This is a genomic window from Rhizobium sp. No.120, from assembly GCF_054558365.1.
Genome location: NZ_BAAJNQ010000002.1, coordinates 168703 through 224260, shown reverse-complemented (window position 1 = coordinate 224260; position 55558 = coordinate 168703). Strand labels below are relative to the sequence as shown.

Genomic DNA, 55558 nt, shown 5'->3' with positions numbered 1-55558 from the left:
GATCGTCGACACCGGCCCGATCATCGAACAGAACCGCTTCGAGCACATCCTCTTCTATCCCGACCGTAAGGGCGTAGGCCTCAAGCAGGTACAGGCGTTGATCGCCAAGGCGGACGAGCAGGACACGACCGTCGAGGCAGTCGCCGGCAAGAGCGTGGCGCTGATGAGCATGACGGCGCTGGAATATGTGCTCTTCGGCAACGGCTCCGATGTCCTCGGCAAGGACAAGCAGAGCTTCCGTTGCCGCTATGGCGCGGCGGTCGCCGGTAATATCGAAAACACCGCCAAGGAAATCGCCGATGAATGGGATGCGCCCGACGGCGTGCAGAAATCCTGGAAGTTTCCCGGCAAGACCAGCGACGATTTCATGGACAACAAGGAAGCCGTCACCGCATTGCTCGGCATCCTCGTTCATGGCGCCGCCAATGTTCGCGACCAGCGGCTGGAAACCTTCTACAAGGGCGAACCGGCGGCGGCGCGGCCGAAGATGGCGATCTACTGGCGCTCGGCCAATACATGGACCTCGTTCACGGGCAATATCGAGGGCCTGAAGACGCTCTGGGAAAAGGCGGACATGGCAAGCCTGCTGCCGGCAGACAAGCGCGCCGTCGCCACCAAGATCGACGGCCTCCTGAACGAGCTTGCAACGACAGCGTCATCGATCAATCCGGATATTGAGGCCGCCATCGGCAACGATGCTGAACGCGCCAAGATCGACAAGCTGCTCTCCGTCAGCCGCGACCTCGCCACCAGCTTCAGCGACGAATACGGCGGCGCCATCGGCCTTTCGGCCGGCTTCTCCTTCGCAGACGGGGACTGAGGGCGATGCGCAGCGGCCCCATCGATCGGAGAGCCTTCGTCAAGGCGGCGGGATTGACCTTCCTCGCAGCGTTGAAGCCCGGTGCCTTGATGGCGCTGGAGCGGGCCGATGCTGTCTATGCGTCCGGCATCCGCGCCGCCGACGGCTCTTTTGCAGTGGCGACTGTGACCGAACAAGGGCGCATCATCGATCAGGTCGCCCTGCCCGCACGCGCCCACGGCATGGCCTTTTCGAAGGCGACCGGCAAGACCGTCGCCTTCGCGCGCCGGCCCGGCACCTATGCGATGATCTTCGATCCCTGGAACAAGGCCGAGCCCATCGTCATTTCAGCCAGAGAAGGTCGGCATTTCTACGGGCACGGCACGTTTTCGCCCGATGGCAGGCTGCTCTATGCCAGTGAGAATGATTTCGACAACAATCGCGGCATCATTGGGCTCTATGACAGCAGCAACCGCTTCGCCCGCATCGGCGAATACGAGACCTATGGTGTCGGCCCGCACGACATGACGGTTTCCGATGACGGCCAGTTCCTGATCGTCGCCAATGGCGGTATCGAGACGCATCCGGATTTCGGCCGCACCAAGCTCAACCTCGATCACATGGAACCGTCGCTGACGCTGATCGACGCCGCGAGCGGCCAGCTGATCGAAAAGCATACGCTGCCGGCGCAATATGCGCAGGTCTCGACCCGTCATGTCGACATCGATGCCAGTGGCCGGGTCTGGTTCGCCTGTCAATATGAAGGGCATCGCAACGACCTGCCGCCGCTTGTCGGCCATTTCGCGAGAGGCGAGGACCTGACCTTTGTCACCCTGCCCGACGAGACGACGCGAGCACTTGGCAATTACGTCGGCGCGATTGCCGTCAATCGCGCTGAGAACCTCGTCGGCGTCACCTCGCCGATCGGGGGAACCTCGGTGACGCTGGATGCGAAGACCGGCAAGGTGCTGAAGGTGGAAAGCATCGCCGATGCAGCCGGGATCGCACCGGCTCCTCGCGGGTTCGCCATTTCTTCCTACGACGGCGATTTCCTGAGAGAGCACAGTGATGTGGCCTGGGATCAGCATATCGTGCGGATCAGGCGGCCTACCGTCTGATGGGACGGGGATTTTTCTTGTCGCTCTGTTGCGATTGAGCTTGTGCCGCCTCCGATACCTCCTCCACAAACTCGGAGCCTAGACTTCGTCCCAGCATCGCATCAACGCCGAGCAAACTCCGCCTGCTCCGCCGTGACGGCTGCAGCCGCCGCCTTGGCAGTTGTCCGCAACCAATCGCTACCTCGCGCCTCGAGATCGGCCAGAATGCCGGGAACGAGCGAAGCATCGTTGGCATGACAGTTGGCAATCTCGAAGCCCATCAGATCCAGCCTATCCGGCGATAGCAGCACCTCAGCATCGCCGTCGACCTCGATCTTGCGGCTATTCGGCGATAAACGCCGCACCAGCAAGCATCCGTCCACCTGATATCGCGGATCGGGTGAACGCGCCCGTCCGCCGGCGATGATACCGGTCCGGATCGCCTTGTTCGAAGGGTCGTGCTTCAGCGACCAGGCGGATTGCAGCAAGGCTTTGACTTCCCGCAGCACAGGCCCGCCGCGCCATTCGGCATAGGCGACGAAGCGCGGCCGGCCGAGGCTGCCGGTCCCGGCGAGGCGCGGCTTCGGCTCAAAAGTTGCCGCCGGATCCGGCAAGGCTTTACGCAGCGCGTCGAGGTAACGACCGGGAACGGCAGCGTCTGCCGGTGGCAGGTTGCGATATTTTTCCCAAAACGCCTTGCGCTCGGCATTCTCGAGCAGCACGGCATTGCGCAGCCACTTGTAATCGCGTTCGAGAACCACGGGAGACGGATCGCGCAAGCCGCGGCGATAGCCTGCGAGGATGTTGTCGGCAACGACCCGCGGCGTTGGCCCATTGTTGCCGCGCGCCAAGATCGCACTCACCGCAAGGCGCACGAGATCGAGCGCATAGGGCATGACAGCCGCCTCGTCAAAGTCATTCGCGCCCCAGACGAGCCGCCCCTCCTCGTCACGCCAGGTGCCGAAATTCTCCAAATGCATATCGCCGATCGCCAATATCTGCGGCGCGCCCTTGAGGTCGGGGCAGAGGTCGAGAATCGTCTCGGCCCAGCGCCAATAGGTTCCGCGCAGGAAGGGGAAGCTGCCGCCCCTCATCAGCTTGTGCTTCTTTTCCAGACCCGCCTCGACCAGATCGCCGCCGAGCTGTGCCCGCATCCAGCTTTCGTAAGCTGTTACCGATTGCAGGATGGTCGTCATCCCGATGCTCCTTGCCGCGAATTCTCTTACCTGGGATAGCATGCTGCCGTAATTGAGGAAATTCGACAGCGGCGGCAAAACCCAAAAGCTTTCCTTTCGCGATAGATGTCCCTTGTCCAAACGGCCTCTCCGTGCCAATTTCGCACCCGCGAAAAGGGGACGATATGACAGAGGCAGACAACGGCGATTTTCGGACCCGCATCCGGACAAGCTTCGCGCGGCAGGCTGCAATGGCGACGATCGGTGCGGAACTGACGCGCGTCGAACACGGTACGGTCGAGATCGAGCTGCCGTTCGATGTGAAGCTGACGCAGCAGCATGGCATATTGCACGCCGGGATCATCGCCGCCGCGCTGGATTCGGCTTGCGGCTTTGCTGCCTACAGTGTCATCGATCCCTCCGCGTCGATCCTTACGATCGAATTCAAGGTCAATCTGATGTCGCCTGGGCGCGGCGAGCGCTTCCTGTTTCGCGGCGATGTCACCAAGCCCGGCACCACGATCATCGTCGCCGACGGCCGCGGCTATGCCATCGGCGACGGGCCGGCCAAGCTGATTGCCTCGATGACTGGAACGATGATGGTCATCCGGGGCAGAGAGGGAATTAGCGGATGAAATTCGAACTGAAGCGGGTATCGGGCAAATCGATCCTGTTCGTCATGGCGGCTGAGGCAGAATATGGGCCGTTCCTGCGCTCACGCATCGACCCGCTGATGACCGGTGTCGGGCCGGTGGAAGCGGCGATCGCGCTCACCCGCGCCTTCGCGCAGCTCGAAGCGCAGGATGACCTTCCCGATCTCGTGGTGTCGCTCGGCTCGGCCGGCTCCGCCAAACTGGAGCAGACGGAAGTCTACCAAGTCACCTCGGTTTCCTACCGCGACATGGATGCCTCGCCGCTCGGCTTCGAAAGGGGCCGCACGCCTTTCCTTGACCTACCGGCAACGATCGAGCTGCCGTTGCGCATCCCCACCATTGCCGAGGGCAGCCTTTCGACCGGCGCCAATATCGTCTCCGGCGCGGAGGCCTATGAGCGCATCGGCACCGACATGGTCGACATGGAAACCTTCGCGGTGCTGCGCGCCTGCCAGACCTACGGACTGCCGTTGATCGGGTTGCGGGGCATTTCCGACGGGAAGGTCGATCTGCAGCACATTTCCGACTGGACGGAATATCTGCATGTGATCGACCGCAAACTCTCCTACGCTGTCGATGGGCTGTTTACGGCGCTGGAAGACGGCGTATTCTGGTTCTGATCGGCCCAAAGTCACGGAAATTAGGGACAATCGGGACAATAAAATCGGCCCTTGCGTGATTTGCCCGATTGCCAGGGAATGCGCTTTTCATTAAAGGCTCGCCATGACCCAGACAGCACATCCCGATACCGTTCTCATCGTCGATTTTGGCAGCCAGGTGACGCAGCTCATCGCGCGGCGCGTGCGCGAAGCGGGCGTCTACTGCGAGATCGTTCCCTTCCAATCCGCCGAAGCCGGCTTCAAGCGACTGCAGCCGAAAGCCGTGATCCTCTCCGGCAGCCCAGCCTCGACCGTGGACGAAGGCTCGCCGCGGGCGCCGCAGATCATCTTCGACAGCGGTATCCCGGTCTTCGGCATCTGCTACGGCCAGCAGACCATGTGCATGCAGCTCGGCGGCAAGGTCGAGAGCGGCCACCATCGCGAATTCGGCCGCGCCTTCCTGGAAGTGGACAAGGACTGCGCTCTCTTCGAAGGGCTATGGTCGAACGGTTCGCGCCATCAGGTATGGATGAGCCACGGCGACCGCGTTACCGCGCTGCCGGAAGGTTTCGAAGTGGTCGCGACGTCCTCGAACGCGCCTTATGCCTTCATCGCCGACGAGAAGCGCAAATATTACGGCGTGCAGTTCCATCCGGAAGTCGTGCATACGCCCGATGGCGCCAAGCTGATCGGCAACTTCATCCACAATATCGCCGGCATCAAGGGCGACTGGTCGATGTCGGCCTATCGCGCCAAGGCGGTACAGGCGATCCGCGACCAGGTGGGCGACAAGCGCGTCATCTGCGCTCTTTCCGGCGGCGTCGACTCTTCCGTTGCCGCACTGCTGATCCACGAAGCGGTTGGCGATCAGCTGACCTGCATCCTCGTCGACCACGGCCTGATGCGCAAGGACGAGGCGGCAAACGTCGTCGCCATGTTCCGCGAGCACTACAATCTTCATCTGCTGCATGTCGATGCCTCCGACCGCTTCATCGGCGAGCTTGAGGGCATTTCCGACCCTGAGACCAAGCGCAAGATCATCGGCCGCCTCTTCATCGAGACCTTTGAGGAAGAAGCCAAGAAGCTCGGCGGCGCTGATTTCCTCGGTCAGGGCACGCTCTATCCCGACGTCATCGAGAGCGTTTCCTTCACCGGCGGTCCCTCGGTCACCATCAAGTCGCACCACAATGTGGGCGGCCTGCCGGAGCGCATGAAGATGCAGCTCGTCGAGCCGCTGCGCGAACTCTTCAAGGACGAAGTGCGCGTGCTCGGCAAAGAGCTCGGCCTGCCCGACAGCTTCATCGGCCGCCATCCCTTCCCTGGCCCCGGCCTCGCAATCCGCTGCCCCGGCGGCATCACCCGCGAGAAGCTGGAAATCCTGCGCGAAGCGGATGCCATCTATCTCGACGAAATCCGCAAGGCCGGCCTCTACGACGCGATTTGGCAGGCCTTCGCCGTGCTGCTGCCGGTCCAGACCGTGGGCGTCATGGGCGACGGCCGCACCTACGAATTCGTCTGCGCGCTGCGCGCGGTCACGTCCGTCGACGGCATGACGGCGGATTTCTATCACTACGACATGGAATTCCTCGGCCGCGCCGCGACTCGTATCATCAACGAAGTCCGCGGCATCAACCGCGTCGTTTATGACGTGACGTCGAAGCCGCCCGGCACGATCGAGTGGGAGTGAGGGATACAAAGACGGCAATAGCGTAGTTTCGGCGGTGTTTTCGTCGTCGCTTAATTGCCGTTCTCGTCCGTCTTTGGCTGCCATTGTGCAAGCCTATTCTGTCGTTGTTTGTGGGATCGATCTGCGCGCACTCCCTGGAGGATGTAAAGACACTTCGGCGGGCGGGAGTATTCTGGCGTGGAATAGCGTGCACAACGGCGGGTCTGCTTTGCGCCGCAAATCGGACATCAAGCTGCATTGTCCAACTTCTAAAAGCTGACATTGCTTATGACGCATCTGAATGCCTGCCGATTATTTCGGTATACGCGTTCGAATCCCGCCCGGTCCGCCATTAGCCGCTGATTGCTCTCTATGGCGCGATTTCGCCGCCAATCACCGCATCGCTACACGCGGTGCTGACAATCGCCGATTCCACGTTACAGTCCTATATCTCTTGAAGATTGGCAATGACTGCAACCGACCCATTGCGGACGTTGGCGACGGTGCGAGTAACACCGAAGAGCCGACTTTGACCGTGTTCATCGCGGCTCTTCCGGTATTTCTTAGAGATTAGGCGTACTGACGACAAGTGTTTGACCGGATCAGAGCGACAGCCGGACCTGCAAATCGTTAAGGAGCCACCGGCCGGCCGGGCCAGGTTCATGGTCCGCCATGCGGGCGGCGTAAATGGTTAGGGCGTCTGCCGGGTCACGGGCATCTTCGGCCAGCTCGAGCCGAACCAGATCGCCGGCTGCGAGATGATCGGCGATCAGATGCTCCGGCATCCGGCACCAGCCGAAGCCAGCCAGCAGGAAATCCAGTCTGCGGCCGAGGTCGACAAAGCGCCACCGCGTGGCGATGGCCAGGCCGTAATTGTTCGCTTCCCGATCGACGGGATCGGACAGGACCAGCTGGATATGGCGCTCCAGGTCCGCGCGGGTTGCCGGACGACCAAGCGCTGCCAATGGGTGTTCGGCGCTGACCACGGGCGTCAGCGCCACACGCAGCAGTGGCGAAGCCACGACATCCCCGGGCGCCACCGGCAGCAGCAAGCAAAAGGCCAGTGCGACGTCGCCGCTGCGCAAACGACGCAGCGCCCCACCCAGGCCCTCGGTCGAGAAGCTGACGGCAAGATGCGGATAGGCCTGGTGCAGCGCGCGCAGGCTTTCGATGAGCGGGCCGGTGGGCACCAGCGGATCTATGGCCAGGGCGAGCTCGGGCTCGACCCCGCCTCGCGCCCCGGTCGCGACGGCTTCGAAACGGGCCGCGCTCGAAAGCACCAGCCGAGCCAGATCGACCAGAACCCGGCCCGTCTCAGTCAGGCGGGGGCGATGGGTGCTGCGGTCAAAGAGCTGGACGCCCTGGGCGGCTTCCAATGTTGCCACCGACTGGCTGATTGCCGATTGCGCGCGGCGCAATTGCCGCCCGGCCGCCGAAAAGCTGCCGGCATCAGCAATGGTCACCAAGATGCGCAACTGGTCGAGGCTGAGACTTCCGATCATGATCCATCACAGTAGCCGATAGAGATAATCAATTTATTATCGCTCCCGCCGCTGGATGGAAAGCCTTATATCGTCTGCATCTGTCACGGCTGTTTAGCCCAAAACCTCGAGGACGCCATGCCCAACCTTCTCGTTGTCGAAACCAGCGCGCGCGGCGAGGCTTCGATTTCCCGTCAGCTGACGAAACGCTTTGTCGCCAATTGGCTCGAGATGCATCCGGATGGCGCAGTCGTGCGGCGCGACCTGGCCGTGGATGCGCTGCCGCATGTGACCATGCCGTGGTTGTCGGCCTATTTCACGCCACCGTATGCCCATACCGCGGACATGGTCGAGCAACTGCGTCTCTCGGATGCGCTGGTTGCCGAACTGCTGGCAGCGGACGAGCTTGTCATCGCCACGCCGGTCTACAACTACAATATCCCGGCCAGCCTCAAAGCCTGGATCGATCACATCGTGCGCAAGGGCGTAACGCTTGGCTTCGACGGCAAGGGGCTGCTGATCGGCAAGAAAGCCACTGTGGTGCTGGCGTCCGGCGGCATCTATGGCGAGGCCTCGCCCATCGACCACCTCAATTTTGCGCCGCGATACCTCAAGGCCATTCTCAACGTCCTCGGCATCACCGACGTGAGGGTTATCCATGGCGAAGGTGCCAAGGCCGTGGATATGGGTGAAGCAACGATGGACACGTTCATAGACGCCGTCATTCCGAAGCTCAATAGCGCTGCGGCAGCCTCAGTGATCCTCACTTCGCTCCAGGCCGTGGAAGGCTAGCTTTAGCAGGCGCTCGCTGCGTGCTGTGCCTTCCGCTGTAGGCGGTAGTTGGGTGAGCAAGGCGAGCAACTGCAGAAAGTCCTCGGCATCGACCGGCTTCGAAACTTCGCCCGCATCGACGCAAGCGTCCATCAGAAGCCTGACGGCGTCGACCATGGGCCAATAGGTTTCCCGGAAGTCTTGGTCGGTCATGGCGGCCCGCAGCATATCCGCGACACCGTGCTTCTTGCGGCCGTAATCGACGAACCGCTCCGCCCATCTTCGGAAGGCTTCGAGTGGCTTGAACGCCTTGAGGAGCGACGGTGCGAGGCTCACCAGCTCGTCTATACTATCACGATAGATGCCGAGGACGAGCGATTCCCGGGTCGGGAAGTGGCGGTACAGCGTGCCCTGTCCCACGCCCGCCGCCTTGGCGATGGAATGCAGCGAGGCCGCTGGATCGATTGCAAGGGCGTCTCGTGCGACAGCCAGGATACGGTCGCGATTGGTGCGGGCGTCGGCGCGACGCTTAAGGGTTTGGGTCATGAGCCTTGACTAAGCGGACAATTGTCCATATCCATATCGAGAAATCGGACATATGTCCGTTTCTATACGGTGGAGGCATTTATGCAATATGTAAAGCTCGGCAATTCGGGACTCGACGTGTCGCCCGTCTGCATCGGTTGCATGGGGTTCGGCGATCCGGCCAGGGGCCATCCGGCCTGGTCAGTGGAAGAAAGCTCGAGCCGGGAGTTGATCCATCATACCCTCAGGGCCGGGATAAATTTTTTCGACACAGCCAACATGTACTCCACCGGCACAAGCGAGGAATTCCTCGGGCGCGCGATCAAGGGTTTCGTGAACCGGGATGCCGTCGTCATCGCCACGAAGGTTGCGGGCGCGACACGCAACGGCCCCAATGCGATCGGGCTATCGCGCAAGGCCATCATGGCCGAAATCGATCACAGCCTGCGGCGGCTCGGTACGGACTATATCGATCTCTACCAGATACACCGCCGAGACCAGCTGACCCCGTGGGAGGAAACGCTCGAAGCGCTTCACGACGTCGTGAAAGCGGGCAAAGTACGCTATCTCGGCGCGTCGTCGATGAAGGCGTGGGAGTTTGCCAAAGCGCTGCACATCCAGAAGTCCAACGGGTGGGCGCGCTTCATCTCCATGCAGCACAATTACAATCTGGTCGCACGCGAAGAAGAACGCGAGATGATCCCGCTCTGTGTCGATGAGGGTGTGTCGACCCTGATCTACAGTCCGCTCGCGCGCGGGAAATTGGCCCGTCCATGGGGGGCGACGACGAAGCGGACGCAGACCGAACCGTCCGGCGCCCAGCAAAATCCGGATACGGCGGCCAGCGATCGGGCAATCGTCGAAGCGGTAAATGCCATCGCTGCGGAACGTGATGTCGGCGCCGCCGAGATTTCCCTGGCGTGGTTACGTCGAAATCGCGTGGTCGCCGCGCCGATCGTGGGCGCACTGAAGACCAAGCACATCGACGATGCGGTGGCTTCGCTATCCGTCGTATTGAGCGACGAGGAAGCGGAGCGGCTCGAGAAGGCTTACACGCCCCGCCTGGATCAGCAGGGAATATCCACTCCGGCCTTGTTGCATCGCTCCATCGAAGCATCGACTGGCTTCAAAAGGGATGCTCCTCTCGTTTAGGTCCGTCCGCTTCCGGTCCCTTGTATTAGGCGCGTGTGCGCCTGGAACGGTAGCTAGCCTTCCAATGCATAGTCGCCAAAATCGCGTGACGGCACTTTCTCTATGGCCAGTCAGTGCGAGCAATTACAGCTTTGACGAGTTCTTGAGGCGGTAGACATCAATCGCTGGTGGATTGCCAAAAAATCTCTTCGAAAATACGTGAGCAAAAACAACATCGTATGAATTTCACGGTACGTTTGCCGGTTCCTCACAACGAATGCGACGAAGAAATGTAGCTAGATCGAATGCTTAATTTGGGTTTGAACAAGAACTAGCATCGCATAGCGGAATGCACTCGGGCGAATGGCACGCCTTCGGCAGCAGCCGATAGATTCTTGGCGATCCGCGGATCCGCCGCTCTCAGGCCACTCCAATTTTCGCGACTTTGTCGCTTTCAGATATTCGGTCGCGCACTGCTCCAAGAAGGTAGCGCGCACGACCAGTTCTCGGCATCGATCATACGGTCATAGATCGATTACTGCTCCTTCTTGAACAAATCCTGGAAGATGAGCTGCCCCCAGATACGATCACGCGCGTGCACCAGCGCGCCTCCCTCGTTGAGCTTTCCAAGCTTGACGGGTGCGAACCCGAGTTGTTTGGCCAAGGCAGCCACGGGAGCAGTCGCATCCTCGTCGTCGCTCGACAGAAAGACAACCCGGTACCCGCCTTCGACGATCGGATCGGCAGCCAGCTTGGCCGCAACCAGATGATTGAACCCTTTCACGAGCTTGGCGTCGGTGAACGCCTTGGCGACGAAGGCGGAGGACGGAAGGCCGTCCAGCTCCTCCAAGGGAACCAACGCGTTCGTCGCGTCGATGACTGTCTTGCCTTTCCAGCTCGGCAGGACCTTCGCAACCTCCCGGTGCTCCCCGAATGGGACCGCCAAGATGATCGTGTCAGCGTCGACTGCATCCCGCAGCGACTTGGCGACGATCGTGGGTCCAATCGCCCGAGCCTGAGGCGCCAATGCCTCCGGCGGCCGGCGGCTCGCGACGGCGACTTCGATTTCCCTACGGGCGAACGCTCGGGCGAGTGCTTGGCCTACCGCTCCGAAGCCGATAATTGCATAGCTCATGATACTTCTCCGATCCGTGTTGGTATCGACTCCCGGCCTTTCAGATGGCCGAGAAGCCTCCGTCGACAGACAGCTCCAGCCCGTTCACGAAGCTCGAATCGTCTGAAGCGAGAAACAGAGCGGCCGTCGCAATTTCCTCTGGACGCCCCATCTTTCCCCGCGGGATCAGGGATTCGAACATTTGCTTCGCCTCCTCGGTGAGAACCTGATCCTGCATCGGTGTGGCGATCGGCCCCGGGTGCAGCACGTTCACCCGGATATTCCTGCCCTTCAGCTCGTTGAGCCATCCGCGTGCGAATGCGTGCAAGGCCGCCTTGCTCGCCGCATACACGCTGTAACCAGGAAAGCCTTTGAGCGAAGCAACCGATCCGGTCATGAGGATCGATCCGTCATCGTTGAACAGCGGCAAGGCCTTTTGCACCGTGAACAGCGTGCCGCGCGTATTCAGGCCGAAGGTCACATCGAAATGCTGCTCGGTAATCTCGCCCAGCGGGACGGCTTCGCCCGTGCCGGCGCTCGCATACAGAACGTCGATCTTGCCTTTTTCCCGCTTGACCGTATCGAACAAGCGGTCGAGGTCGTCGAGATTGGACGCGTCGCCGCGCACGCCGGTTACATTCCGGCCGATCAGCTTAACAGCCTCGTCGAGCGCCTCCTGCCTCCGGCCCATGATGAAAACGTAGGCGCCCTCTTCAACGAACCGCTTGGCGCTCGCCAGCGCCATGCCGCTTGAACCACCCGTGATGACTGCAACCTTACTCTCAAGCTTTCCCATGACTTCTCCTTTCGTAATCTCGAGACAGTATCTGCCTCAGAGAACCTCGAAATGGGTCCGCCGGCGTCAGTTGTTGAGTGTGGAAGCGCGCATATGGGTGGTGCAGAATCCATCCAGGCTAGGATGACTGACGCCAGCTGCGACGATCGGTATTCGTTGCTCCGTATGGGCCGCATGCGCCAACATAAGCTATGAAGACTGCCCGTACAGCGATACGATGCGTTGGACGCCGGCTTTGGGAAGCGCACCATGTGGTGCCGGATTGCACCATGATCGACTGGGATAACATTCGCTATTTTCTTGCCGTGGCGCGCGGAGGCTCAGTGCGGGCTGCCGCCGAGCGCCTCGGAGTGAACCACTCGACCGTGCTGCGACGCATCGCACAGCTCGAGGAACATCTCGGGGCGCAGATGTTCGAAAAGCTACCTTCCGGCTACCGCTTGACCGCTGCGGGCGAGGAGGTCCTTGAGCTCGCGAATCAGATGGAAACGTCGTCCCATCAGCTGGAAACGCGCGTCTTTGGGCGCGATCAGAGCGTGCGCGGGCTTCTGCGAGTGACGCTGGCGCCGCCCCTCGCGACACACCTGTTTATGCCGGACTTCGCCGATTTCGCGCGTCTGCATCCGGACATCGAGATGGACATCTTGTCGTCCGGCGAGCTGGCGAATCTGACCAACCGAGAGGCCGACGTGGCGATCCGCGTCGTCTACGACCGCAAAACCCTGCCGCTCAATCTTCACGGCCTGAAGGGACCGGAGGTGTTCGGCGGTGTCTACATGTCCTGCGATCGACTGGCCGCGTGGCGTGCGGGCGCGCCTGATCCCATCCGCTGGATCGTCATAAGCACTCATGGAATTCCGGACTGGGCCAGCGAAGGTGAGGTTCGCGCCACAGGGGTCCAATTCAGGACCACGGACGGCGAAGCGCAGATTGCTGCTGTACGGCAAGGGCTCGGGATCACGACACTGCCGTGCTTCGTCGGAGACCCCGACCCCCTACTGGCGAGAGTGCCGGGCACCGCCCTGCACATGTACGGAACGGTCTTCCTTCTCACGCACGGGGAGACACGCAAGACAAAGCGCGTGCGGCTCTTCACTGAGTTCATATCCCGCAGGCTTGCTGCCTACGCTCCGCTTCTCACGGGGCTGTCTATATCGCGCGACTGACACGTGTGTGCATGTGAAGGTTGGGTGAGATGCGAACAATCGAGTGGGGATAAGAAGGACGCACACCCTTTTTGGACAGCTTTTCGAGAACGAAGGCCTGATCGCCAGTTCAGCAAATCAGGCCCTCAGATAATTTCGCGCCCTTACTTCACAGTAATGCTCAAGCCGCTGATATCGGCATTGACCTGGAGGCCGACCTGCCTGCCAGTGAGCTCGAGTTTGGCGCCCTTGTCATTGGTCATGACGATCATCTGGGCGCCTTTGCCCACCGCGCCGCCGCCACCTGCGGCGCCATAGACGCCAGCCACATCGCGGGCGCGGCGGATATTGCGCACAGTACCCTGGAAATAGGTTTTGGAGGCGCCGAAGGCGAGGCCGCCGGAGATGCCGCCGATCGAGATTGGATAGCGTTTGCCATGGAAGGTCAACGTGCCCTCGCCTCCGGAACCGCCGACAAAGAAAGCCGCCTTGTAGACGGAGAAGCGGATCGTGCCGCTATCGGCATGTGCCGCGCTGGCAAAGCCAATTCCCGCAGCGGCGATGGCGGCAACCGCGACCGATCGAAATCCGGATGAAATATTCATGATGAGCTGCTCCTCAAATGCGCCGCTTACCCAGCCGGCCGGGCACGACGTCAGCGTCGTATAAAGTCAAAGACAAACGATCTCGCAGGACCTTTGGTTCCAAAGCACGTAATAACAACGCGTTAGGGCGCGGATCAAATATCTTGTTTGATGGGGAGGCAGACGTTTCGCGAAGGATTTCGCGGGTCGCTATTCAACCATGAGAACGGATATTCGCTCTCTCTAGTTTCCATATGTGGCGCACAAGGGACTTGCGTCAAGACCCGGCTCCTCCCGTACAAATGCCGGCGCAAACCGAAAAAGCGGGAGCATGGATATGAATATGCCTGTTACGAAACATGCGGTGGTTATTGCCGGCGGAGGTCCGACAGGGCTCATGCTCGCGGGTGAACTGGCCTTGGCCGGCATAGACGTTGCGATCATCGAGCGGCGTGCGAATCAGGAGCTTGTCGGCTGGCGCGCCGGCGGACTGCATGCACGCACCGTCGAAATTCTCGACCAGCGCGGCATTGCCGATCGGTTTCTCTCACAGGGACAGATAGCCCAGGTCGCAAGCTTCGCCTCGGTGCGCCTCGATATCAGCGACTTCCCCACCAGGCACAATTACGGCCTGGGCCTGCGCCAGAAACACATAGAGCGCATCCTTGCCGACTGGATCGGCAAATTCGACGTGCCTATCCACTACGGCATGGAGGTCACCGGCTTCGCGCAGGACGCCAGTGGCGTCGATGTCAGTTTGTCCAATGGGACGACGCTGCGAGCGGACTATCTGGTCGGATGCGACGGCGGGCGCAGCCTGATCCGCAAGTCCGCCGGCATCGATTTTCCCGGCTGGGATGCGACCGTCAGCAATCTGATCGCCGAGGTGGACATGACCGAGGAGCCGGAGCTGGGCATTCGTCACGATGCGCTCGGCATGCATTCGCTCGGTAGGTTCGAATATGAAATCCGCGATGGCAAGATCATTTACCCAGACGCGGGACCGATCGGCGCGATGCTGACCGAGCGGCAGCTGAAAACCTCAAGCGAGCCAACCTTCAGCGATCTCCGCGACGCTCTTATTGCCGTCTATGGAACCGATTATGGCGCACATAACCCTCGCTGGATTTCCAGATTCACGGATGCGGCGCGACAGGCGGCATCCTATCGCAAGGGCCGCGTGCTGCTCGCTGGCGATGCCGCGCATATCCATCCGCCGGATGGCGGACAGGGTCTCAATATCGGTTTGCAGGATGCCGTGAACCTCGGATGGAAACTGGCCCAGGTGATCAAGGGCATATCGCCGGAAAGCCTGCTCGATACCTATCACGCCGAGCGCCATCCGATCGCCGCCCGCGTGCTGCGCAACACCTTGGTCTCGGTCGCGCTACGCCGTCCTGACGAACGCACGCAGATCCTGCGTGAGACGATGGCCGAGTGCCTCGCCATGGATGAGCCGCGCAGGCGCTATGCCGCGATGATGTCGGGCCTGGATATTCACTACGATCTCGGCGAGGGACATCCGCTGCTCGGCCGCCGCATGCCCGATCTCGATCTCATCACCGCGCATGGCTCGCTGCGGCTGTTCGAGCTGCTGCACAGAGGCCAGCCGGTGCGGCTCAATCTCGGCGAGGCAGGCAGCTTCGATATCGCGCCTTGGGAGGATCGCGTGCAATCGATCGACGCCCATTATGCCGGACCATGGGAGCTTCCGGCGATCGGCACGGTCGATGCACCCACTGCAGTATTGATACGGCCCGACGGATATGTGGCGTGGGTTGGAGCGGAGACCCAGCTGGGGCTTACAGAAGCTCTGACAATGTGGTTCGGCCCGCCCAAAGTTGCGTAATGCGGGGAGGCCGCATTATTCAGACGGGCAGAGATCAAGCATATTGGCTCTTGGCCGATGCGACGCTTATCGGCTAGCATGACGAAGGCGGCGCGCTTGCCGCCGCTTTCGCAGGAAATCCGGGATGCAGGACGATGCCCCAACGAAGATCCTGAATGAGCCGATAGACATACCGGAGCAAGCAAGCGGGCTTGCCGAAATCCTGGCACCGCACCTCCCCGTGGTCTTTTGCGGATTGAACCCCGCGCTTACGGCCCATCGCGACGGGCATAATTTCTCGAACCGCAGCAACCGCTTCTGGCGGGTTCTGCACCTTGCCGGCTTCACCCCTCGCCTGCTGCGCGCGGAAGAAGAGCGCGAAATGCTGCAATATGGCCTCGGCCTGACATCGGCCGTCTCCCGCCCGACGAAAAGCGCCAGCGAGCTGAAAAGAAGCGATTACATTGCCGCCGCACAAGTGCTCGAAGGAAAGATCAGGAAGCTCGCGCCGGCTAATCTGGCGTTTCTCGGAAAAGCGGCCTATGCCGCCATCAGCCTTCAGGCCAATGTTGAATGGGGGCGGCAAGCAGAAAAATTTGCCGACGCCTCGATTTGGGTGCTACCGAACCCGAGCGGCCTCAATCGGGCGTTCGATCTGGCGAAACTGACAGAGCACTATCGCGAGGTAAAATTGGCGATTGAACACGAGGGAGATCGGACTAAATGACCGCTCCAGCCAATGAAAAGCTCCCGGCCACACGGAAGGAGAGCGGAATCCCTTTTCGAAATCAGCCAGAGTCGAACCCATGTACACGATCCGAGACTTCTCCGGCCGAAAAGTCGTCATTGGCCATGACAACGGCCCGCTTCTTGCCGGAGAGAAGGACGTGAATGACTGGATCAGCGCTGCCTGGGATGCCGAAGCCCAGCTGGTGGCCGTTCCGATATCGCGGCTGAGCGGGGAGTTCTTTCAGCTCTCGACGCGCATCGCGGGCGCGATCATCCAGAAGTTCGTCAACTATCGCGCCCAACTCGTCATCATCGGCGACGTCTCCCGATGGGTCGAGGCCAGCAATGCCCTGCGGGATTTCGTCTACGAATCCAACAAGGGACGTGAGGTCTGGTTCCTGCCTGATCTCGATGCGCTTGCACAGCGCCTTCAGCAAAACGCGCATAGCTAGATCAAAGGTCTGTCTTCATGGAGCTGACGCTCTCCCCGCCGAGACTGGAAACCGAACGACTCATCCTCACCGGACATACACTTGACGATTTCGAGCCACTTGCCGGCATGTGGAGCGATCCTCTGGTCGTGCGGCATATTTTCGGCAATGTAGTCTCCGCTTCCAGGGAATCATGGATGCGGATGCTGTCCTATCACGGCCTTTGGCCGCTGCTCGGACATGGCTATTGGGCAATCCGCGAGAAATCTTCCGGCCGATATGTCGGCGATCTCGGCTTTGCCGATTTTCATCGGGTCATGGAGCCGTCGATCCGAGGTGTTCCGGAGGCCGGCTGGGCGCTGGCGGCATGGGCACACGGCCAAGGTTTTGCCACGGAAGCGCTGGCCGCCGCCGTCGTCTGGCTCGACAAGCAATCGCGATTTGATCGCAGCGTCTGCCTGATCTCACCCGATAATAACGCCTCGATCCGTGTTGCCGAAAAGGCCGGCTATCACGATCCGAAGCCGGTACGTTTGAACGACAAGGATACGCTGCTGTTTTCCCGCCCTCGCCAGAGGCCGAAGGAATAGAGCGAACGACCTTTGCAGCACATGGGGATTTTCGGCTCAAAACGCTAGCGACTGCTGCACCGGTTTTGGCGGCGCGAGCTGAACGCCTTCCAACTCCAGCATGCGAGCCTTGGAGTTGGAGCCGCCCGGCGCGGAAAAGCCGCCGATCTTGCCGCCAGCCGCCAGAACGCGATGGCAGGGAATGATCAGCGCGACCGGGTTCTTCGCCATGGCCTGCCCGACATCGCGTGCAGCTTCCGGCCCTGCACCAAGCTGCTTGGCCAAAGTGCCGTAGGTCGTCGTATGGCCCCAGCCGACCTGGCGCGCGGCATCGTAGATCTGCCTGAAGAAGGCGTCCTGCTCGCCGAGATCGAGCGTAACGTCGGAAAAGTCGATTTCCTCGCCGGCGAAGTAGCGCTTCACCTTGGCAACCACTGCAGCGATTTCAACGCTTGGGCTGCCAGGCTGCGCATTCGGCAAACGGCGCAGAAGCAGGCGCTCGGTCGCGCCCGCATCCTTGGTCGGCAATTGAAAGCGCAGCACGCCGACCTCGTTCCAGGCGATGCCGCAGAAGCCGCCCGCGGTTTCGAAGATCAGGTAATTTTGCCTTGTCTCGTTCATGACGAAAGCTCCCGTGTTTCCACTTGTCATGAAAATCGTCCTCGGGAGCACCGAATTCAACCCGATTCTTGCGAGGAAGGAGAATTGCCACCGTTTTGATGTCGGCGGCGCGGCTCTGAGACGATCGCAAGCGCGATATCAATATCCGCCGCCGGTGGGAGGCGCGTTCAGCGTCATGCCGCCACCGGAATTGTGATCTCCCGAGGTGGAGCAGGAAGCGATACCAAAGCCGATGAGAGCGAAAACAACGGCCGCAAAGACTGATCTGGTAAGCATGATCGTGATTCCTTTGGGTGTGAGATAGGGCGCGCAAGCCCGAACCTGGAATGAACAGATCAGGCCGTCCTTTTATTCGATCGCTTTTTCAGTGACGCTTGCAACAGAGAGCTTTCAAGATTTGTTCTCTATTTGTTCTTGAATTAGCAACTGCTTTCTTCTATTGTTTCGCGGTCAAAAAGCAGGAGGACAAAGCGGATACAGCTTTGAAGTCACCATGAAGAACAACAATGGACAGCTTTCGGTCTATCTTGCGGGCGGAGCGCACACGAGAACCCCGCCGCCAATCGATCAGGGGCCGATCAATGAGTTCTATTTTGCTCTCCTGCCCGATGCGGCAATTGCCGCACGCAGTCATGAGCTTGCAGGACATCTTCGCCGACAGCACCGCTTTTCCACGAAGCCGCGTCGGCCCGATCTCTTTCATGTGACACTCTACCCGATCGGCTCGTTTCGCTGCTTGCCCGAGGAGATAGCATTTGCGGCCATGGAAGCGGCCTCGCGGGTGAGGAAATCACGCTTTACCGTCCTCTTCGATCGAGCGGTCAGCTTCGGCAACGGCGGCAACCGCCCACTTGTGCTTTGGAACAAGGACGGGAATGCCGAACTGAAGGCGCTCCATCAGGAACTGGCCGATGCCATGCGGCTCACGGGCGTTGCGCCAACTAAGGAAAAGCCCGTCGAGCCGCATATGACGCTGCTCTATCAGGGCCATCTCGTTCCCGACATCATGCTTGAAGAACCCGTGAGTTGGACCGCCAGGGATTTCGTCCTCATCAACAGCCTGCAAGGAGACGCCAAGCACGATCACCTCTGCTATTGGACTTTGCATGATTGAGCGGCCACTTCACGCCAACGGCGGCTGATCCGCCATCACTGCGGCCACGGCATCATCGACGCTGAAGCTGCAGCGCTTGTCGACGTCGGCGATGCCGGCGACCGTCATGAGATCGCGAACGCGGTCATGCACGCGGGCAAACTGGACGCGGAGGCCGGCTCGCTTCATCGCGCTGTCGAACTCCATCAAGGCGTCCATCGCCGTACTGTCGATATCGGAGCTCTCCTCCAGGCTGAGGATGGCTGCCCGCAATCCGGGTTCACTGCGGCTGCCGGACAATATTTTGCTGAAGATCGTATCGGCATTGCCGAAAAACAGGGTTTCGCCGGGGCGCCAGATGGCAATGCCCGGTATCTCGGACGCATCGTCATGCCTGATGACATCGACGAAGTCATGGCTGTTGTTGAGCCGTCCCAAACGGGCGATATACGGGGATGCCAGGCGATGCATCATGGCGGCAAGCGAGAGGGCGATCGCCAGCAGCATGCCATTGAGAACGCCGAAAGCGAGCACGCCGACGGCGGCACCCACTGCCACGTAGAAATCGCGATGCAGACGGCGCAGGCGCAGAATGGGGCTGGGGTCGAGCGCATGGGTCAGAGCCGCGATCACGACGGCGGCGAGCACCGGTTCCGGTAGAAGCGCCACCAGCGGTCCGGCGCAGGCAATCAGGATTGCCAGGCCGATTGCAGCGAAAACGGTCGTCGCCCGCGTCTTTGCCCCCGCCGCCTCACTGGCGAAGCCTGCGGAAAAGCCCGCGCCGACCGGCATACCCTGAACGACGGCACTGGCGAGATTGGCAGCACCCAGCGCTTCAAGCTCGCGATTGACCTCCAGCGTCTCGCCGTAACGCAGCGCCAAGGCACGCATCGTCCCCCAAGACTCGGCAAAGAGGATAAGGACCAGCGGCACGGTGAATTGCGCCAGACGCGAATAGGCGGCCCAGCCGGCGTCCGGCAGCGACGGCCATTGCGGCAGGATCTCGATCGGGCCGACCAGCTTGACGCCATGACCTTCCAGGCCGAATAGATAGGAGGCGAATATGCCGGCGACCAGCACAAGGAAAGCGCCGGGAATGCCGGGCAATCGCTTCAGCAGCAGCAATGCCGCCAGTGCGACTACGCCGATGGTGACACTGATCGGATTCCACTGGAGGATCGCGCCGAAGAGTGCGGCCGCGTAGGTCACAATGTTCGAACCCTGCACAGATACACCGACGAGGATCGGCAGCTGATGCAGGATGATGGTGATCGCCAGCCCAAGGGCAAAGCCGCGCAGAACCGGCCGCGAGATAAATCCCGTGATCCCGCCAAGGCGCAGCGCACCAGCGACCACGAAAAGAAGTCCGGCGAGCGCGACGGCAACCGTTGCAAGACCCGCCTTGATCGTCGCATCGCCCGGCACCACCGCCAATGTTGCGGCCAGAATGGCGGCAGATGATGATGTGGGGGAGACGATGGCAAAGCGGCTGCGGCCGAATATGGCATAGACGAGACATCCGGCGATGCCGGCGAGGATAGCACGATGCGGTGGCAGACCGGCAATCCCGGCGTAAGCGACCGCTTCCGGCAGCATCAGTCCGGCAACCGATATGCCCGCGACCATATCCGCTCTGTCCGCCGCGAACCAACTGCTCAGCTTCGTCATCGATCACCGACCGTAAGTGTGGCCCATCCATCTATGGATAGAGGTTCTCCATGAGGCCGCAACAGAAAAATGTGGATAGGAATTTGGACTTATGCGGCGGTATCCACGACGTCTCGCAACGGGCAGCTTTGAGTGACCGCATCGGCGACGAAGCCCATGACTGCCCGAATGGCGAACGAAGGACGGAGATGAGGATAGGTGACGAGCTAAAGTCATGCGTCGGCAAGGGAATCGCTGTCGGCGGGCGCACCAACCCGCCTCGCGATCCCCGGAGAAAAGTCGGAAGTCAAGATGGAGGAATTGTCAGCGCATCGCATCACCGGCTCCCCCATAGGCGACGGCCCACACACAATCAATTCATCCCGTCAATGGCTTTTGATGCAAAGCAGCAATTCGTTGACCTCGCCTGCGTTCCCCGATAGCCATACTTCATGGCGACGCACGGCTTCCAAACCTTCGCCGTCACTGCTATCCGATACGAATCCCGATCCTTCGTGGCAAACAGCATGGACATCCCCTCCGGTGTCCGCAGGCACTATCCCGTGAACACTGCATCTCAGACCATCCGGCCGACTTCGACTCTATCCCTCGTCTCGATCGTCGCGCTGACATTCTTCGGCTACATCGCCATCGGCCTTCCGCTTGCGGTTTTGCCGACCTATGTCGATAGCGGCCTCGGCTTCGGTGTCGTATGGGCCGGCATCGCCGTCAGCACGCAATATGTCGCAACCATCGTCAGCCGCGCCCATGTCGGGCGGCTCTGCGATCAATATGGGCCCCGCCGCTCGGTCTTTCTGGGCTTCCTTGCCTATGGTCTGTCGGGTGCACTCACCATCGCTTCCACCTTTACGATCCAAGTCCCGGCAGCAAGCCTTGCCCTTCTGCTTGCGGGACGGCTGGCGCTCGGTATCGGCGAAAGCTGGGTGAGCACGGCGGCAATCACCTGGGCGATTGGCCTGATGGGATCGCGCGAGACCGTGCGTATCATCTCCTGGAATGGCATCGCCACCTACGGTGGCATTGCGCTCGCAGCCCCTTTTGGCGCCTGGCTGCAGGGACAATACGGCTTCTTCGCCATCGGCGCCGTCACCATCATTCTCGCGGTTTCCGGCTTCATGCTGGCGCAAACGCGGCCGCCCGTGCCTGGCGTGAAGGAAAAGGGCATCGGTACCGGCCAGGTGCTGAGCCGCGTCGCGCCCTTCGGTGTCGCGCTTGCACTTGCCTCGAGCGGCTTCGGCGTCGTCATGGCCTTCGTCGCACTGTTCTTCCATAGCCGCGGCTGGGACGGCGCCTCCTTTGCACTCAGCGCCTTCGGCCTTGCTTTCATGGGCGTGCGCCTGGGTCTTGCGCAAGCTGTCGCCCGCTTCGGCGGCCTGCCGCTGGTGCGCATCTCCCTTGTCATCGAGATCATCGGCCTGGCGGCACTTGCCTTTGCGCCGTCTCCGACCGTTGCCATCATCGGCGCGGCTCTCGCCGGCGCCGGCTTTGCGCCCGTCTTCCCGGCGCTCGGCAATGAGGCCATGGAACGTATCCCGCCGCAGAACCGCGGCGTCGCGCTCGGGCTCTATTCGATCTTCCTCGACGTGTCGCTTGGGAGCACCGGCCCGATCGCCGGCTTGTTCGCGGACCATCTCGGCTATGCTGCACCCTTCTCCTTGGGTGTCGGCGCGGTATCGCTCAGCCTGATCCTGAGCTTCTGCCTGCGCAGGAATGGAAGCCGCTGAAAGCTGCTTTCGCGCTGTTTGTCCCGGTCCCGATTTCGGCATGTGTCGACAAACGGTTGCAGGCTGCCGTTAAGGCTTGATATGGGTTTCTGATTATCATCAGCAGGAGGCCCGCCCATGAACGTCAGCGAAATCGTCATCGAAGGCGATACTCCGGGGATCGCCTGGCGGCTACCGGTCCTGCATTTTGCTGGCAGCAGTGCCGACGCGCCGAAGATCTACATTCAGGCCGCATTGCATGCCGGCGAGCTGCCGGGTACGGCCCTGGTGCATTTCCTCTGCGAGCGGCTTCGGAAAGCGGAAGCCGAAGGCGCCATTCTAAGCGATATCATCGTCGTGCCGCATGCCAATCCGATCGGTGCGGCGCAATCGCATTTCGGGGAGATGCAAGGGCGCTTCGACCTGGGTTCGCGCACCAACTTCAACCGCGACTTTCCGCTGATCTCGCTGCGCGACCGCGATCTCCTGATCGAAAATCTGGAACGCTACTCCGCCGTCGATCGGCTGAAGCGCCAGCTGATCCACATGGCGCTCGGTGCCGATCTGGTGATCGACCTCCATTGCGACGACGAATCCCTGCAGTACGCTTATATCGACGAGGCATTCTGGCCTGAAGCCGCCGATCTTGCCGCGGCGCTGAAGATGGATGCCGTGCTGCTGTCGGATGGCGAAAGCTCGGCCTTCGAGGAGGCCGTCAGCTTCGCGTGGAAATACGAAGTGCCGGGGGAAAAGAAGGCAAGGCTGCCGGGCAAGCTTTCAGTCACGGTAGAATTGCGCGGCACTCGCGATGTCTATCCCGAAATGGCAAAGAACGATGCCGAAGGGCTCTGGCTCTTCCTGGCCGCGCGCGGCGCAGTGCGGGACGAAAGCATGACGCTCGCTGCGTTCGATGGCCCGGCCGTGCCGCTCGACAATGTCGAGATGATTCGTGCACCACAAGCCGGCACCGTGCTTTTCCATCGCAATATCGGCGAGCGGGTCGAAGAGGGTGACCTGCTGGCGACCATCATCACCGCGCCGGGCATGGCGAATGGGACCATCGAGGTGCGCGCGCCGCAACCAGGCCTTATCGTGACCCGCGTATCCGACCGGCTTGTGCGCCGGCGCGGTGATCTGATGAAAATCGGCTCGGATAACCCAAGCTCGGTCGCCCGCAAGCCGGGAACACTCGAGGATTGATTTCCTTTAGCGGCGATCGATCACCTTGCAGCGCCCGGTGAAGGCGATCGCTGCTGAGTCGCGCAGAAGCGCACCGAAATGGCGAATGTGACACCGCGCGCCAGCAAGGAACGCGCGCACGATATTAGTTAGCCGGGTAATAATTGAACGATTTTCTATCACGATCATGCCTTCGGTCGAGTTGATGCAGGCAATGTTCAAATCATCGAAGACAGCAACTATTGTCCTTCTATATATGTATGTAGTCTGCATATATTCAATGAAAATGTCAAGACCCCTGCCCCAGGCCTATGTCATGAAGGCAATCGGGCAGCGATCCTGGTCGCAAACGCCCTGATCGCAAACGCGGCAGACCACGTCCTGGTCATCGCCGAGATCGACCAAAGCCGGCAGCAGCTTTTCGACCAAGCGGCCGAATTCGGCCACCTCGTCCGGATTGAGAACGCCAAAAGCCCGATGGATGACGGCTCGGCGGGCGGAAAGGCTTCTATCAAAGAGACGGCGGCCGTTCTCCGTTAATTGCAGCGAGCGAGCTCGCTTGTCTCCCTCGACGCCGCCGCCCCGCAGCACGAGACCGGACGCCACCAGCTGATCGACCAGGCGCACCGTGGCGGAATGGGAAAGCGCGATCATTCGCCGCAGGGTCTCGATCGTCAGGCCCGGCTCGGTGCCGATTTGAACGAGTGCGGCCGTCGCGCTTGGGCCAAGGCCGGTTTCATCGACAAAGGCCTTTTCCATCTTGTCCACCAGAGCCAAGCTCATGGCGCCAAAGAGATTTTCCAACCGCAATATTTCCTTGTCCGTTGCCATGTTTCCAACCCGTGCAATAAGTATGCATGCTGCATATTTATGCAATTATTGTTGGCAACTGCAACGGGCGAGAAAACTCGCTTGCCCATCCGAGCGGCTTCATCCGCCTTTATCCGCATGCTATGCGCTATCAGACAGCAAAAGACGGATTCGCCATGACGATCACCATTTACGGCATCAAGAACTGCGACACGATGAAGAAGGCCCGCACTTGGCTCGAAAGCCATGGCATTGCCTATGACTTCCACGATTACAAGGCCGTCGGCATCGATCGGGATCATCTGGAGCGCTGGACGAAGGAAGCCGGTTGGGAAGTCGTGCTCAACCGCGCCGGCACGACATTCAAGGCCCTGCCGGAAGCGGATCGCACCGATCTTTCGAAGGACAAGGCCATTCAGCTGATGATGGCGCAGCCTTCTATGATCAAGCGCCCGGTGCTGGAGGTTGACGGCAAATTGCTCATCGGCTTCAAGCCGGATATTTATGCGGCCGCGTTCGGCAAGGCGGCCTAGAGATAGCCCCATGTCGAAAACCACCCGCGCCACCCAAGTGCTGACCCAGGCGAAAGTCGCCTTCACCGTGCATGCCTATGACTACGACCCGAATGCGGAGCGTGTCGGTCTGCAGGCGGCGGAGGCGCTGGGCGAAGAGCCGCATCGGGTATTGAAGACCTTGATGGCCGAAGTTGAGGGCAAGCCGGTCTGTGTTGTCGTACCCTCCGACCACGAAGTCAGCATGAAGAAGCTCGCCGCTGCTTTCGGCGGCAAGTCGGCGGCCATGATGAAGCCGGCCGATGCCGAGCGTCTGACGGGCTATCATGTCGGTGGCATCAGCCCCTTCGGCCAGAAGAAGCTTGTGCCGACGGCCATAGAGGCGCAGGCTATGACCGAAGCTTACGTCTATATCAACGGCGGTCAGCGCGGGCTGCAGGTGCGCCTCAGTCCGCAGGATGCCTTGAGCGCTCTTAAAGCCAAGGCTGCGCCCCTGATTGCCTGACGATCTTCAGGATCGGACTTAGCGCCTTCAATTTCGCCGCAAACCGGTCTAAGTCTTTGGACCATCTTTCGATAGCAAGCACGCAGGTTTTGCCATGACATCAGCCATCCTCAACCATCATCCCGTCGATCACGCCAAGCTGGAAAAGCTTGCTGAAGTAGCCGTAAGGGTCGGGTTGCAGCTACAGGCAGGCCAGGATCTGCTGATAACAGCGCCCGTCGCGGCGATGCCGCTGGTTCGGCTGATCACGCGCGAAGCCTACAAGGCCGGCGCCGGTCTCGTCTCCACCTTCTATTCCGACGAAGAGACGACGCTCGCCCGCTACGAATATGGCCAGGATGCGAGCTTCGACCGCGCCGCTACATGGCTCTATGAAGGCATGGCCAAGGCCTTCTCCAACAATACGGCGCGCCTCGCCATTGCCGGCGACAACCCGATGCTCCTGTCCAACCAGGATCCCAACAAGGTGGCGCGCGCCAACCGCGCCAATTCGGCCGCCTATAAGCCGGCGCTGGAAAAGATCTCGAATTTCGATACCAACTGGAACATCGTCTCCTACCCGAACCCCTCCTGGGCGAAGCTGGTCTTCCCGAACGATCCGGAGGCGATTGCGGTCGCAAAACTTGCCAAGGCGATCTTCTCGGCTTCGCGCGTCGATGTCGAAGATCCGATTGCCGCCTGGGCCGAACACAATGCCAATCTGCACAAGCGCTCGGCGTGGATGAACGGCCAGCGCTTCGCCGCCCTGCATTTCCAGGGACCAGGCACCGATCTGACCGTTGGCCTGGCGGATGGCCATGAATGGCATGGTGGCGCGTCTACCACCAAGAACGGCATCACCTGCAACCCGAACATCCCGACGGAAGAGGTCTTCACGACGCCACATGCGCTTCGTGTCGAAGGCCACGTCTCATCGACGAAGCCGCTGTCGCATCAGGGTACGCTGATCGACAATATCCAGGTGCGCTTCGAAGGCGGCCGGATCATCGAGGCCAAGGCAACGCGCGGCGAGGAAGTGCTGAACAAGGTACTCGACACCGACGAAGGCGCACGCCGGCTCGGCGAAGTGGCGCTGGTGCCGCATTCCTCGCCGATTTCGGCAAGCGGCATCCTGTTCTACAACACGCTCTTCGACGAAAACGCCTCCTGCCACATCGCGCTCGGCCAGTGCTATTCCAAGTGCTTCATCGACGGCGCCAAGCTCAGCCAGGAACAGATCAAGGCGCAGGGCGGCAATTCCAGCCTGATTCACATCGACTGGATGATCGGCTCGGATAAGGTCGATATCGACGGCATCGATGCCAATGGCTCGCGCGTGCCCGTCATGCGCAAGGGCGAGTGGGCATAACCCAATTCGGATATTCGAATGCGATCATGCCGCGGTATCCCTGCCGCGGCATTTTTTTGGCTGAAGCGCAGGATCAGATCGTCGCCAGCGCTTTCTTGACTCGGGCGAGATGGGCCTTGCGCCCGGCTTCGGTCACGCGGTCCATGTCATGCAGCGCCAGCATGCGGAAATTGAGCCGCTTGGCGCAGAAGGCGGCGATACCGCGCTTCAACAGGCGCCGCACCGGATTGCCCATGTAGAGATGTACGATCCACCAGGGCGAGCCGGTCGTCGTCAGCGCCCAGAACAGGCGGATATTGGTGAGCTTCGGCACGATACGCCCGCCGGCGGCATCGTGGGTGAAGGCGACACCAGGCGCAAAGGCGCGATCGAAGAAGCCCTTGAGGATCGCCGGGAAATTGAACCACCATTGCGGAAAGACGAGGATCAGTCCCTCCGCTGCCTGCAGTCGTGCGACGATGGCATCGACGCCGGAGGTATCATAAGGCTGGTCGAAATAGCCGCGCCGCTCGGCTTCGGACAGGCGCGGGTCGAAGCCCTCGCGATAGAGGTCGAGCAGATCGACCTCGTGCCCGCCGGCGACGAGCGTTTCCTGCGCGAGCTTTGCCACTGCGGCGGCAAAACTATCCTCCAGCGGATGAGCCAGCACCAGCAGGATGCGCATCAGAAGAGGCTTCCCTGCTTTGGCGGAACGGCAGGCTCCGCCGGTTTGGTGGCACGCTTCTTCGAAGGCGCAGTGCCTGATGGCGGTGTGGATGAAGACGGTGGGGAGGCATCATCGCCGGTCACGGCCGCGATGCGGCCGTCCGCAAACTCGATCGAGATCGCCGCACCCGTCGAAAGTGCTGCCGCCAGCGAAACCGGGCGGTCATCCTCGTCGCGCACAACGGCATAGCCGCGCTTCAGAACATTCTTGTAGGAGAGCGACTGCAGAATGCGCTCCTGCGCCGTAAGCTCGCTGCGGGCGCGGGTGAGCTGATGGCGGATGGCCGTATCGGCGTGACGGACAAGATTGCCGAGGCGGTCGCGCGCCCTCCCTGTCTGCGCTTCCAGGCGCGACGGCAACGTTGCGAAGACGGCATCGGCCCGTTCGATGCGGGCGCGGGACCGGTCGAGCATGCGCTCGATGGTCCGCTCGGCCCGGGTCATCCGTTCGCTCAATTGCTGGCGGCGCTCGGCGATCCGGTTCGACAGGATATCCGGCCGCAGCTGCGACGCCGTGCGCTCGAAGGAACGGCGCTTGTTGAGCGTGTTCAACTCCAAGCCACGGCCAAGGCCAGCTGCCGCCTCATCGAAGCGGCGACGCGGCAGAGCCAGGATCTGGTCGAGCGAAGGCAGGGCACGCAGCAGCGCGCGTACCGTCTGCCGCCGTTGATCCATCTGCCTGCTCACACCGCCCTGCAAGCGAGCGGCAAGGCTTGCGAGCTGCGCTTCCAGCTCAGCTTTGACCGGCACGGCCATTTCGGCAGCCCCCGTCGGTGTCGGAGCGCGCACGTCGGCGGCGTAGTCGATCAAGGTCCAGTCGGTCTCGTGGCCGACGGCCGAGATCAATGGGATCTCGCTTGCGGCAGCCGCACGCACCACGGCCTCATCGTTGAAACTCCACAAATCCTCGAGGCTGCCGCCGCCGCGCGCGACGATCAACACATCGGGGCGCGGGATGGGGCCACCGAGCGTAAATTCATTGAAACCGCGGATGGCGTTCGCCACCTCGTCGCCCGAGCCCTCCCCCTGCACCTTCACCGGCCAGACCAGCACATGCACGGGGAAGCGATCGGAGATGCGATGCAGGATATCGCGGATGACGGCGCCGGTCGGCGACGTCACGACACCGATCACCTTGGGCATGAAAGGCAGCCGGCGCTTGCGCTCGGGATCGAACAGGCCTTCGGCACCGAGCTTGCGCTTGCGTTCCTCCAGCAGCGCCATCAGTGCACCGGCGCCGGCGGGTTCCAGAGTTTCTATGACGATCTGATATTTCGACGAGCCCGGGAAAGTCGTCACCTTGCCTGTTGCAATGACCTCCATTCCTTCTTCAGGGCGGAATTTCAGCTTGGAAAATGTGCCTTTCCAGATCACCGCATCGATACGCGCGCGGTCATCCTTCAGCGAAAAATAGGCATGGCCCGAGGAATGCGGCCCACGATAGCCGGAGATTTCCCCGCGCACGCGCACCTGGTCGAACGCATTCTCAACCGTGCGCTTGATCGATCCGGACAGTTCCGAGACGGAGTATTCCGTCAGGTTCGAAGGCGAATCATTCTCAAAAAAGCTGCTCATATGCTCCTTCTACCCGATGTCGCGGTAAATGCGGAGCCTGCAGCATACCGCTTAAGTCTGAATCGATCGAAAGACGGGATTGTGTGCATAGTTGGGGTGCTTCCGCCTCCTTACATGTCTCAAAAAGGCGTGGAGCCTATTGCTTCATCAAGCGTTAACCCTGCTGACAAAGGCTTTCTTAGCCATCTGCGCGTAAACCTGTGCAAACTGGTTCTTGGTAAAGAGGATATAGAGCGATGATATTCGCGACCGCCACGATCATCGGAATTGCCGCCGGCTTGCAGCGGTCGACGATTGGCGCACTGCTTGGCGTGGCGCTGGTGAGCATCGCTTTCATGGTCGCCGTTGCCACATCGATCGTTCCGCCGCCGCTGACGACGCTGTTCATCGCGCTCGGCGGCTACAATCTCGGCTTTATCGGCTATCTCGTTACCATCGATGTGGCGGAGCATCGCCGCGCCTAAAATCAGCTTCAGAGAAAGGCCCCGCGGTATCCCATCTGAATTGGGTGAAATGTAGCGGTTTAACTCAATCCTGCGGCTTGACGCGGAAGAACTGCACATCCGATTCCGCCGGCACCGCAATCGGCTCCAGGTAGACTGGGATATGCCCGGCGCTCAGCTGCGCATAAAACCCCTTTGGTGCCCGCTCACTCACCAGCGCCACCTGCGGATCTCCCTTGCAGAAGGCGACAATCGTCACCTTTGCCTCATGCAGAAGCGCTTCTGCCTGTTGCGGCTCCGCAAGGCCGATTCGCAACTCGGCCAGCATCCCGTCGGGATCGCGATGATAGGGACCGGAGAGAGTGCGATGGGGTGTGAAGCGCAGAAGCGGCGCTCCCATATTGGAAGCCGCCGCGACGACTCCCGGCTCAAGACCTGCGATCGGTGCCAGAGCCTGCCTGGAGGCACAATTGGCAGTCTCCTCCGCCTTGACCGGTGCCGCGACCATAAAACCATTGACGACCCCCTTGCTTGCAAGCGCGCCGCCCACAGCCCAAACGGCTGGGACGGAGGCCAATAGCGTCCCCGCGTAGAGCAGGATCGAGCGTAAACTTCTGGGATCGGCCGTGTAGTCTTTTCGCAATTCGGCAATCAACAACGCCAATGGCGGAATGGCCAGGAGATTGGCAAATTCGGCGCCGCGTACCTGCACCAGCGTGATCACCCAATTGATCGCGATCAGAGCCATCAGCACTGCATGGAGGCTCGGACGAGTGCCCCGCAGGATACGAAAGCCGCAGACGAGCATCGCCAGGAGACCCGTCGCATAGAAGGCGCCGAGCGCATCGGGCTGCCTGTGAGCGACGGAAAAGATCGACTGCGCCTCGGTCACCCTGCTGAGCCAGAAATCCACCAGCATGGGATCCAGATCGGAAAGCGGATTGCGCAGGCATTGCGGCGCAAGTGCTGCGGTCGTCGCCACCACGAGCGCGCCATCGCCCGCGAGAATTGCAACGCGCCAAGGCCGGGAAAGATGGCTGGCAAAAAGGGACGATAGAAGAAGCCCGACGCAGCCGGCGCTGGCGATGCCGTAAAAGCCGAGCGAGAGATTGTCGCATGTGACCATCGAATAAAAGCGCGGCGGCACCAGCGAGAAGAAGGCGGTGCTGACGGCGATCGTCAGGGTTAGGGCAAAAGCCTTGGCAGCGGGTGCGAATATCTCGCCTTTCCAGGCCCATAAACAGGCAACCGACATGCAGGCGACGGCGACAAAGGGCGTTGTCTCTGCGCCGATACCGAGTTGGATGGCAAGGGCGATGGCGGCGATCGCAAAGTTGCGAGGCCTGTAACTTTCGTCGACCAGCATTACGACGGTAAGCGCGACGAGGCCGAGCTGAACATTGTCGTGATCGATGGAGCCTGGCACGAAGCGCGGCGAGAGCAGGACAAACAGCGCCGTCAGGATCAGCGAGAAGTGCATGCCTTCCACGCCGGCGATGCGCCGACCTGCAAGACCCATGAAGAACATCAGCGGCAGGATGAGCATCAGCGGCCAGACGGTCAGTGTCGCCGCTTCGGCGCCTTCGGGTGAAAGGAACATCCGGAAGAAGAGGATGAGGCTTGCAATCGGCAGATCGATGAAGCGCGACCAGTGCATCAACGTCCCGCCCGCGAGGCCGAGACGGTACTGCATCATGTCGAACCAGCCCTGGCCGGCGAGAAAATCGCGCACTTCGACAAGACGCATGGCGTCGTCATTATCCGGGCCGACATAGTCCGTGAGGTTGCGATGAATGATGAGCTGCGCGATGATGACGATGGCGGCATAGACGACTGCGGCGAAGGCAGTATGAGACCAGCGCAGACGCTCCTTCTTCTCTGCCGTTCCGGTTGCCTCGGGCGGCATTGCCAGCGTCTGCGCCATCTCGATAAACCCCATGTTGGAAGGACAGTCGGGGCGATACGCTAACGGTTGCCGATCAAAAAAAAGTAAAGCCGCTGCCTACAGCCGCTTTTATCACGATAATGTTTTTTGCAGCGCCGGTATCCCGCCTTTTTTATTAGGCAGCCATAGGGTCTTATTAACAGCCAGCGGGATAAGCTCTCGTCCGGATCGTCAATCGGGCCTCGACTGACTTCACGCGCAGCAACCGGCCAAGACCATGTGGAATGAGAAGCTGAACATCGCCGTCCTCTTGCCCTGCTACAATGAAGCCGCAACGATCGGCGAGGTCGTGCGGGGTTTCCGCAAGGCGCTGCCGCAGGCCGCGATCTATGTCTACGACAATAATTCGACCGACGGCACCGCGCTGCATGCCATGCTCGCGGGCGCGACTGTCGTGCGCGAGCGTCGGCAGGGCAAGGGACATGTGGTGCGCCGCATGTTCGCCGATATCGAAGCCGATATCTACCTTATGGCTGACGGCGACGGCACCTATGCACCCGAGGACGGAGAAGAGCTGATCCGCACGCTGCTGACCGAAGGATCTGATATGGTCGTCGGTACGCGGCGCAACGTGCATAATGATGCAGGCAGGCAGGGACACGCCTTCGGCAACCGCATTTTCAACTGGCTCTATCGCAGCATCTTCGGCGCCGATTTCACCGATATATTTTCCGGCTACCGCTGCTTCTCGCGCCGTTTCGTCAAGAGCTTTCCTGCCGTGTCGGGCGGTTTTGAGATCGAGACGGAAATGTCGGTTCATGCCTCGCGGCTCAAGCTGCCCGTCAGCGAGCTGGAACTCGATTACGGGCGGCGGCCGGAAGGCTCGCATTCGAAGCTTTCCACCTTCCGCGACGGTGGCAAGATCCTCTGGATGTTCGCGATGCTGATGAAGGAAACGCGGCCTTTCGCCTTTTTCGGCATCCTGAGCGCCGTTGCCCTCGAGCTCAGCATCGGCTTCTCCATTCCGGTCTTCATCGAGTATTTCGAAACCGGACAGGTATTGCGCGTGCCGACCTGGATACTCTCCATGGTACTGACAATGATCGCCTTCATGCTGTTCACGGCCGGTCTGATCCTCGATTCCGTGGCGCGCGCCCGTGCCGAACAGCTGCGCATCCACTATATGAGCCTGCCCAAGCCTTCCGCGCGCGAAAGCGGCAATGAAAGGACGGTTTACATGGCTGAGATCGACAAGCCGGCAAGCCGGAAGAAGAGGGCCAAGGCTGCATGAAGAAGCTCTTTCGCTTCCTGATCGCCGGCGGTGTCGGCTTCGTGGTCGATGCGGGCGTGCTGCATCTGTTGCTCTGGTTCACGCCCTTCGGCCCCTTCGTCGGCCGCGCCATATCGATCCCGAGCGCACTGCTTGCCACCTGGGTACTCAACCGCAACTTCACCTTCGGCCGCTCCGACCGCTCGCTTGCGGCGGAGGGCTTTCGCTACGGTTCGGTCGGTTTGACCTCGGCTTTGCTGAACTACGCCCTTTTCAGTTCATTGCTGATGAACGAACCAGGGCTCCGGCCAATCATCGCATTAATCCTATCTTCGGCGGCGGCGACGGCGTTCAGCTTCTTTGGCTATTCACGCTTCGTCTTCCGCCACCGGCAGAGTCCCTGAAGCAATTCCGGGAAAAGTGTGCGGCGGTTTTCCGTCCGGAACTGCGCCAGAAAATAAGGAACGCCCTCAGACCAGTTCCCAGCCATCCTTTTCGCTGGCGCGATAGATCGCGTCGATGACCTTCTGATTGAGTTTCGAACTTTCCAGCGACACGACCTCTGCGCCGTGACCAAGCGCAGCAGAGGCGAAGGCTTCCGCCTCGCGCTTGTACTGGCGGCTGTCGGGGAAGCGGAAAATCTGCGATTCCGAATGGCCGCGATTGGTCAGCTCCAGCTCTTCAGCGCCATAACGGTCGGCATTGAAGGGTGATTTCACCTCGATAAAGCCATCCGTACCGTGGAAGACCATGACCTGGCGGTTGGCCATCTGCGTCGAGATGTAGAAAGTCAGTTCGAAGTCGCCGAAGTCTGCCTTGACGCTGGAGTAGATGTCGGTGCCGAATTCCGGGTCGCGCTCGGTGACGGCCTGAATGCGCAAGGGCTCGCGGCCGGTGACGAAACGGGTGCTGATCGTGGGATAGACGCCAATATCGGGCAGGCCACCGCCGCCAAGCGCAGGAATGTTGCGCATGTTGCCGGCATCGCGGTTGAAATAGGTGAAAGCGCCCTGGATGTGGCGCAGGCGGCCGATGGCGCCATCGGCAAGCAGCGAGCGAACCTTGCGCCAGACCGGCGCATAGGTGACCATATAGGCTTCCGTCACCAGAACCTTGTTGCGGTCACGCGCGGCGATCAGGCTGTCGATCTCATCCGCCTTTAGAGCAATCGGCTTTTCGCACAGCACATGCTTGCCGGCATCGGCAGCTTTGACCGTCCATTCGACATGCTGAGAGGTCGGCAGGGGAATGTAGACGGCATCGATCGTATCGGAGGCGAGCATCTCTTCATAGGAGCCGAAAGCATGCGGCACGGAGAAGCGGTCTGCCATCTGCCGGGCGCGGGCGAGATCACGGCTGGCGATCGCCGTCACGACGCAGTTTTCCGCATCCTGGATGGCGGGCACGACCAGATCGCGGCCGATTTTGGCCGTCGACAGAATTCCGAAGCGCAGCATGATCTCTCTCCTTAAGCATTGTCCCGAAGCAGACGGCCGCATGGCGATGATCGCAACACGGCCTTTCCGGCGGGATCCTTTGTGAACATGGTGGGGTAAAGCGAAACAGGGCATTCCGCTCTGGACGAAATCGACGCGGATCTTATTCGGCCCTTGCCAAAGGCGCAACGCCCGAGACAGCCCGCAGGCGCGAACCCGAGAGCATAAGGACTATCTCGACATGTCCGTATTTGTCCCTTTTCTGTCTGCCAGATGGCTTTCGAGGCTTTCAAGCGACGCCTAATCTCGGCTATCCTTCAAGCACAGGAGATACGAAAATGTCCCATGCGGATACCGCACTGCTCGTCATCGACGTCCAGGAATCCTTTCGCCAGCGTCCCTACTGGAGAACGGACGACCTGCCGGTCTTTACTGACCGCCTGCAGGCGCTGATCGATGGCGCCAAGGCGAAAGGCATTCCCGTCGTCCAGATTTTCCATGTCGAGGACAGCGACGCGCATTTCAGCCTGAAGAGCGGCTATGTGCGCAAGCTCGATGAGATCTCGCTGGAGGCCGATGCCGTCTTCCACAAACGCCGCCATTCGGCGCTCGTCGGATCCGGCCTTGATGTCTGGCTGGTGGCAAACGGCATCCGCAAGGTGATCGTTTCGGGTATCCGCACCGAGCAATGCTGCGAGACGACGACCCGGCACGCCTCCGATCTCGGCTATGAGGTCGACTATGTCACCGAGGCGACGCTGACCTTCCCGATGACGCATGCCTCGGGCACGGTCTTCAGCGCCGACGATATCAAGAAGCGCAGCGAGCTGGTGCTATCGGGCCGCTTTGCCCGCATCGCAACGGTCGAAGAGGCGCTTGCCGACGCATCGATCCGGAATGCCGCATGACCCAAAGCGACCGGCGCCTCCATCGGCAGATCATTCCCGTCTACGTGCTTCTGCCGCCCTATACGCTGCTGATGGACGTGGCCGGACCGGTGGAGGTGCTGCGCCGCGCCAATATCGAACAGGGCGACGTCCTCTTCGATTATCAATTCATCGCTGCCCAGCCATCCCAGACGACTTCGGTCGGGCTAATGCTTGCCGATCTCAGGCCGTTGCCTGATCGCATTCCCGATGGCGCCTACGTCATCCTGTCCGGCAGCGTCACGCCGCCCGACGATGCCGAGGATATCGAGCCGGAACTCGCCAGGCTTGCAGCGTGGCTAAGAGGTGCGATCCGGCCGGGCATTACCCTCGTCACCATCTGCTCGGGAGCCGTGCTCGCCGCCCGCGCCGGCCTAATGGATGGCTATGCCTGCACCTCCCATGCCGCCTGCCTCGACGACATCAGGCACTATGCCCCGACGGCCAGGGTTCTCGACAACCGGCTCTATGTCGAAGACCGGGACCGCTATTCGAGCGCCGGCATCACCACAGGCACCGATCTGATGCTGCATCTCGCCTCCAAGCTGACCTCGCCGGTGACGGCGCTGACCATTGCCCGGCACATGGTGGTCTATATGCGCAGGACCGGCGCCGAGCCGCAGCTTTCGCCCTGGCTCAGCGGCCGCAACCACGTGCACCCCGCCATCCATCGCGTTCAGGATGCGATCATGGCCGATCCGGCCCATAGCTGGTCGCTTACCGAGCTTGCCGGCATTGGCGCCATGAGCGCGCGGCATATTTCGCGGCTGTTCCAGGAACATGCCGGCCTGTCGGTGACGGCCTATGTCAATCTGATGCGCGTGACGCTGGCGCGCGACGTGCTTGCCAATTCGCGGCTGGACATGGAGCGCGTGGCGGAAAAATCCGGCTTCGCCTCGCCGCGGCATATGCGGCGCGTCTGGTCGAAATACAACGCGCTGCCGCCCAGCCACTATCGGCGCTCGACGACGGAATAAAGAAATTGTGTGTGGTCTTCGCCGCGAAAGGCCGATAGCCTGCCTTGTCCCTTCCTCCGGCGCCTGCTCGCCGGTTTACCTTTCAAATGACCTGGAGTGATATCATGGACATGCGCAAGCTTGGACGAACCGATCTGTTTGTCGCCCCCATCGTTTTCGGCGGGAACGTCTTCGGTTGGACGGCCGATGAGAAAACCTCCTATGCGCTGCTCGACGCCTTTTTCGGCGCCGGCTTCAACACGATCGACACGGCCGATGTCTATTCCCGTTGGGTTCCCGGCAACAAGGGCGGTGATTCCGAAGAGATCATCGGCAAGTGGCTGAAGCAGGGTCGCGTTTCGCGCGACAAGGCCATCATCATCACCAAGGTCGGATCGGAGATGGGGCCGGGCAAGAAAGGCCTGAATGCCGGTTACATCATCGAGGCGGCCGAGGCTTCTCTGAAGCGGCTGCAGACCGATCACATCGATCTTTATCTTTCGCACTGGCCGGACCCCGAGACACCGCACGAAGAATCGCTTGCCGCCTATGCAAAGCTGAAGGAACAGGGCAAGATCCGCCATGTCGGCTGCTCGAACCTCGATGCGACGCAGCTCCAGGCGTCGCTCGATGCTGCCGCCAAGGCCGGCCTGCCACGCTACGACGTGCTGCAACCCGAATATAATCTCTATGCCCGCGACAGCTTCGAGGGACCACTGGCGGATCTCTGCGTCAAGGAAGAGATCGGCGTCATTACCTATTTCAGCCTCGCGGCCGGTTTCCTGACCGGCAAGTACCGCACCAAGGCGGATACGGAAGGACGGGCGCGCGAGAACCGGGTTGCCGCCTATCTTGACGACAAGGGCCTGCGAATTCTTGGAGCGCTCGATAAGGTGGCCGCAGAAACGGGCGGGAAGCCGGCCGAGATTGCGCTTGCCTGGCTCCTGCGCAAACGCGGAGTCACCGCTCCGATCGCCAGCGCCACTAGCCTCAGTCAGCTCGACGCGCTCATCAATTCGGCAAAGCTCTCGCTTTCCGATGACGCCATGCGCCTGCTCGACGAAGCCGGCAAGTAAACGGAGGTTGGCCGATGACCGTGATGATCCGAGATGCCAGACCTGACGACGAAGCGCGCTGGCGCGCGCTATGGGACGGCTATCTGGCCTTCTACGGCGTCACGGTCGCACCCGACATCACCGATGCAACCTGGCGTCGGATCTTCGATCCGGCGTCGGCGATCTTCATGCGCGTGGCCGAGGTCGACGGCGAAGTGAAGGGCTTTACCCTCAGCCTCACGCATGAGGGCACATGGGTGCGCGTGCCCGACTGCTATCTGGAGGACCTGTTCGTCGATGAAAGTGCCAGAGGCCACGGCGTCGGCCGGGCGCTGCTCGACGATCTCGTCGCGCTCTGCAAGAAGAACGGCTGGGCTCGTCTTTACTGGCATACTGAAGAAGGTAATGCGACCGCCCGCAAACTCTATGACAGCTACGTCAAGAGCGATGGGCATATTCGCTATCGCATCAGCTTCTGAGCTTCGGAAAGCCCGCATAGTGGGCGGAATGGTCGCCTTCCCAGTTGGCCATGCCGGGCTTGGTCAGCATGCCGCGCGGGCCGACATAGCTCTGGATGGTCCGCATCGGTCGCTCATGCCATTGGATGTTGAAGGCCCAGAGCTTCGGGAAAAAGCAAAGCGAGGCGTAGGGCAGATGGTCATGAATCCACCAGGCAAGCTTCTGCCAATCACCCTCATGGCTGTGGTGATCGATCAGCCAAGGCACGACGATGCAGACGGCGGCCCCCATGCAGCCGTCGAGATCGCGCATATCCCAGATGTGGTGCGCGGCGGTGTGGGGATTGGTCGAGCAGTTCAGCCCATTCTTGTTACCGAAAGCATTGACCTCCGGTGAGCGATAGCCGGACCGGATATGTAGCCGGCCAAAGGTCGCTTCCAGCGGCTCCAGCAAATCCTCGCAAAGCCTGCGCCCGGTCTCGATCGCCAGATCGGGGTCCTCGGGAATATTGGGAATACGATAGAAATCAGCAATTTCCGAATGCAGGAAATCGCGAAAGAAGAAGTTTTTCGACAGCCTGATGCGGCCGAGATCTTCAAGTCCCTTCATCGATCCCGGTTTTCTCATCGCTGCTATCCCTTCCTGAAACCATTCGGACAATCGAGACGAGTTATGGCATTGCCGCCACCCGATTTCTGTCAGCAGTCGCTTCGTTCCCTTGCTTTGCGCGATTCCGGACGGAAAACCGCTACGCACTTTTCCTGAAATCGCTTTAAGGTCCGGTATATTTGAAGAAATCGATGAAAGCTCTGAGGGCCGGACGCATCTGGCGGCGGCTCGGATAGTAGATGCAGAAGCCGGGATAGGGCGGACACCAATCCTCAAGTACGCGGATGAGCTTGCCCTCCGCCAGTTCCTGCTGCACGCGAATATCGAAGAGATAGGCAAGACCCGCACCATTGAGGGCGGCTAAAACGCCGAGCCGATCCTCGATCACGATCAGCGGACCGTCCACGGCGACGACCAGCTCGCGGCCATCCTTCTCGAACTCCCAGCGATAGATCGAGCCATCCGTAAATCGCCGCTTGATGCAGCGGTGATGGACGAGATCGCGTGGATGTAGCGGCTTCGGATGCTTCTCGAAATAGGCAGGCGACCCTGCAATGACTGTGCGTATGTCCGGGGAGATCTTCACTGCGATCATGTCGCCTTCGATGCTCTCCGCCAGCCGAATGCCGGCATCGTAGCCTTCCTTAACGATATTGCTGAAGCCGTCCTCGTTGGCGATTTCGAGCGTGATATCGGGATAGGTATTGAGGAAATCGCCGATACGCGGGGCCATGAGAAGATCTGAAGCGAAGCGAGGGGCGGTGATACGCAGCGTTCCCGCGGGACGGCCACGGGTCGCAAGCGTGTCCTCCAGTGCGATATCGATTTCCTCCAGGGCCGGCCCCAGCCTTTGCAATAGCGCCTGCCCCTCCTCGGTCGGAAGCACGCTGCGCGTGGTGCGGGCAAGCAGCCGCACGCCGAGGCTTTCCTCGAGGCTGGAGACGGCGTGGCTGACCGCCGACGGCGCGATCGACAATTCCTTGCCGGCAGCGCGAAAGCTGCGATGGGCGGCGACGGCGGCAAAAACCGCAAGCTGAGAGAGCTGTGTTCTGTTCATTGATCTAAATTATAGAACAACCTGTAAGGATTTGCATGGATTTTCATTCACTGTCCGGAACCCTAATTTGAGCATGTCGGCAGCGGAAATGACCGCCGCCGCTTCCATAAGCTCAAAAGGAATAGATTATGAAAACCCGCAGGCTTGGTAAGGATCTCGCCGTTTCCGCCGTTGGGCTCGGCTGCATGGGCATGAGCTTCGCCTATGGCCCGACGGACGACGAGGAATCCGTCAAAACGCTGCATCGCGCCGTCGATCTCGGCGTCACCTTTTTCGATACCGCCGAAATGTATGGCCCCTTCACCAACGAAGAGCTGCTCGGCCGCACACTGAAGCCGGTTCGCGACCGTGTGGTCATCGCCACCAAATTCGGCTTCAAGCTCGATCACACGAAATCGGGTCTCGCCGCCATGAGCGGCGTGGATAGCCGGCCCGAGCATGTCAAGGAAGTCGCCGAAGCTTCCCTCAAGCGACTGGGCACGGATGTCATCGACCTCTTTTACCAGCACCGGGTCGATCCGAATGTGCCGATCGAAGATACGGTCGGGGCCATGGCTGAGCTGGTGAAAGAGGGCAAGGTGCGCGCACTCGGCCTTTCTGAAGCAAGCTCTGCAACCATCCGCCGCGCCCATGCCGTACATCCGATCGCCGCCGTGCAGAGCGAATATTCACTCTGGAGCCGCGATCCGGAAGAAGATGTGCTTGCTACCTGCCGCGAACTCGGCATCGGCTTCGTCCCCTACAGCCCGCTCGGTCGGGGCTTCCTGACCGGCACGATCCAGAAGACGGAGGATCTCGCCGACGACGATTTCCGCCGTTCGCTGCCGCGCTTCCAGAGCGGGAATTTCGATGCCAACGCGGCTCTGGTCGCAAGGCTTCAAGCTCTTGCTGAGGAAAAGAGCGTTACCGCGGCACAACTGGCGCTCGCATGGGTGCTGCATCAGGGTGACGACATCGTGCCGATCCCCGGCGCTCGCAAGCTGCATCATCTCGAGCAGAATGCCGCGGCCGCGGATATCGTCCTTTCGGCACAGGAGGTGAAGGAACTCGGCGATATCATCAAGCCCGAGATCGTCGTCGGAAAGCGGTATACGGATGCCGCATTGGCCCTGACGAATATATGACAAATCGGCTTCCTCCGCAGCCTAGACGGAGACACCGGCCATCACGGCCGGTGTCTTTTTGGGATTGAAAAGAAAAGTGAAGCGCAACCGACATATCTTCGAACATCCGAATCGCCTGATTTGCAGCCTCTTTCAAACGTCTAGACGAAACGTCATAGGCGTAAAGCACACGCCACCGCTCCACGCTCGGTTGACAAACGGGTGCGAAATTTGAAGATTGCCGCCATCAAAAACGGGCAGCGTGGGGAGGACTTATGTCTAGGCGCGCGTTTATCGGCTTCTCTGCTTTTCTTCTCGCCACTTTCGCATCTCTGACCCCTTCGGTCGCGGCTGATGTCAAGCGCCAGGTGGTCACTACGAAGGATGGCGACTACTTCGGCTTCGATCTGCGCACAGAGCAGAATGTGACACTGGATCAGTGCTCCGCCTCCTGCATCGGCGACAAATCCTGCAAGGCCTTCACCTACAATCCCAAGGTGAAGTGGTGCTTCATGAAGTCGGACTTCAACCAGCTCAACAGTTTCCCCGGCGCGATCGCCGGCAAGATTGTCGAGACGGCCGCGACCAGCGAGCCGGATATCGGCGCTGCCCCTGCCCTTTCCTTCCTCTCCGACAATTTCGTCCAAAGCGCGCGCGATGCAAAGAATACGCTGACGCTCGGCAATGAGCTGAAGGGCCAGGGCGTCGAAAGCCTGATTGCGCTCGGCCGCATCGAGCTGACTTCGGGTAACGTCAACAATGCCCTCAACGCCTTCCAGGGTGCGCTTTCCATCAATCCCGACAATGGTGATCTGTGGATCGAGATGGCGCGTGCCGCCAATACGATCACGAACGACACGTCTGTCGCCACAAGGGCCGCCTATGCCGCGCTCAACGGCTATCAGCTGACCCGCACGACGAGCAGCCGCGCCGATGCGCTGGCCGTGCTCGCCGAAGCGCTGAAGAATGCGCAGAACTACCGTCCGGCGCTGAGCGCATACAAGGCAAGCCTCAACCTCGTCAGCTCAGCTGCCGTCCAGGCCGCCTATAACGATCTTCTGGCCCGCCAAGGCTTCCGCGTGACCGGAAACACCCTCGACAACGACAATGCATCGCCCCGCGCCTGCGTGCAGTTCTCCGAAAAGCTGGTGAAGAGCGGCGTCGACTACGCGCCCTTCGTCACCCTCAACGGCGCAGCGCCGAAGGGTGTCGACGCCAAGGACAACCAGATCTGCGTCGAAGGCCTGGAATTCGGCCAGCATTACCGCATTTCGCTGCGCGCGGGCCTGCCCTCCTCGGTGGATGAAAACCTCGCCTCGCAGGTCAATGTCGATATCTACGTCAAGGATCGCACCGCTTCGCTGCGCTTCACCGGCGACAATTTCGTGCTGCCCTCGACCGCGCGTCGCGGCATCCCGATCGTTTCGGTCAACGCGACTACGGCCAATCTCAAGCTCTACCGCATCGGCGATCGCAATATCGCGCAGCTTCTGAACAACTCGCAGTTCCTGACGCAGGTGGACAGCTACAGCGCCCAGACCATCCAGGACACCAACGGCGAACTGGTCTGGCAGGGCTCCATCGAGATCAAGCAGGAACTCAACAAGGAAGTCGCGACCAGCTTCCCGGTCGACGAGGCACTGCCGAAGCGCAAGCCGGGCGTCTATGTGCTGACCGCTGTTGCACCCAACAGTGGTCATGAATGGGATCCGCAGGCGACGCAGTGGTTCGTCGTTTCCGATATCGGCGTCACCACCTATGCCGGCACTGACGGGTTAAATGTCTTTGCCCGCTCGCTCGGCAGCGCCAAGCCGCTTGCCGGCATTCAGCTGCAGCTGCTCGCCAAGAACAACGAAATCCTCGGCACGGCGAAGACCGACGACAAGGGCCGCGCCGTCTTCAGCGCCGGCCTGATGCGCGGCACCGCGGGCATGACGCCGGCCGTCATCACTGCCCAGAACGGCGATCAGGACTACGTCTTCCTCGACATGACGCGCGCCGGCTTCGATCTTTCCGACCGCGGCGTGTCAGGCAGAACTGCACCCGGCGCCATCGACTTGTTGACATGGACCGAGCGTGGCATCTACCGCGCCGGCGAGACGGTGCATGCTTCCGCACTTGCCCGCGATGTCAGCTCGACGGCGGTCGAAAACCTGCCGCTTACTTTCGTCTTCCGGCGCCCAGATGGCGTCGAAGACCGCCGTATCGTAACCGATGGCGGCAAGCTCGGCGGCTATAATGTCGATCTGCCGCTGCAGCAGACTTCGATGCGCGGCACCTGGACGATGAACATCTATACCGACCCGAAGGGTTCTTCCATCGGCTCGCAGACCTTCATTGTCGATGACTTCGTACCCGATCGCATCGAATTCGACATGAAGAGCGATGCCAAGGAGATCGAAGTCGGCCAGCCGACGCCGATCAACGTCGACGGACGCTATCTCTATGGCGCACCGGCCGCCGGCCTCAATCTGGAAGGCGAAGTGACGCTGAAGCCGACGCGCCAGAGCGATGCCTACAAGGGCTATCAATTCGGCCTCGCCGATGAAGGCGCCGGCAAAGCAAACGCAAACAATGACGACGACGACAGCAGCGGCGACAGCAAAGCCGAGAGCACGAAGGTCCCACTCGAGGACCTGCAAGCGCTGGACGAGAATGGCAAGACCACCTTCAACGTCACGATCAACGACACGCCTTCGACCACGCAGCTCTTGAACGCCAATATCACGGTCCGCATGCAGGAAGCCGGCGGCCGCGCCGTCGAGCGCTCGCTGACGCTGCCTGTCAAGACGGATGGGCTGCGCATCGGCATCAAACCGGAATTCGACGGCGATCTCGGTGAAAACTCCGTCGGCAACTTCCATGTCATCGTTGTCGATGCCAACGGCCAGAAACAGGCCATGCAGGGCCTGACCTGGAAGCTGCTCAGCGTCGAGCGCAATTATCAATGGTATCGCGACGGCAGCAGCTGGAAGTACGAGCCGATCATGTCCACCAAGCAGGTGGCAGTCGGCACGATCAACACTACCACGGACGGCGCGGCGATTTCCATGCCAGTCACCTGGGGCCGCTACCGTCTCGAAGTCTCCACCGCCGATGCGAACGGCCCGGAATCGAGCGTCGAGTTCAATGCCGGCTGGTATGTCGCTTCCACCTCGACGGAAACGCCTGACGCGCTCGAGATCGCGCTCGACAAGGAAAGCTACCATGTCGGCGATACCGCCAAGCTCAAGGTGACCTCGCGCTATGCCGGCCAGCTGATGGTGACAGCCGGCTCGGAAACGCTGATCTCGGTCACCAATGCCGATATCGGCGCGGCGGGCGGGGAAGTCGATATCCCGGTCACTGCCGATTGGGGCGCCGGCACCTATCTGACCGCCACCCTTTTCCGCCCTGGCGACGCCCAGGAAAGCCGCATGCCGATGCGCGCCATCGGCATCAAATGGGCACCGGTCGATCCGGGCGAGCGCAAGCTGCAGATCAAGATCGACGCGCCGCAGAAGACACTGCCGCGCCAGCCGCTTGATATCAGTCTGCAGGTCGCCGGCGCGGGCGCCAATGAGGATGCCTATATCACGATCGCCGCCGTCGATGTCGGCATCCTCAATCTCACGCGCTACCAGCCGCCGGCACCGGATGACTGGTATTACGGCCAGCGCCAACTCGGCCTCGAAATCCGCGACATCTACGGTCGCCTCATCGATGGCTCGCTCGGCGCGACCGGCAAGCTGCGCACCGGCGGCGACGGCGGACAGGCAGCCTTGCAGGCAAGTCCACCGAAGGAAAAACTGGTCGCCTTCTTCTCCGGTCCCATCAAGCTCGATGCAAATGGCAAGGCCAATGTCAGCTTCGACATTCCGCAGTTCAACGGCACGGCGCGGCTGATGGCGGTCGCCTGGTCGAAGGCCGGCGTCGGCCACGCGACGCAAGACGTGATCATTCGCGATCCCGTCGTCGTCACGGCTAGCTTGCCGAAATTCCTGGCACCGGGAGACAAGGCAAACCTGCGTCTTGACGTCGCCAACACCGACGCTCCCGCCGGCGAATACACGCTCACGGTAACGGGCAATAGCGCCGTGACCGTGGACGCAAGTTCGACCCAACAGAAGATCAACCTCGAAACCGGCGGCAAATACGCCATTACGCTGCCGCTCACCGGCGGACAGCCGAGCGACGGCACGGTTTCGATCAAGCTCTCGAATGCTTCGGGCATGTCGCTCGACCAATCGGTCGATATCCCGGTTCGCCCGTCGCAGCTGCCGGTCACCGAACGGCGCGTCATCGCGCTTGCCCCCGGCAAGAGCCTGACGGTTAATGCCGATCTTCTCGCCGACAGCGTGCTGCCCGGCGCCTCGGTTAGCGTCAATGTCAGCCGTTCCAGCGCCTTCGACGTGCCGGCGCTGTTGATGAGCCTCAGCCGCTATCCCTATGGCTGCGCGGAACAGACGGCGAGCAGCGCCATGCCGCTGCTCTATTTCAGCGACATGGCGATCAAGAACGGCCTTGCCGATGACGCTGAGATCCAGAAGCGCGTGCAAGACTCGATCTATCGCGAACTGTCGTACCAGTCTTCGACCGGCAGCTTCGGCCTCTGGGGGCCGGGTTCCGGCGATCTCTGGCTCGACGCCTATGTCATGGACTTCCTGACCCGCGCCCGCGAGCAGAAGTACAACGTGCCGGATCAGGCCATGGTACAGGGGCTCGAAAACCTCCAGAATGCGCTCAGCGCCAATACCAATGTCAAGGATAACGGCAACGAGATCGCCTACGCGCTCTATGTGCTGGCGCGCAACAAGAAGGCCTCGATCAGCGATCTGCGCTACTATGCGGATACGATGCTGAACGACTTCCCGACGCCGCTCGCCAAGGCACATCTGGCCGCGGCTCTCGCGCTCTATGGGGACGCACAGCGCTCGCGCAACATATTCGTCGACTCGCTGCAGATGTCGCAGAAGGCGGCCGTCACCAAGGTCAGCTTCGTCCGTTCGGATTACGGCTCATCGCTGCGCGATGGTGCCGCCGTGCTGGCGCTGGCCGCCGAAAGCCGCCCGGTGCCGCCGATCATTCCGGAACTCGCCAGCGTCGTCGCGAAGGATTGGCAGAACCGGAAATATACCAGCACCCAGGAACAAACCTGGATGCTGCTCGCCGCCCGCGCCCTGCAAAATGGCGACGACGGCCTGACGCTCGATGTCAACGGCGCCGCCCACAGCGGCACCTATATGGCGCAGATGTCGGGCGATGCGCTGATGGGCCATCCGCTGACCGTGACCAACACGACGCGCCAGCCGCTGTCGGCTGCCGTAACCACGGTCGCGGCTCCGGTCGCGCAGCTGCCGGCCGGTGGCAACGGCTTCAAGATCGAGCGCAAGTACTACACGCTCGATGGCGAAGAGGCGAATGTCAGCCAGGCACAGCAGAACGAACGCTACGTGGTCGTCCTGCATGTGACCGAGGATAATGACTGGCCGCAGCGCATCCTCGTGACCGATCTCCTGCCGGCAGGCTTCGAGATCGACAATCCGAGCATCGTCAACAGCGCCCAGCTTTCGAACTTCGACTGGCTTAGCGAAATTCAGCCGGCCCATGTCGAATTCCGCAACGACCGCTTCGTCGCGGCTTTCGACCAGGCTTCCGGAGCGGACCGAGACATGACCTTTGCCTACGTCGTGCGCGCCGTAACTCCCGGCGTCTACGACCATCCGGCCGCAAGCGTCGAGGACATGTATCGTCCGCAGTTCTCGGCCCGCACGGCAATGGGCCGCATGGAGGTGCTGGGCGCCCAGCAGTAAGAAGCAGTCATGAAGGCGCGGTTGAAAATTGCGATCGGCTTTGGAGCCACTGCTTTGATGGCGGTGGCTCTGGTCTTTGGCCTGGAAGCCGCGGACCGAGCCTATCCGCCGCCGCTCGACAATGCGCGCGTGGTTTCGGCCGAGGTGCTCGACGCCAAAAGCGATCTGCTGCGTGCCTTCGCGACGCCAGAGGGTCGCTGGCGGCTGAAGACCAACGTTGCCGATGTCGATCCGCAATATCTGCGCATGCTGGTCGCCTATGAGGACCGGCGCTTCTACGACCACCATGGCGTCGATCCTATGGCGATCGGCCGTGCCTTCCTGCAGCTCCTCACCCATGGCCGCATCGTCTCCGGCGGCTCGACGCTCACCATGCAGGTGGCGCGCCTGATCGAGCCACGCAGCGAACGCTCGATGATGGCGAAGCTCCTGCAGGTCGTCCGTGCCATCCAGATCGAGCGGCGGCTGACCAAGGAACAGATCCTCGATCTCTATCTGACCCATGCGCCCTATGGCGGCAATCTGGAAGGCGTGCGCGCCGCAAGCCTTGCCTATTTCGGCAAGGAGCCGCGACACCTGACAGTCGCGCAGGCAGGCTTGCTCGTGGCGCTTCCGCAGTTGCCGGAAAAGCGCCGACCGGACCGCAATCTCGCGGCCGCTCAGGCTGCCCGCCATCGCGTGCTCGAGCGCGCGGCGGTGGCAGCTGTTATCGGCGAAGGCGAAGCGGAGCGCGCATCGCTCTCCCCCCTTCCGGCTCAGCGCCGTCAACTGCCGGCCTATGCCGCGCATGTCTCCGAATTGGCACTGCGCAAGCAGCCGGGCATCATCAAGCACAAGACGACGCTGCGGCGGGATGTGCAGCAGGGCCTCGAAGCCGTTGCCGATGCGGCGGCAAAGGGGCTTGGGCCGAAGGTGTCTGTCGCCATGATCATGGCCGACGTCAAGACCGGCGAGATCATCGGCGAGGTCGGTTCGGCCAATTATTTCGATTCCTCGCGCGCCGGCTGGGTCGATATGACCCGCGTGCTGCGCTCGCCCGGCTCGACGCTGAAGCCCTTCATCTACGGCCTCGCCTTCGAGCAGGGCTATGTGGCGCAGGAAACGATCATCGAGGATCGCCCCGCCGATTTCTACGGCTACCGCCCTCGCAATTTCGACATGAGCTATCAAGGCGATGTCAGCGTGCGCCAGGCGCTGCAATTGTCGTTGAATGTGCCGGCCGTGCGACTGCTCGATGCCGTAGGCCCCACACGACTACTGGTGCGCTTCCGCCGCGCCGACGTAAAGCCGAAGCTGCCGCCGAACGAAGCGCCCGGCCTTGCCATCGGCCTTGGTGGCGTCGGCGTGACGCTGAAGGACCTTGTGCAGCTTTATGCCGGGCTCGCCAATCGCGGCAAGGCGATGCGGATCGGCGACGGCGTTCAGGACGAGCCGGGGCCGATCGAGGGCGAGCCGCTGATGGAGCCGATCGCGGTGTGGAACATCACCGACATTCTCTCCGATATCATCGCGCCGCGGGGCAGCAAGCAGCTCGGCATCGCCTACAAGACCGGCACCAGCTACGGCAACCGCGATGCCTGGTCGATCGGCTATGACGGCGCGCATGTGCTCGGCGTCTGGGTCGGCCGTCCGGATAATGGCGTTGTGCCAGGACTGGCGGGTTATGTTTCCGCCGCGCCCATCCTGTTCGAAGCCTTTGCGAAATCCGGCGTTGCCATTACTCCCTTCCCTGCCGCTCCCATGGGTGCCGTACGCATTGCGCCGACCGAACTGCCGATCAGCCAGCGGCGCTTTTCCGTGACCGCCGCCGGGTTACTGGCCGCCTCGAGCCGCGAACCCGCCCCACAGATCGTCTATCCGCCGGAAGGCGCGCGCGTCGATCTCGGCGCCAGCGGCGGCAACGACCAGATCATGCCGCTGGCGCTGAAGCTGCAGGGCGGACGGGCGCCGTTCCGCTGGCTCGCCAACGGCAAGCCGTTGCCCGATATGTCGCGCCGCCGCACGAATCAATGGACGCCCGATGGCGCCGGCTATTCGACGCTGACCGTCATCGATGCGGCGGGTCGCGCGGCAAGCGTGCGGGTTTTTGTCGAGTAATACCCGTCAAATCATTGCGATCACACCGCATGCATTTTTGTCAGCCGCCGGCGTCTATGATATCTTAGGCATAACTCAAACGAGGAATGACGAGATGTCGGAAGAGCAGGCAATCCGTGCGGTCGTTCATCTCTATGTCGATGGAATGGCATTCGCGAACGAGCCGGCGCTGCGCAAGGCTTTCCATCCGCGAGCAGCGATCATCGGCAATTATCAAGGCGCGGTGGAATGGATGACGCGGGATGAATTCATCGCCGCGATCGTCGAGGAAGGCAGTGCGCCGCCCGGAACCATACCGCTGATGGAGATCGAGTTGATCGATATCGAAGGCGATGCGGCCAGCGTCAAGGTCGTCGACGAATTCGCCGGGATGCGGTTTTCGGACTATCTATCTCTGGTGAAGATCGAGGGGCGGTGGAGTATCGTTAATAAGGTCTATCATCTGCATCGGTAAAGCCGATTGCTTTTGATGTGCCGCACCTCTGATACCCCTCTGTCACTTCGTGACATCTCCCCCACAAGGGGGGAGATTGTTGGGAGTATGCCGTACGCTCATTCAAACCTAAAAAGCTTCAGCGTCTGCAGCCTCGATATTTTCTTGAGGCAGGCGAGCGTCGCGAGTTACCAATCTCCCCCCTTGTAGGGGGATGTCGCGAAAGCGATAGAGGGGAGTAACTCACCCTCAGCGAACTCTGCAGCCGCAGCCGCCTTACCCTCTCAGCACCCCACCCGTCGACTTCGTGACATTCGCCACGATCTTCTGCGTCAGCACCTCGAAATCCTCGTCGGTCAGCGTGCGCTCGGCCGGCTGGATCTGAACCTCGATGGCAATCGACTTCTTGCCTTCGCCGAGCGATGCGCCCTCGAAGATGTCGAAGACGTTGACGCCGGTGACCAGCTTGCGGTCGGCACCGGCGGCAGCGCGGATGATCGCTCCGGCTTCCACCGACTTGTCGACCACAAAGGCGAAGTCGCGCTTGACCGCCTGGAAGGGGGAAAGCTCCAGCGCCGGCTTGGTGCGGGTCGCCTTCTTCTTCGGTTCGGGCATGGCATCGATATAGACTTCGAAGCCGGCGAGAGCGCCCGACACGTCGAGCGCTTCCAGCGTTTTGGGGTGGAATTCGCCGAAATAGCCGAGCACGACCTTCGGACCCATCTTGATGGTGCCGGAGCGGCCGGGGTGATACCAGGCTGGGCCGCCCTGCTCGATCTGGATGTTGCCCATCGGCAGGCCGCAGGCCTCGAGGACGGCGAGAGCATCGGCCTTGGCGTCGAAGACATCGACGGGCTTGCCGCCGCCCTTGGTGGCGTTCGACCACATCCGGCCGGCGCCGACAAGCGTTGCGGTACCGCGGCGGATGCCGCCGGCAACGCGGCGCTGGCCCTCGGGTGTATCGTTTTCATACGTACCCGAGACTTCGAAGATCGCGACGTCGCCATAGCCCTTGTCGGCATTGCGCTGCGCCGCCGACAGCAGACCCGGCAGCAGCGAGGGACGCATGTCGGACATATCAGCGGCGATCGGGTTGGCAAGCTTCAGCGCGTTGGAGCCGCCGCCGAAGAGCTTCGCCTGATCTTCCGAAATGAAGGACCAGGTGACCGCTTCCAGCATGCCGCGCGCTGCGAGCGCCCGCTTGGCGGTGCGCGTGCGGATCTGCAGCGTCGTCAGGATCTTGCCGTTGACGGCGGTGTGGCTGCTAAGCGGCTGCGGCTTGATATTGTCGACGCCGTGGATGCGCATGATCTCTTCGACGAGGTCGGCCTTGCCGTCGACATCCGGACGCCAGGAGGGCACGGCGACGGAAATGCGCTCACCGGAACCCGAGACCGAGAAGCCGAGCTTCGTGAGGATCGATTTGCTCTCATCGGCCGAGACTTCGAGGCCGGTCAGGCGCTTGACTTCCGACAGCGGGAAATCGACGACCTTGGCCTCATAGCCCTTGTAGCCTTCGACGCGGGCCTTGGCGGCCGTACCGCCACAGCAGGCGAGCACCAGCTCCGTCGTGCGCTCGAGGCCGGGAACCATATATTCCGGATCGACGCCGCGCTCGAAGCGATAGCGCGCATCGGTGATGATGCCGAGGTTGCGGCCAGTCTTAGCGATGTTCATCGGATCCCAGAGCGCGGATTCGATCAGCACGTCCGTGGTGTTCTCGTCACAGCCGGATTGCTCGCCGCCCATGATGCCGCCAATCGACTCGACGCCGTTGTCATCGGCGATGACGACATTGCTGGGGTTGAGCTTGTATTCGCGCTCGTCGAGCGCCAGCACGGTTTCGCCGTCCCTAGCGCGGCGCACGATCAGATTGCCCTTGACCTTGGCGGCGTCGAAGACGTGCATCGGGCGGCCCTGGTCGAAGGTCATGTAGTTGGTGATGTCGACAAGCGCGCTAATTGGACGGAGGCCGATGGCAAGCAGGCGCTGCTGCATCCACTTCGGGCTTGGGCCGTTCTTGACGCCGCGCACGAGGCGAAGCGCAAAACCCGGGCACAAGCGCGCATCGTCCAGCACGATCTTGAGTTCGGTCGGCGTTTCGCCCTGGACAGGAAAAGTTGGCGTGAGGCGCGGCTTCAGCGTGCCGAGGCCGGAGGCGGCGAGATCGCGGGCGATGCCATAGACGCCAGTGCAATCCGGGCGGTTCGGCGTCAGGTTGATCTCGATGACCGGATCGTCGAGCCCGGCATAGGCCGCAAAGCTCGTGCCAACAGGCGCATCTTCCGGAAGGTCGATGATGCCGTCATGGCTGTCGGAGATTTCGAGCTCCTTTTCCGAGCACATCATGCCGCGGCTTTCGACACCGCGGATGTTGCCGATCGCAAGCGTCACATCGATGCCGGGAACATAGGTGCCGGGGGCGGCGAAGGCGCCGACGAGGCCGGCGCGCGCATTGGGCGCGCCGCAGACGACCTGAACGGGCGCGCCGCTGCCGGTATCGACCATCAGCACCTTGAGGCGATCGGCCTGGGGATGCTTTTCGGCCGAGAGAACCTTGGCGATGACGAAGGGCTTGAACGCAGCCTTGTCGTCGACCTCTTCCACTTCCAGCCCGATCATCGTCAGGCGGGCGCAGATCTCGTCAAGCGAGGCGTCGGTTTCCAGGTGCTCTTTCAGCCAGGAGAGTGTGAATTTCATGTGCTTTATCCCTTCCTTACGCGCTCAGGCCGCCGAACAGGGTCGGCATGTCGAGCGGGCGGAAGCCATAGTGGTTCATCCAGCGGACATCGGCATTGAAGAAGTCGCGCAAGTCGGGCATGCCGTATTTCAGCATGGCGATGCGATCGAGACCCATACCCCAGGCAAAGCCCTGATATTCGTCCGGATCGAGACCGCCATAGCGCAGGACGTTCGGATGCACCATGCCGCAGCCGAGGATTTCCATCCAGTCGGTGCCTTCGCCGAACTTGACGATCGGGCCGGAGCGGTCACACTGGATATCGACCTCGAAGGACGGCTCCGTGAACGGGAAGAAGGACGGACGGAAGCGCATCGTCACATTGTCGACCTCGAAGAAGGTCTTGCAGAACTCTTCCAGCACCCACCGGATATTGGCGACATTTGCCGTCTTGTCGATGACAAGACCTTCGACCTGGTGGAACATCGGTGAATGCGTGGCGTCGCTATCCTGACGGTAGGTCTTTCCCGGGATGATGATGCGAATCGGCGGCTTTTGCGCTTCCATGGTGCGCACCTGCACCGGCGAGGTGTGCGTGCGCAGCACCTTTCGCTCACCCTTTTCATCCGGCTGGAAGAAGAAGGTGTCGTGCATCTCGCGCGCCGGATGCCCTTCCGGGAAGTTCAGCGCCGTGAAGTTATAATAATCGGTTTCGACATCCGGACCTTCGGCGATCGAGAAGCCCATGTCGCCGAAGATGGCGGTGATCTCGTCGACGATCTGGCTGATCGGATGGATGCGACCGCGTTCGGCTGGCGACGAGCGGACCGGCAGGCTGACATCGACCGTCTCGGCCTTCAGCTTCGCCTCGATCGCAGCATCGCGCAGCTCGCTCTTGCGGGCATTGATGGCATCGGTCACGGCGTTCTTCAGCGCATTGATCGCCGCGCCGCGTGTCTGCCGCTCTTCCGGCGACATCGAGCCCAGCGTTTTCAGCAGTTCCGAAACCGAGCCCTTCTTGCCGAGCGCGGCAACCCTGACGGCTTCGATCGACTGCTCATCGGTCGCCGCGGCCACCTCGGCCATGAGTTGGGTTTCGAGTGTTACGAGTTCCGTCATCTGATCCTGCCTTGCGGGCGGCGGGCATGGAACGCCGCTCATTCCGCGGAATAATGGATGAACGCCCACATCGGACAGCTTGTGGCAACGATGAAGCGCTGCAGATCACTATCCATGTGCAAGCGGCCAATCAACCGGGCAAATGACAAAAACACGCCAAGAATGCGGTCGCTGGTATGTGTCGCCCGGTGCGCGGCCCGTTTTTCGAGCTTCGCCCAACAAGACAGCCTGACACGATGGAAAAGCGTATGCTGCAAAACACAAAACCCGCGCCGGTTTCGCCGGCGCGGGTTTCATAATGAATTACGAAAGACGTGCGAGGCAGCGTTAGTTAACGGCTGCTTCGAACTCGTTCTTCGTGCCGGCTTCCTTGAGGTATTCAAGCGCCTTCTTCGAAGCAGCGACGAGCGCGCCGAAAGCTTCCGACTCATGGATTGCCATGTCGGAGAGAACCTTGCGGTCGACTTCGATACCAGCCTTGTTCAGACCGTCGATAAAGCGGCCATAGGTCAGGCCATGCTCGCGGACGGCAGCGTTGATACGCTGGATCCAGAGGGCGCGGAAGTTGCGCTTGTTAACCTTGCGGTCGCGATAAGCATACTGCTTTGCACGATCGACGGCAGCCTTGGCGGTACGGATGGTGTTCTTGCGACGGCCGTAGAAGCCCTTGGCAGCCTTCAGAACCTTCTTGTGCTTGGCGTGGGCGGTAACGCCTCTTTTTACGCGTGCCATTTCATGATCTCCTTAGTCTATAGCGTTACGAATAGTCTTAGAGACCGTTCGGCAAGTAGTTCTTGATAACCTTACGACCATCCGGTTCTGCGAGAACCATGGTGCCGCGGGCATCGCGAATGAACTTGTTGCTACGCTTGATCATGCCGTGGCGCTTGCCAGCAGCGGCTGCCTTGACCTTGCCGGATGCGGTGATCTTGAACCGCTTCTTGGCAGAGGACTTCGTCTTCATCTTGGGCATTTTGCTACTCCTTCGATGCTTCCTGGCGCGCTTTGCTTAAAAGCCCTTCCCACAGATCCGGAACTGACCGGGCTGCAACAAGGTGCCGGAGCGTTTGTTGTTGAACGGCGGATACGGTGACGAACCGCTCCGCCAGCATTCTGAACTGCCACGGCATGCCCTGCCGGTCAGTTCGGACGCGCGCTTATAACCGCACTTGCCTTCAAGTGCAACGGTGCCAATGCGGGAATCTTTGCAGATCGATGACAGGCGTCGACCTCTGCCGTAGAAAAGGAAAAGCCGTCCAGGGGACGGCTCCGGCCTCTCTATTGCGACTTGCGCCTCACTTCGGCGCAAGCACCATCATCATCTGGCGGCCTTCGAGCTTGGGCTCGGCCTCCACCTTGGCGATCTCGATCGTATCTTCCTTGACCTGCTGAAGAAGCTTCATACCGAGTTCCTGGTGGGCCATTTCGCGGCCACGGAACTTCAAGGTCACCTTCACCTTGTCGCCTTCCTCAAAGAAACGGCCGATCGCCTTCATCTTCACCTCATAGTCATGGGTGTCGATGTTGGGACGCATCTTGATTTCTTTGACTTCGACGATCTTCTGCTTCTTGCGCGCCTCGGCGGCCTTCTTCTGGTTGGCATATTTCAGCTTGCCCAGATCGAGGATCTTGCACACAGGCGGTTCGGCATTGGGGGAAATCTCTACCAGATCGAGACCGGCCTCCTCTGCCATTCTCAATGCCTGGTCGGTCGGGACGATGCCCATATTCGCGCCGTCGGCAGCGATGAGCTGAACCTTGGGAATGCGAATTTCCCTGTTGGAACGTGGCCCGTCCTTTACGGGCGCATCGGTTTTAAAGGGTCTGCGAATGGTCGTATTCTCCACGAATTGTTTCGGATAGCTGCAGCCTCTCGCTCCCCGTCGGCGCAACTGACGGAAATGTCGTAAAAGCTATGTTGAAGTCAATAGCATGACAGCAGGAAAAAAGCACCTCCCGCGTGTCAATAGAGTGTCGCGGAAGCGCGAGATGCGCGAAGGACACAGTATCTAGGCAATTATATAGAGAGCCCAGCGAAAAGTTCGAGGATTTTTCAGGTCACGACAGCGCGAATCTGTTTTATAGGGCAGAAAATCCGGGAGCTTTTCATGTCCGAGACAGGCGCAACCATCCAACCGACCTTCCTTCCCGTTGGCACGGGCGACAGCGAGCGCCAGATCGCCATCATCCAGCGCGCTGCCGGCAAGGGCGCCAAGAATGTCAGCTTCGTCTGGTTGTCCGGCTATCGATCCGACATGAGCGGAACCAAGGCATTGGAACTGGATGCGCTGGCGGCGCGGCTCGGTGTCGGTTGCATCCGCTTCGACTATTCCGGTCACGGCCAATCCGGCGGCAAGTTCACCAACGGCACGATTTCGCGCTGGCTGGAAGAGGCGCTTGCCGTCATCGACCATACCAAGCCGAAGAAGATCGTTCTCGTCGGCTCATCGATGGGCGGCTGGATCGCGCTCAGGGCCATCCAGGAACTGCGCAAGCGAAAGAAAGCACCCGCGATCGCGGGCCTCGTGCTGATCGCGCCCGCGCCCGATTTCACCATCGACCTCATCGAGCCCAATCTTTCCGATGTCGAGCGGCGTTCGCTGGCAGAGCGCGGCTACTTTGAAGAGCCTTCGGAATACAGCCCCGAGCCCAATATCTTCACCCGCGCCCTCATCGAGGACGGCCGGGCCAACCGCGTGCTCACCGGCATCATCGAGACAGGCTGCCCCGTGCATATCTTGCAAGGCATGGAGGACGCCGACGTGCCTTTCTCGCATTCGTTAAAGCTGGTCGAACACCTGCCTGCCGACGATGTGGTGTTAACACTTGTGCGTGACGGCGATCACCGCCTGTCGCGGCCGCAGGATCTGGAGCGCATGCTCGTTGTAGCTGAGACATTGGCGCTTCATAATATCCCATAAAAACAATTAGATATCTGGACCCTCTCATCGCGCGGCCTCCTTTCGCGGCCGCTGGATGAACACACCCCTGTAATCGCAGGCGGCAGAGAATATGGCAGCTATTCCGTTGATTGTGCCGAAATTAACCATATGAGCCGGTTCCCGCGTTAACACTTAAGTAACGATTGACTTCGCGCACCCCCCTACATTAACAATTTGTTAACAAATGCAGGGACGATACAAGGATAGTGGGCGTGCGTATAAAGGGCTTGTTGATTGCCTTCGCTGCTATAGTTGCGATGTCGTCGGCGGCGATGCCAGCACCTCAGCAGGGCTCTTCGATGACCGTCGGCAATGTGACTTCCCAGCCGATCGGGCACTATGACTTTTGTCAGAGACATACCGATGAGTGCGGCCCGATCCGCAATATCGGCCCCGTCGACATGAACGCCGCCGCCTGGGCGCTGGTCAATCAGGTCAATCTGCGCGTCAACAAGACCATCCGTCCGGCGACCGATATGGAAGT

At 60.9% G+C, this 55558-nt stretch carries 53 protein-coding genes (2 of these 53 running past the window's edge); 31 read left to right on the top strand and 22 right to left on the bottom strand.

Features of this window, described 5'->3' with window-relative positions:
• Positions 1-820, top strand: partial view of an imelysin family protein gene (locus ACYJRZ_RS06775; protein ID WP_459457364.1) — the 3' portion only. Its footprint begins 392 nt before the window's first position; only the last 820 of its 1212 coding nucleotides appear in the window; its start codon lies off the left edge, out of view; the stop codon is at positions 818-820.
• Between the two features lie 5 nt (positions 821-825).
• Positions 826-1917, top strand: coding sequence for a DUF1513 domain-containing protein (locus ACYJRZ_RS06770; protein ID WP_459457362.1), 1092 nt, complete (start codon positions 826-828; stop codon positions 1915-1917).
• 101 nt (positions 1918-2018) lie between these two features.
• Here the strand turns inward: ACYJRZ_RS06770 and ACYJRZ_RS06765 are convergent, their stop codons facing one another.
• Entirely contained in the window at positions 2019-3092 is a 1074-nt protein-coding gene (locus tag ACYJRZ_RS06765) for a DUF2252 family protein (protein WP_459457360.1), read from the bottom strand.
• A gap of 164 nt (positions 3093-3256) precedes the next feature.
• On the opposite strand from ACYJRZ_RS06765, the gene ACYJRZ_RS06760 reads away from it, so the two are divergent.
• The 3 genes from ACYJRZ_RS06760 to guaA all read left to right on the top strand — a co-directional run bounded on the left by ACYJRZ_RS06760 (position 3257) and on the right by guaA (position 6010).
• A complete protein-coding gene (locus tag ACYJRZ_RS06760) occupies positions 3257-3706 on the top strand; it encodes a PaaI family thioesterase (protein ID WP_459457358.1) in 450 nt (149 codons plus the stop codon).
• Entirely contained in the window at positions 3703-4344 is a 642-nt protein-coding gene (locus ACYJRZ_RS06755) for a 5'-methylthioadenosine/S-adenosylhomocysteine nucleosidase (RefSeq protein ID WP_459457356.1), read from the top strand. Before ACYJRZ_RS06760 ends, ACYJRZ_RS06755 begins: the two co-directional genes overlap by 4 nt.
• A gap of 103 nt (positions 4345-4447) precedes the next feature.
• A complete protein-coding gene (gene guaA / locus ACYJRZ_RS06750; protein ID WP_459457354.1) occupies positions 4448-6010 on the top strand; it encodes a glutamine-hydrolyzing GMP synthase in 1563 nt (520 codons plus the stop codon).
• A gap of 581 nt (positions 6011-6591) precedes the next feature.
• On the opposite strand, the gene ACYJRZ_RS06745 is transcribed toward guaA, so the two are convergent.
• Complete coding sequence (locus ACYJRZ_RS06745) at positions 6592-7491, bottom strand: LysR family transcriptional regulator (protein WP_459457352.1); 900 nt, start codon at positions 7489-7491, stop codon at positions 6592-6594.
• 117 nt (positions 7492-7608) lie between these two features.
• Here ACYJRZ_RS06745 and ACYJRZ_RS06740 point away from each other — a divergent pair, with 117 nt between their 5' ends.
• Complete coding sequence (locus tag ACYJRZ_RS06740; RefSeq protein WP_459457350.1) at positions 7609-8262, top strand: FMN-dependent NADH-azoreductase; 654 nt, start codon at positions 7609-7611, stop codon at positions 8260-8262.
• On the opposite strand, the gene ACYJRZ_RS06735 is transcribed toward ACYJRZ_RS06740, so the two are convergent.
• Positions 8224-8787, bottom strand: coding sequence for a TetR/AcrR family transcriptional regulator (locus ACYJRZ_RS06735; RefSeq protein ID WP_459457348.1), 564 nt, complete (start codon positions 8785-8787; stop codon positions 8224-8226). The two genes, ACYJRZ_RS06740 and ACYJRZ_RS06735, sit on opposite strands and share 39 nt — an antisense overlap.
• A gap of 81 nt (positions 8788-8868) precedes the next feature.
• Here ACYJRZ_RS06735 and ACYJRZ_RS06730 point away from each other — a divergent pair, with 81 nt between their 5' ends.
• On the top strand, positions 8869-9918 hold the full coding sequence (locus ACYJRZ_RS06730) for an aldo/keto reductase (RefSeq protein ID WP_459457347.1): 1050 nt from the start codon (positions 8869-8871) through the stop codon (positions 9916-9918).
• Positions 9919-10432: 514 nt separating this feature from the next.
• On the opposite strand, the gene ACYJRZ_RS06725 is transcribed toward ACYJRZ_RS06730, so the two are convergent.
• Positions 10433-11032: an NADPH-dependent F420 reductase gene (locus ACYJRZ_RS06725; RefSeq protein ID WP_459457345.1), complete on the bottom strand. Its 600-nt coding sequence runs from the start codon at positions 11030-11032 to the stop codon at positions 10433-10435.
• Between the two features lie 40 nt (positions 11033-11072).
• A complete protein-coding gene (locus tag ACYJRZ_RS06720) occupies positions 11073-11807 on the bottom strand; it encodes an SDR family NAD(P)-dependent oxidoreductase (protein WP_459457343.1) in 735 nt (244 codons plus the stop codon).
• Between the two features lie 269 nt (positions 11808-12076).
• Between ACYJRZ_RS06720 and ACYJRZ_RS06715 the strand changes: the two genes are divergently transcribed.
• On the top strand, positions 12077-12973 hold the full coding sequence (locus ACYJRZ_RS06715) for a LysR family transcriptional regulator (RefSeq protein ID WP_459457341.1): 897 nt from the start codon (positions 12077-12079) through the stop codon (positions 12971-12973).
• Positions 12974-13116: 143 nt separating this feature from the next.
• Here ACYJRZ_RS06715 and ACYJRZ_RS06710 read toward each other — a convergent pair whose 3' ends face one another.
• Positions 13117-13557, bottom strand: coding sequence for a hypothetical protein (locus ACYJRZ_RS06710; RefSeq protein ID WP_459457339.1), 441 nt, complete (start codon positions 13555-13557; stop codon positions 13117-13119).
• A 322-nt stretch (positions 13558-13879) separates the two neighbouring features.
• Here ACYJRZ_RS06710 and ACYJRZ_RS06705 point away from each other — a divergent pair, with 322 nt between their 5' ends.
• The 4 genes from ACYJRZ_RS06705 to ACYJRZ_RS06690 all read left to right on the top strand — a co-directional run bounded on the left by ACYJRZ_RS06705 (position 13880) and on the right by ACYJRZ_RS06690 (position 17114).
• On the top strand, positions 13880-15385 hold the full coding sequence (locus ACYJRZ_RS06705) for an FAD-dependent monooxygenase (RefSeq protein ID WP_459457337.1): 1506 nt from the start codon (positions 13880-13882) through the stop codon (positions 15383-15385).
• Positions 15386-15509: 124 nt separating this feature from the next.
• A complete protein-coding gene (gene mug / locus ACYJRZ_RS06700; RefSeq protein WP_459457335.1) occupies positions 15510-16091 on the top strand; it encodes a G/U mismatch-specific DNA glycosylase in 582 nt (193 codons plus the stop codon).
• Between the two features lie 79 nt (positions 16092-16170).
• A complete protein-coding gene (locus ACYJRZ_RS06695; protein ID WP_459457333.1) occupies positions 16171-16545 on the top strand; it encodes a DUF4180 domain-containing protein in 375 nt (124 codons plus the stop codon).
• Between the two features lie 17 nt (positions 16546-16562).
• Positions 16563-17114: a GNAT family N-acetyltransferase gene (locus ACYJRZ_RS06690; RefSeq protein WP_459457331.1), complete on the top strand. Its 552-nt coding sequence runs from the start codon at positions 16563-16565 to the stop codon at positions 17112-17114.
• 36 nt (positions 17115-17150) lie between these two features.
• Here the strand turns inward: ACYJRZ_RS06690 and ACYJRZ_RS06685 are convergent, their stop codons facing one another.
• Positions 17151-17714: a methylated-DNA--[protein]-cysteine S-methyltransferase gene (locus tag ACYJRZ_RS06685; protein ID WP_459458665.1), complete on the bottom strand. Its 564-nt coding sequence runs from the start codon at positions 17712-17714 to the stop codon at positions 17151-17153.
• A 138-nt stretch (positions 17715-17852) separates the two neighbouring features.
• Positions 17853-17990 carry a hypothetical protein gene (locus ACYJRZ_RS06680; RefSeq protein WP_459457329.1) on the bottom strand — a complete coding sequence of 46 codons (138 nt, stop codon included), beginning with the start codon at positions 17988-17990 and terminating at the stop codon, positions 17853-17855.
• A gap of 217 nt (positions 17991-18207) precedes the next feature.
• Between ACYJRZ_RS06680 and ACYJRZ_RS06675 the strand changes: the two genes are divergently transcribed.
• On the top strand, positions 18208-18828 hold the full coding sequence (locus tag ACYJRZ_RS06675; RefSeq protein ID WP_459457327.1) for a 2'-5' RNA ligase family protein: 621 nt from the start codon (positions 18208-18210) through the stop codon (positions 18826-18828).
• Positions 18829-18837: 9 nt separating this feature from the next.
• Here ACYJRZ_RS06675 and ACYJRZ_RS06670 read toward each other — a convergent pair whose 3' ends face one another.
• Complete coding sequence (locus tag ACYJRZ_RS06670) at positions 18838-20475, bottom strand: SulP family inorganic anion transporter (protein ID WP_459457325.1); 1638 nt, start codon at positions 20473-20475, stop codon at positions 18838-18840.
• A 542-nt stretch (positions 20476-21017) separates the two neighbouring features.
• Here ACYJRZ_RS06670 and ACYJRZ_RS06665 point away from each other — a divergent pair.
• Positions 21018-22199: an MFS transporter gene (locus ACYJRZ_RS06665; protein WP_459457323.1), complete on the top strand. Its 1182-nt coding sequence runs from the start codon at positions 21018-21020 to the stop codon at positions 22197-22199.
• 117 nt (positions 22200-22316) lie between these two features.
• Positions 22317-23378, top strand: a complete 1062-nt coding sequence (locus tag ACYJRZ_RS06660; RefSeq protein WP_459457321.1) for a peptidase M14 — start codon at positions 22317-22319, stop codon at positions 23376-23378.
• A 6-nt stretch (positions 23379-23384) separates the two neighbouring features.
• Here ACYJRZ_RS06660 and ACYJRZ_RS06655 read toward each other — a convergent pair whose 3' ends face one another.
• Together ACYJRZ_RS06655 and ACYJRZ_RS06650 are read right to left on the bottom strand one after the other, a co-directional pair.
• Positions 23385-23579, bottom strand: a complete 195-nt coding sequence (locus ACYJRZ_RS06655; protein WP_459457319.1) for a hypothetical protein — start codon at positions 23577-23579, stop codon at positions 23385-23387.
• An 87-nt stretch (positions 23580-23666) separates the two neighbouring features.
• Complete coding sequence (locus ACYJRZ_RS06650; RefSeq protein WP_459457317.1) at positions 23667-24188, bottom strand: MarR family winged helix-turn-helix transcriptional regulator; 522 nt, start codon at positions 24186-24188, stop codon at positions 23667-23669.
• Positions 24189-24343: 155 nt separating this feature from the next.
• Between ACYJRZ_RS06650 and ACYJRZ_RS06645 the strand changes: the two genes are divergently transcribed.
• From ACYJRZ_RS06645 to ACYJRZ_RS06635, 3 genes are all read left to right on the top strand, one after another.
• Positions 24344-24700, top strand: a complete 357-nt coding sequence (locus ACYJRZ_RS06645; protein ID WP_459457315.1) for an ArsC family reductase — start codon at positions 24344-24346, stop codon at positions 24698-24700.
• Between the two features lie 10 nt (positions 24701-24710).
• Entirely contained in the window at positions 24711-25184 is a 474-nt protein-coding gene (gene ybaK / locus ACYJRZ_RS06640) for a Cys-tRNA(Pro) deacylase (RefSeq protein ID WP_459457313.1), read from the top strand.
• Between the two features lie 94 nt (positions 25185-25278).
• Positions 25279-26532, top strand: coding sequence for an aminopeptidase (locus ACYJRZ_RS06635; RefSeq protein WP_459457311.1), 1254 nt, complete (start codon positions 25279-25281; stop codon positions 26530-26532).
• Between the two features lie 73 nt (positions 26533-26605).
• Here the strand turns inward: ACYJRZ_RS06635 and ACYJRZ_RS06630 are convergent, their stop codons facing one another.
• On the bottom strand, positions 26606-27196 hold the full coding sequence (locus tag ACYJRZ_RS06630) for an NAD(P)H-dependent oxidoreductase (protein WP_459457309.1): 591 nt from the start codon (positions 27194-27196) through the stop codon (positions 26606-26608).
• Positions 27196-28812 carry an exodeoxyribonuclease VII large subunit gene (xseA, locus tag ACYJRZ_RS06625; protein ID WP_459457307.1) on the bottom strand — a complete coding sequence of 539 codons (1617 nt, stop codon included), beginning with the start codon at positions 28810-28812 and terminating at the stop codon, positions 27196-27198. The genes ACYJRZ_RS06630 and xseA overlap by 1 nt, the downstream gene beginning before the upstream one ends.
• 236 nt (positions 28813-29048) lie before the next feature.
• Between xseA and ACYJRZ_RS06620 the strand changes: the two genes are divergently transcribed.
• Positions 29049-29276, top strand: a complete 228-nt coding sequence (locus ACYJRZ_RS06620) for a homogentisate export protein (protein WP_459457305.1) — start codon at positions 29049-29051, stop codon at positions 29274-29276.
• Positions 29277-29340: 64 nt separating this feature from the next.
• On the opposite strand, the gene ACYJRZ_RS06615 is transcribed toward ACYJRZ_RS06620, so the two are convergent.
• A complete protein-coding gene (locus tag ACYJRZ_RS06615; protein WP_459457303.1) occupies positions 29341-31179 on the bottom strand; it encodes a hypothetical protein in 1839 nt (612 codons plus the stop codon).
• Between the two features lie 238 nt (positions 31180-31417).
• On the opposite strand from ACYJRZ_RS06615, the gene ACYJRZ_RS06610 reads away from it, so the two are divergent.
• Entirely contained in the window at positions 31418-32431 is a 1014-nt protein-coding gene (locus ACYJRZ_RS06610; RefSeq protein WP_459457301.1) for a glycosyltransferase, read from the top strand.
• Complete coding sequence (locus tag ACYJRZ_RS06605; RefSeq protein ID WP_459457299.1) at positions 32428-32814, top strand: GtrA family protein; 387 nt, start codon at positions 32428-32430, stop codon at positions 32812-32814. The genes ACYJRZ_RS06610 and ACYJRZ_RS06605 overlap by 4 nt, the downstream gene beginning before the upstream one ends.
• Positions 32815-32880: 66 nt before the next feature.
• On the opposite strand, the gene ACYJRZ_RS06600 is transcribed toward ACYJRZ_RS06605, so the two are convergent.
• Positions 32881-33867 (bottom strand): Gfo/Idh/MocA family protein, encoded by a 987-nt coding sequence (locus ACYJRZ_RS06600; protein ID WP_459457297.1) that lies wholly within the window; start codon positions 33865-33867, stop codon positions 32881-32883.
• A gap of 317 nt (positions 33868-34184) precedes the next feature.
• On the opposite strand from ACYJRZ_RS06600, the gene ACYJRZ_RS06595 reads away from it, so the two are divergent.
• The 4 genes from ACYJRZ_RS06595 (at position 34185) to ACYJRZ_RS06580 (ending at position 37262) form a co-directional block, all read left to right on the top strand.
• Complete coding sequence (locus tag ACYJRZ_RS06595; RefSeq protein ID WP_459457295.1) at positions 34185-34754, top strand: isochorismatase family protein; 570 nt, start codon at positions 34185-34187, stop codon at positions 34752-34754.
• Positions 34751-35749, top strand: a complete 999-nt coding sequence (locus tag ACYJRZ_RS06590; protein WP_459457293.1) for a GlxA family transcriptional regulator — start codon at positions 34751-34753, stop codon at positions 35747-35749. The genes ACYJRZ_RS06595 and ACYJRZ_RS06590 overlap by 4 nt, the downstream gene beginning before the upstream one ends.
• 104 nt (positions 35750-35853) lie before the next feature.
• On the top strand, positions 35854-36804 hold the full coding sequence (locus ACYJRZ_RS06585) for an aldo/keto reductase (protein ID WP_459457291.1): 951 nt from the start codon (positions 35854-35856) through the stop codon (positions 36802-36804).
• Positions 36805-36818: 14 nt separating this feature from the next.
• A complete protein-coding gene (locus ACYJRZ_RS06580; protein ID WP_459457289.1) occupies positions 36819-37262 on the top strand; it encodes an N-acetyltransferase family protein in 444 nt (147 codons plus the stop codon).
• Here the strand turns inward: ACYJRZ_RS06580 and ACYJRZ_RS06575 are convergent.
• Positions 37252-37869 (bottom strand): hypothetical protein, encoded by a 618-nt coding sequence (locus ACYJRZ_RS06575; RefSeq protein ID WP_459457287.1) that lies wholly within the window; start codon positions 37867-37869, stop codon positions 37252-37254. The genes ACYJRZ_RS06580 and ACYJRZ_RS06575 overlap by 11 nt on opposite strands.
• A 145-nt stretch (positions 37870-38014) precedes the next feature.
• Positions 38015-38908: a LysR family transcriptional regulator gene (locus ACYJRZ_RS06570; protein WP_095433686.1), complete on the bottom strand. Its 894-nt coding sequence runs from the start codon at positions 38906-38908 to the stop codon at positions 38015-38017.
• 128 nt (positions 38909-39036) lie between these two features.
• Here ACYJRZ_RS06570 and ACYJRZ_RS06565 point away from each other — a divergent pair, with 128 nt between their 5' ends.
• The 4 genes from ACYJRZ_RS06565 (at position 39037) to ACYJRZ_RS06550 (ending at position 48354) form a co-directional block, all read left to right on the top strand.
• Positions 39037-40032, top strand: coding sequence for an aldo/keto reductase (locus ACYJRZ_RS06565; protein WP_459457285.1), 996 nt, complete (start codon positions 39037-39039; stop codon positions 40030-40032).
• Between the two features lie 254 nt (positions 40033-40286).
• Complete coding sequence (locus tag ACYJRZ_RS06560; protein WP_459457283.1) at positions 40287-45803, top strand: alpha-2-macroglobulin family protein; 5517 nt, start codon at positions 40287-40289, stop codon at positions 45801-45803.
• 9 nt (positions 45804-45812) lie between these two features.
• Positions 45813-47900, top strand: a complete 2088-nt coding sequence (gene pbpC / locus ACYJRZ_RS06555) for a penicillin-binding protein 1C (RefSeq protein ID WP_459457281.1) — start codon at positions 45813-45815, stop codon at positions 47898-47900.
• A 94-nt stretch (positions 47901-47994) separates the two neighbouring features.
• Positions 47995-48354 carry a nuclear transport factor 2 family protein gene (locus ACYJRZ_RS06550; protein ID WP_459457279.1) on the top strand — a complete coding sequence of 120 codons (360 nt, stop codon included), beginning with the start codon at positions 47995-47997 and terminating at the stop codon, positions 48352-48354.
• A 255-nt stretch (positions 48355-48609) separates the two neighbouring features.
• Here the strand turns inward: ACYJRZ_RS06550 and pheT are convergent, their stop codons facing one another.
• The 5 genes from pheT to infC all read right to left on the bottom strand — a co-directional run bounded on the left by pheT (position 48610) and on the right by infC (position 53964).
• Positions 48610-51033: a phenylalanine--tRNA ligase subunit beta gene (gene pheT / locus ACYJRZ_RS06545; RefSeq protein WP_459457277.1), complete on the bottom strand. Its 2424-nt coding sequence runs from the start codon at positions 51031-51033 to the stop codon at positions 48610-48612.
• Between the two features lie 16 nt (positions 51034-51049).
• The gene (pheS, locus tag ACYJRZ_RS06540) at positions 51050-52132 is read right to left on the bottom strand and encodes a phenylalanine--tRNA ligase subunit alpha (protein ID WP_113251301.1); all 1083 of its coding nucleotides are present in this window, start codon (positions 52130-52132) and stop codon (positions 51050-51052) included.
• Between the two features lie 327 nt (positions 52133-52459).
• Complete coding sequence (gene rplT, locus ACYJRZ_RS06535) at positions 52460-52864, bottom strand: 50S ribosomal protein L20 (protein WP_112508993.1); 405 nt, start codon at positions 52862-52864, stop codon at positions 52460-52462.
• Between the two features lie 37 nt (positions 52865-52901).
• Positions 52902-53105: a 50S ribosomal protein L35 gene (gene rpmI / locus ACYJRZ_RS06530; protein WP_012759782.1), complete on the bottom strand. Its 204-nt coding sequence runs from the start codon at positions 53103-53105 to the stop codon at positions 52902-52904.
• Positions 53106-53427: 322 nt separating this feature from the next.
• Entirely contained in the window at positions 53428-53964 is a 537-nt protein-coding gene (gene infC, locus ACYJRZ_RS06525) for a translation initiation factor IF-3 (protein ID WP_174176104.1), read from the bottom strand.
• Between the two features lie 276 nt (positions 53965-54240).
• On the opposite strand from infC, the gene ACYJRZ_RS06520 reads away from it, so the two are divergent.
• On the top strand, positions 54241-55053 hold the full coding sequence (locus tag ACYJRZ_RS06520) for an alpha/beta hydrolase (protein WP_459457273.1): 813 nt from the start codon (positions 54241-54243) through the stop codon (positions 55051-55053).
• A 233-nt stretch (positions 55054-55286) separates the two neighbouring features.
• On the top strand, positions 55287-55558 hold the start of the coding sequence (locus ACYJRZ_RS06515) for a transglutaminase-like cysteine peptidase (RefSeq protein WP_459457271.1). Its footprint extends 328 nt past the window's final position; the window shows 272 of its 600 coding nt (coding positions 1-272); it begins with the start codon at positions 55287-55289; its stop codon lies beyond the right edge, outside the window.

What these genes read in the sequence shown, in the direction of transcription:
- ACYJRZ_RS06770 (WP_459457362.1), top strand. Translation starts at nt 826, where the DNA reads ATGCGCAGCGGCCCCATCGATCGGAGAGCCTTCGTCAAGGCGGCGGGA.
- ACYJRZ_RS06765 (WP_459457360.1), bottom strand. Translation starts at nt 3,092, where the DNA reads ATGACGACCATCCTGCAATCGGTAACAGCTTACGAAAGCTGGATGCGG.
- ACYJRZ_RS06760 (WP_459457358.1), top strand. Translation starts at nt 3,257, where the DNA reads ATGACAGAGGCAGACAACGGCGATTTTCGGACCCGCATCCGGACAAGC.
- ACYJRZ_RS06755 (WP_459457356.1), top strand. Translation starts at nt 3,703, where the DNA reads ATGAAATTCGAACTGAAGCGGGTATCGGGCAAATCGATCCTGTTCGTC.
- guaA (WP_459457354.1), top strand. Translation starts at nt 4,448, where the DNA reads ATGACCCAGACAGCACATCCCGATACCGTTCTCATCGTCGATTTTGGC.
- ACYJRZ_RS06745 (WP_459457352.1), bottom strand. Translation starts at nt 7,491, where the DNA reads ATGATCGGAAGTCTCAGCCTCGACCAGTTGCGCATCTTGGTGACCATT.
- ACYJRZ_RS06740 (WP_459457350.1), top strand. Translation starts at nt 7,609, where the DNA reads ATGCCCAACCTTCTCGTTGTCGAAACCAGCGCGCGCGGCGAGGCTTCG.
- ACYJRZ_RS06735 (WP_459457348.1), bottom strand. Translation starts at nt 8,787, where the DNA reads ATGACCCAAACCCTTAAGCGTCGCGCCGACGCCCGCACCAATCGCGAC.
- ACYJRZ_RS06730 (WP_459457347.1), top strand. Translation starts at nt 8,869, where the DNA reads ATGCAATATGTAAAGCTCGGCAATTCGGGACTCGACGTGTCGCCCGTC.
- ACYJRZ_RS06725 (WP_459457345.1), bottom strand. Translation starts at nt 11,032, where the DNA reads ATGAGCTATGCAATTATCGGCTTCGGAGCGGTAGGCCAAGCACTCGCC.
- ACYJRZ_RS06720 (WP_459457343.1), bottom strand. Translation starts at nt 11,807, where the DNA reads ATGGGAAAGCTTGAGAGTAAGGTTGCAGTCATCACGGGTGGTTCAAGC.
- ACYJRZ_RS06715 (WP_459457341.1), top strand. Translation starts at nt 12,077, where the DNA reads ATGATCGACTGGGATAACATTCGCTATTTTCTTGCCGTGGCGCGCGGA.
- ACYJRZ_RS06710 (WP_459457339.1), bottom strand. Translation starts at nt 13,557, where the DNA reads ATGAATATTTCATCCGGATTTCGATCGGTCGCGGTTGCCGCCATCGCC.
- ACYJRZ_RS06705 (WP_459457337.1), top strand. Translation starts at nt 13,880, where the DNA reads ATGCCTGTTACGAAACATGCGGTGGTTATTGCCGGCGGAGGTCCGACA.
- mug (WP_459457335.1), top strand. Translation starts at nt 15,510, where the DNA reads ATGCAGGACGATGCCCCAACGAAGATCCTGAATGAGCCGATAGACATA.
- ACYJRZ_RS06695 (WP_459457333.1), top strand. Translation starts at nt 16,171, where the DNA reads ATGTACACGATCCGAGACTTCTCCGGCCGAAAAGTCGTCATTGGCCAT.
- ACYJRZ_RS06690 (WP_459457331.1), top strand. Translation starts at nt 16,563, where the DNA reads ATGGAGCTGACGCTCTCCCCGCCGAGACTGGAAACCGAACGACTCATC.
- ACYJRZ_RS06685 (WP_459458665.1), bottom strand. Translation starts at nt 17,714, where the DNA reads ATGAACGAGACAAGGCAAAATTACCTGATCTTCGAAACCGCGGGCGGC.
- ACYJRZ_RS06680 (WP_459457329.1), bottom strand. Translation starts at nt 17,990, where the DNA reads ATGCTTACCAGATCAGTCTTTGCGGCCGTTGTTTTCGCTCTCATCGGC.
- ACYJRZ_RS06675 (WP_459457327.1), top strand. Translation starts at nt 18,208, where the DNA reads ATGAAGAACAACAATGGACAGCTTTCGGTCTATCTTGCGGGCGGAGCG.
- ACYJRZ_RS06670 (WP_459457325.1), bottom strand. Translation starts at nt 20,475, where the DNA reads ATGACGAAGCTGAGCAGTTGGTTCGCGGCGGACAGAGCGGATATGGTC.
- ACYJRZ_RS06660 (WP_459457321.1), top strand. Translation starts at nt 22,317, where the DNA reads ATGAACGTCAGCGAAATCGTCATCGAAGGCGATACTCCGGGGATCGCC.
- ACYJRZ_RS06650 (WP_459457317.1), bottom strand. Translation starts at nt 24,188, where the DNA reads ATGGCAACGGACAAGGAAATATTGCGGTTGGAAAATCTCTTTGGCGCC.
- ACYJRZ_RS06645 (WP_459457315.1), top strand. Translation starts at nt 24,344, where the DNA reads ATGACGATCACCATTTACGGCATCAAGAACTGCGACACGATGAAGAAG.
- ybaK (WP_459457313.1), top strand. Translation starts at nt 24,711, where the DNA reads ATGTCGAAAACCACCCGCGCCACCCAAGTGCTGACCCAGGCGAAAGTC.
- ACYJRZ_RS06635 (WP_459457311.1), top strand. Translation starts at nt 25,279, where the DNA reads ATGACATCAGCCATCCTCAACCATCATCCCGTCGATCACGCCAAGCTG.
- ACYJRZ_RS06630 (WP_459457309.1), bottom strand. Translation starts at nt 27,196, where the DNA reads ATGCGCATCCTGCTGGTGCTGGCTCATCCGCTGGAGGATAGTTTTGCC.
- xseA (WP_459457307.1), bottom strand. Translation starts at nt 28,812, where the DNA reads ATGAGCAGCTTTTTTGAGAATGATTCGCCTTCGAACCTGACGGAATAC.
- ACYJRZ_RS06620 (WP_459457305.1), top strand. Translation starts at nt 29,049, where the DNA reads ATGATATTCGCGACCGCCACGATCATCGGAATTGCCGCCGGCTTGCAG.
- ACYJRZ_RS06615 (WP_459457303.1), bottom strand. Translation starts at nt 31,179, where the DNA reads ATGGCGCAGACGCTGGCAATGCCGCCCGAGGCAACCGGAACGGCAGAG.
- ACYJRZ_RS06610 (WP_459457301.1), top strand. Translation starts at nt 31,418, where the DNA reads ATGTGGAATGAGAAGCTGAACATCGCCGTCCTCTTGCCCTGCTACAAT.
- ACYJRZ_RS06605 (WP_459457299.1), top strand. Translation starts at nt 32,428, where the DNA reads ATGAAGAAGCTCTTTCGCTTCCTGATCGCCGGCGGTGTCGGCTTCGTG.
- ACYJRZ_RS06600 (WP_459457297.1), bottom strand. Translation starts at nt 33,867, where the DNA reads ATGCTGCGCTTCGGAATTCTGTCGACGGCCAAAATCGGCCGCGATCTG.
- ACYJRZ_RS06595 (WP_459457295.1), top strand. Translation starts at nt 34,185, where the DNA reads ATGTCCCATGCGGATACCGCACTGCTCGTCATCGACGTCCAGGAATCC.
- ACYJRZ_RS06590 (WP_459457293.1), top strand. Translation starts at nt 34,751, where the DNA reads ATGACCCAAAGCGACCGGCGCCTCCATCGGCAGATCATTCCCGTCTAC.
- ACYJRZ_RS06585 (WP_459457291.1), top strand. Translation starts at nt 35,854, where the DNA reads ATGGACATGCGCAAGCTTGGACGAACCGATCTGTTTGTCGCCCCCATC.
- ACYJRZ_RS06580 (WP_459457289.1), top strand. Translation starts at nt 36,819, where the DNA reads ATGACCGTGATGATCCGAGATGCCAGACCTGACGACGAAGCGCGCTGG.
- ACYJRZ_RS06575 (WP_459457287.1), bottom strand. Translation starts at nt 37,869, where the DNA reads ATGAGAAAACCGGGATCGATGAAGGGACTTGAAGATCTCGGCCGCATC.
- ACYJRZ_RS06570 (WP_095433686.1), bottom strand. Translation starts at nt 38,908, where the DNA reads ATGAACAGAACACAGCTCTCTCAGCTTGCGGTTTTTGCCGCCGTCGCC.
- ACYJRZ_RS06565 (WP_459457285.1), top strand. Translation starts at nt 39,037, where the DNA reads ATGAAAACCCGCAGGCTTGGTAAGGATCTCGCCGTTTCCGCCGTTGGG.
- ACYJRZ_RS06560 (WP_459457283.1), top strand. Translation starts at nt 40,287, where the DNA reads ATGTCTAGGCGCGCGTTTATCGGCTTCTCTGCTTTTCTTCTCGCCACT.
- pbpC (WP_459457281.1), top strand. Translation starts at nt 45,813, where the DNA reads ATGAAGGCGCGGTTGAAAATTGCGATCGGCTTTGGAGCCACTGCTTTG.
- ACYJRZ_RS06550 (WP_459457279.1), top strand. Translation starts at nt 47,995, where the DNA reads ATGTCGGAAGAGCAGGCAATCCGTGCGGTCGTTCATCTCTATGTCGAT.
- pheT (WP_459457277.1), bottom strand. Translation starts at nt 51,033, where the DNA reads ATGAAATTCACACTCTCCTGGCTGAAAGAGCACCTGGAAACCGACGCC.
- pheS (WP_113251301.1), bottom strand. Translation starts at nt 52,132, where the DNA reads ATGACGGAACTCGTAACACTCGAAACCCAACTCATGGCCGAGGTGGCC.
- rplT (WP_112508993.1), bottom strand. Translation starts at nt 52,864, where the DNA reads ATGGCACGCGTAAAAAGAGGCGTTACCGCCCACGCCAAGCACAAGAAG.
- rpmI (WP_012759782.1), bottom strand. Translation starts at nt 53,105, where the DNA reads ATGCCCAAGATGAAGACGAAGTCCTCTGCCAAGAAGCGGTTCAAGATC.
- ACYJRZ_RS06520 (WP_459457273.1), top strand. Translation starts at nt 54,241, where the DNA reads ATGTCCGAGACAGGCGCAACCATCCAACCGACCTTCCTTCCCGTTGGC.